The 52,116-nt window shown below is 67.6% G+C and carries 50 protein-coding genes; 14 read left to right on the top strand and 36 right to left on the bottom strand.

The window, feature by feature from the left end:
• Positions 1 to 1,180 (bottom strand): cysteine desulfurase family protein (locus E3T40_RS14700; RefSeq protein WP_134544471.1); only part of this gene is annotated, 1,180 nt, incomplete at its 3' end.
• Between the two features lie 95 nt (positions 1,181 to 1,275).
• Between E3T40_RS14700 and glgX the strand changes: the two genes are divergently transcribed.
• A complete protein-coding gene (gene glgX, locus E3T40_RS14695) occupies positions 1,276 to 3,318 on the top strand; it encodes a glycogen debranching protein GlgX (protein ID WP_104169883.1) in 2,043 nt (680 codons plus the stop codon).
• A 46-nt stretch (positions 3,319 to 3,364) separates the two neighbouring features.
• On the top strand, positions 3,365 to 3,859 hold the full coding sequence (gene ybaK, locus E3T40_RS14690; RefSeq protein ID WP_198411422.1) for a Cys-tRNA(Pro) deacylase: 495 nt from the start codon (positions 3,365 to 3,367) through the stop codon (positions 3,857 to 3,859).
• Between the two features lie 58 nt (positions 3,860 to 3,917).
• Here the strand turns inward: ybaK and glgP are convergent, their stop codons facing one another.
• Complete coding sequence (gene glgP / locus E3T40_RS14685; protein ID WP_104195182.1) at positions 3,918 to 6,491, bottom strand: alpha-glucan family phosphorylase; 2,574 nt, start codon at positions 6,489 to 6,491, stop codon at positions 3,918 to 3,920.
• 80 nt (positions 6,492 to 6,571) lie between these two features.
• Between glgP and E3T40_RS14680 the strand changes: the two genes are divergently transcribed.
• Complete coding sequence (locus E3T40_RS14680) at positions 6,572 to 8,647, top strand: maltotransferase domain-containing protein (RefSeq protein WP_370287937.1); 2,076 nt, start codon at positions 6,572 to 6,574, stop codon at positions 8,645 to 8,647.
• Positions 8,644 to 10,989 (top strand): 1,4-alpha-glucan branching protein GlgB, encoded by a 2,346-nt coding sequence (gene glgB, locus E3T40_RS14675; protein ID WP_134544468.1) that lies wholly within the window; start codon positions 8,644 to 8,646, stop codon positions 10,987 to 10,989. The genes E3T40_RS14680 and glgB overlap by 4 nt, the downstream gene beginning before the upstream one ends.
• Positions 10,990 to 11,046: 57 nt before the next feature.
• On the opposite strand, the gene E3T40_RS14670 is transcribed toward glgB, so the two are convergent.
• Both E3T40_RS14670 and E3T40_RS14665 read right to left on the bottom strand, forming a co-directional pair.
• Positions 11,047 to 12,030, bottom strand: coding sequence for a tetratricopeptide repeat protein (locus tag E3T40_RS14670; protein ID WP_134544465.1), 984 nt, complete (start codon positions 12,028 to 12,030; stop codon positions 11,047 to 11,049).
• Positions 12,027 to 13,829, bottom strand: coding sequence for a hypothetical protein (locus E3T40_RS14665; protein ID WP_134544462.1), 1,803 nt, complete (start codon positions 13,827 to 13,829; stop codon positions 12,027 to 12,029). Before E3T40_RS14665 ends, E3T40_RS14670 begins: the two co-directional genes overlap by 4 nt.
• A 251-nt stretch (positions 13,830 to 14,080) precedes the next feature.
• Here E3T40_RS14665 and E3T40_RS14660 point away from each other — a divergent pair, with 251 nt between their 5' ends.
• Complete coding sequence (locus E3T40_RS14660; protein WP_134544459.1) at positions 14,081 to 15,703, top strand: hypothetical protein; 1,623 nt, start codon at positions 14,081 to 14,083, stop codon at positions 15,701 to 15,703.
• 20 nt (positions 15,704 to 15,723) lie between these two features.
• A complete protein-coding gene (locus E3T40_RS14655; RefSeq protein WP_134544456.1) occupies positions 15,724 to 16,773 on the top strand; it encodes an AI-2E family transporter in 1,050 nt (349 codons plus the stop codon).
• Between the two features lie 12 nt (positions 16,774 to 16,785).
• Here E3T40_RS14655 and E3T40_RS14650 read toward each other — a convergent pair whose 3' ends face one another.
• The 9 genes from E3T40_RS14650 to rpsB form a co-directional block, all read right to left on the bottom strand.
• Positions 16,786 to 17,514: an alpha/beta hydrolase gene (locus E3T40_RS14650; protein WP_104169875.1), complete on the bottom strand. Its 729-nt coding sequence runs from the start codon at positions 17,512 to 17,514 to the stop codon at positions 16,786 to 16,788.
• A 28-nt stretch (positions 17,515 to 17,542) separates the two neighbouring features.
• Complete coding sequence (locus E3T40_RS17185; RefSeq protein WP_134544453.1) at positions 17,543 to 17,839, bottom strand: hypothetical protein; 297 nt, start codon at positions 17,837 to 17,839, stop codon at positions 17,543 to 17,545.
• Positions 17,840 to 17,878: 39 nt separating this feature from the next.
• A complete protein-coding gene (locus E3T40_RS14640) occupies positions 17,879 to 18,487 on the bottom strand; it encodes a lytic transglycosylase domain-containing protein (RefSeq protein ID WP_233199201.1) in 609 nt (202 codons plus the stop codon).
• A gap of 140 nt (positions 18,488 to 18,627) precedes the next feature.
• Positions 18,628 to 19,176 (bottom strand): DivIVA domain-containing protein, encoded by a 549-nt coding sequence (locus E3T40_RS14635; RefSeq protein WP_104169872.1) that lies wholly within the window; start codon positions 19,174 to 19,176, stop codon positions 18,628 to 18,630.
• Positions 19,177 to 19,222: 46 nt separating this feature from the next.
• Positions 19,223 to 20,218 (bottom strand): phosphatidate cytidylyltransferase, encoded by a 996-nt coding sequence (locus tag E3T40_RS14630; RefSeq protein WP_233199200.1) that lies wholly within the window; start codon positions 20,216 to 20,218, stop codon positions 19,223 to 19,225.
• Positions 20,219 to 20,233: 15 nt separating this feature from the next.
• Positions 20,234 to 20,788 (bottom strand): ribosome recycling factor, encoded by a 555-nt coding sequence (gene frr, locus E3T40_RS14625; RefSeq protein WP_104103176.1) that lies wholly within the window; start codon positions 20,786 to 20,788, stop codon positions 20,234 to 20,236.
• A gap of 31 nt (positions 20,789 to 20,819) precedes the next feature.
• A complete protein-coding gene (gene pyrH / locus E3T40_RS14620; RefSeq protein ID WP_104103173.1) occupies positions 20,820 to 21,536 on the bottom strand; it encodes a UMP kinase in 717 nt (238 codons plus the stop codon).
• Between the two features lie 205 nt (positions 21,537 to 21,741).
• Positions 21,742 to 22,569 carry a translation elongation factor Ts gene (gene tsf / locus E3T40_RS14615; protein ID WP_134544450.1) on the bottom strand — a complete coding sequence of 276 codons (828 nt, stop codon included), beginning with the start codon at positions 22,567 to 22,569 and terminating at the stop codon, positions 21,742 to 21,744.
• A 9-nt stretch (positions 22,570 to 22,578) separates the two neighbouring features.
• On the bottom strand, positions 22,579 to 23,499 hold the full coding sequence (gene rpsB / locus E3T40_RS14610; protein ID WP_104103167.1) for a 30S ribosomal protein S2: 921 nt from the start codon (positions 23,497 to 23,499) through the stop codon (positions 22,579 to 22,581).
• A 323-nt stretch (positions 23,500 to 23,822) separates the two neighbouring features.
• Here rpsB and E3T40_RS14605 point away from each other — a divergent pair, with 323 nt between their 5' ends.
• Positions 23,823 to 24,398 carry a M23 family metallopeptidase gene (locus E3T40_RS14605; protein ID WP_104195175.1) on the top strand — a complete coding sequence of 192 codons (576 nt, stop codon included), beginning with the start codon at positions 23,823 to 23,825 and terminating at the stop codon, positions 24,396 to 24,398.
• 56 nt (positions 24,399 to 24,454) lie between these two features.
• Here E3T40_RS14605 and E3T40_RS14600 read toward each other — a convergent pair whose 3' ends face one another.
• Positions 24,455 to 25,537, bottom strand: a complete 1,083-nt coding sequence (locus tag E3T40_RS14600; protein WP_134544447.1) for a tyrosine-type recombinase/integrase — start codon at positions 25,535 to 25,537, stop codon at positions 24,455 to 24,457.
• A gap of 11 nt (positions 25,538 to 25,548) precedes the next feature.
• On the bottom strand, positions 25,549 to 26,448 hold the full coding sequence (locus E3T40_RS14595; protein WP_134544444.1) for a phosphodiesterase: 900 nt from the start codon (positions 26,446 to 26,448) through the stop codon (positions 25,549 to 25,551).
• Between the two features lie 231 nt (positions 26,449 to 26,679).
• On the opposite strand from E3T40_RS14595, the gene E3T40_RS14590 reads away from it, so the two are divergent.
• Positions 26,680 to 27,186 (top strand): hypothetical protein, encoded by a 507-nt coding sequence (locus E3T40_RS14590; RefSeq protein ID WP_134544441.1) that lies wholly within the window; start codon positions 26,680 to 26,682, stop codon positions 27,184 to 27,186.
• Positions 27,187 to 27,299: 113 nt separating this feature from the next.
• Positions 27,300 to 29,666: a hypothetical protein gene (locus E3T40_RS14585; RefSeq protein ID WP_134544439.1), complete on the top strand. Its 2,367-nt coding sequence runs from the start codon at positions 27,300 to 27,302 to the stop codon at positions 29,664 to 29,666.
• Between the two features lie 111 nt (positions 29,667 to 29,777).
• Here the strand turns inward: E3T40_RS14585 and dprA are convergent, their stop codons facing one another.
• The 5 genes from dprA to E3T40_RS14560 all read right to left on the bottom strand — a co-directional run bounded on the left by dprA (position 29,778) and on the right by E3T40_RS14560 (position 35,033).
• Positions 29,778 to 31,037, bottom strand: coding sequence for a DNA-processing protein DprA (gene dprA / locus E3T40_RS14580; protein ID WP_134544436.1), 1,260 nt, complete (start codon positions 31,035 to 31,037; stop codon positions 29,778 to 29,780).
• Positions 31,034 to 32,569 carry a YifB family Mg chelatase-like AAA ATPase gene (locus tag E3T40_RS14575; RefSeq protein WP_104195171.1) on the bottom strand — a complete coding sequence of 512 codons (1,536 nt, stop codon included), beginning with the start codon at positions 32,567 to 32,569 and terminating at the stop codon, positions 31,034 to 31,036. The genes dprA and E3T40_RS14575 overlap by 4 nt, the downstream gene beginning before the upstream one ends.
• Entirely contained in the window at positions 32,569 to 32,925 is a 357-nt protein-coding gene (locus E3T40_RS14570) for a YraN family protein (RefSeq protein WP_104195253.1), read from the bottom strand. The genes E3T40_RS14575 and E3T40_RS14570 overlap by 1 nt, the downstream gene beginning before the upstream one ends.
• A gap of 199 nt (positions 32,926 to 33,124) precedes the next feature.
• Positions 33,125 to 33,835, bottom strand: a complete 711-nt coding sequence (locus tag E3T40_RS14565) for an SGNH/GDSL hydrolase family protein (RefSeq protein WP_166786652.1) — start codon at positions 33,833 to 33,835, stop codon at positions 33,125 to 33,127.
• A gap of 58 nt (positions 33,836 to 33,893) precedes the next feature.
• Positions 33,894 to 35,033 carry a dipeptidase gene (locus tag E3T40_RS14560; protein ID WP_134544433.1) on the bottom strand — a complete coding sequence of 380 codons (1,140 nt, stop codon included), beginning with the start codon at positions 35,031 to 35,033 and terminating at the stop codon, positions 33,894 to 33,896.
• Positions 35,034 to 35,174: 141 nt separating this feature from the next.
• Here E3T40_RS14560 and E3T40_RS14555 point away from each other — a divergent pair, with 141 nt between their 5' ends.
• Positions 35,175 to 35,987: a metal-dependent hydrolase gene (locus tag E3T40_RS14555; RefSeq protein WP_104195169.1), complete on the top strand. Its 813-nt coding sequence runs from the start codon at positions 35,175 to 35,177 to the stop codon at positions 35,985 to 35,987.
• Between the two features lie 60 nt (positions 35,988 to 36,047).
• Positions 36,048 to 36,494 (top strand): nitroreductase family deazaflavin-dependent oxidoreductase, encoded by a 447-nt coding sequence (locus tag E3T40_RS14550; RefSeq protein ID WP_104169860.1) that lies wholly within the window; start codon positions 36,048 to 36,050, stop codon positions 36,492 to 36,494.
• A 90-nt stretch (positions 36,495 to 36,584) separates the two neighbouring features.
• On the opposite strand, the gene E3T40_RS14545 is transcribed toward E3T40_RS14550, so the two are convergent.
• From E3T40_RS14545 to rpsP, 11 genes are all read right to left on the bottom strand, one after another.
• Entirely contained in the window at positions 36,585 to 38,054 is a 1,470-nt protein-coding gene (locus E3T40_RS14545; RefSeq protein ID WP_134544430.1) for a glyceraldehyde-3-phosphate dehydrogenase, read from the bottom strand.
• A gap of 73 nt (positions 38,055 to 38,127) precedes the next feature.
• On the bottom strand, positions 38,128 to 38,451 hold the full coding sequence (locus E3T40_RS14540; RefSeq protein WP_066596196.1) for a DUF2469 family protein: 324 nt from the start codon (positions 38,449 to 38,451) through the stop codon (positions 38,128 to 38,130).
• 12 nt (positions 38,452 to 38,463) lie between these two features.
• Positions 38,464 to 39,105 (bottom strand): ribonuclease HII, encoded by a 642-nt coding sequence (locus E3T40_RS14535; protein ID WP_104169858.1) that lies wholly within the window; start codon positions 39,103 to 39,105, stop codon positions 38,464 to 38,466.
• A gap of 3 nt (positions 39,106 to 39,108) precedes the next feature.
• Complete coding sequence (gene lepB, locus E3T40_RS14530) at positions 39,109 to 39,855, bottom strand: signal peptidase I (protein ID WP_104195168.1); 747 nt, start codon at positions 39,853 to 39,855, stop codon at positions 39,109 to 39,111.
• Positions 39,856 to 39,940: 85 nt separating this feature from the next.
• Positions 39,941 to 40,285, bottom strand: a complete 345-nt coding sequence (gene rplS / locus E3T40_RS14525; RefSeq protein ID WP_104195167.1) for a 50S ribosomal protein L19 — start codon at positions 40,283 to 40,285, stop codon at positions 39,941 to 39,943.
• A gap of 192 nt (positions 40,286 to 40,477) precedes the next feature.
• Positions 40,478 to 41,056, bottom strand: coding sequence for an MFS transporter (locus E3T40_RS14520; RefSeq protein ID WP_134544427.1), 579 nt, complete (start codon positions 41,054 to 41,056; stop codon positions 40,478 to 40,480).
• 36 nt (positions 41,057 to 41,092) lie between these two features.
• The gene (gene trmD, locus E3T40_RS14515) at positions 41,093 to 41,842 is read right to left on the bottom strand and encodes a tRNA (guanosine(37)-N1)-methyltransferase TrmD (protein ID WP_134544424.1); all 750 of its coding nucleotides are present in this window, start codon (positions 41,840 to 41,842) and stop codon (positions 41,093 to 41,095) included.
• A gap of 9 nt (positions 41,843 to 41,851) precedes the next feature.
• Positions 41,852 to 42,733: a formate/nitrite transporter family protein gene (locus E3T40_RS14510; protein ID WP_134343031.1), complete on the bottom strand. Its 882-nt coding sequence runs from the start codon at positions 42,731 to 42,733 to the stop codon at positions 41,852 to 41,854.
• An 87-nt stretch (positions 42,734 to 42,820) separates the two neighbouring features.
• The gene (gene rimM, locus E3T40_RS14505) at positions 42,821 to 43,495 is read right to left on the bottom strand and encodes a ribosome maturation factor RimM (RefSeq protein ID WP_104103111.1); all 675 of its coding nucleotides are present in this window, start codon (positions 43,493 to 43,495) and stop codon (positions 42,821 to 42,823) included.
• A gap of 22 nt (positions 43,496 to 43,517) precedes the next feature.
• Entirely contained in the window at positions 43,518 to 43,754 is a 237-nt protein-coding gene (locus tag E3T40_RS14500; protein ID WP_104103108.1) for an RNA-binding protein, read from the bottom strand.
• A gap of 2 nt (positions 43,755 to 43,756) precedes the next feature.
• A complete protein-coding gene (rpsP, locus tag E3T40_RS14495) occupies positions 43,757 to 44,182 on the bottom strand; it encodes a 30S ribosomal protein S16 (RefSeq protein WP_104195163.1) in 426 nt (141 codons plus the stop codon).
• A gap of 284 nt (positions 44,183 to 44,466) precedes the next feature.
• Here rpsP and E3T40_RS14490 point away from each other — a divergent pair, with 284 nt between their 5' ends.
• Positions 44,467 to 45,603 carry a glutamate--cysteine ligase gene (locus E3T40_RS14490; protein ID WP_104169852.1) on the top strand — a complete coding sequence of 379 codons (1,137 nt, stop codon included), beginning with the start codon at positions 44,467 to 44,469 and terminating at the stop codon, positions 45,601 to 45,603.
• Between the two features lie 348 nt (positions 45,604 to 45,951).
• Here E3T40_RS14490 and E3T40_RS14485 read toward each other — a convergent pair whose 3' ends face one another.
• Both E3T40_RS14485 and ffh read right to left on the bottom strand, forming a co-directional pair.
• Positions 45,952 to 46,791, bottom strand: a complete 840-nt coding sequence (locus tag E3T40_RS14485; RefSeq protein ID WP_134544421.1) for an LLM class F420-dependent oxidoreductase — start codon at positions 46,789 to 46,791, stop codon at positions 45,952 to 45,954.
• A gap of 70 nt (positions 46,792 to 46,861) precedes the next feature.
• Positions 46,862 to 48,436, bottom strand: coding sequence for a signal recognition particle protein (gene ffh, locus E3T40_RS14480; protein ID WP_104103097.1), 1,575 nt, complete (start codon positions 48,434 to 48,436; stop codon positions 46,862 to 46,864).
• 76 nt (positions 48,437 to 48,512) lie between these two features.
• Between ffh and E3T40_RS14475 the strand changes: the two genes are divergently transcribed.
• On the top strand, positions 48,513 to 48,824 hold the full coding sequence (locus E3T40_RS14475; RefSeq protein WP_134544418.1) for a putative quinol monooxygenase: 312 nt from the start codon (positions 48,513 to 48,515) through the stop codon (positions 48,822 to 48,824).
• A gap of 30 nt (positions 48,825 to 48,854) precedes the next feature.
• Here E3T40_RS14475 and E3T40_RS14470 read toward each other — a convergent pair whose 3' ends face one another.
• Both E3T40_RS14470 and ftsY read right to left on the bottom strand, forming a co-directional pair.
• Positions 48,855 to 49,358 carry a DUF2004 domain-containing protein gene (locus tag E3T40_RS14470; protein WP_104171690.1) on the bottom strand — a complete coding sequence of 168 codons (504 nt, stop codon included), beginning with the start codon at positions 49,356 to 49,358 and terminating at the stop codon, positions 48,855 to 48,857.
• A gap of 7 nt (positions 49,359 to 49,365) precedes the next feature.
• On the bottom strand, positions 49,366 to 50,241 hold the full coding sequence (gene ftsY / locus E3T40_RS14465) for a signal recognition particle-docking protein FtsY (protein ID WP_104103088.1): 876 nt from the start codon (positions 50,239 to 50,241) through the stop codon (positions 49,366 to 49,368).
• Positions 50,242 to 50,553: 312 nt separating this feature from the next.
• On the opposite strand from ftsY, the gene E3T40_RS14460 reads away from it, so the two are divergent.
• Positions 50,554 to 50,934, top strand: a complete 381-nt coding sequence (locus tag E3T40_RS14460) for a four-helix bundle copper-binding protein (protein ID WP_134544415.1) — start codon at positions 50,554 to 50,556, stop codon at positions 50,932 to 50,934.
• Between the two features lie 37 nt (positions 50,935 to 50,971).
• On the opposite strand, the gene E3T40_RS14455 is transcribed toward E3T40_RS14460, so the two are convergent.
• Positions 50,972 to 52,116, bottom strand: a 1,145-nt coding sequence (locus E3T40_RS14455) for an AAA family ATPase (protein ID WP_166786651.1), incomplete at its 5' end; no start/stop codon positions are given.

The raw sequence follows: 52,116 nt of genomic DNA, 5'->3' as shown, positions 1-52,116 counted from the left end.
GGCCCGGCATCCGGTCGGCCAGGCCGGCCCGGGCCGCCCGGGCGTGGGCGGCCGGGAGGGCGGCGATCAGAGCGTCGACGTCGGCCTCGGTGTTGGTGCGGCCGAGGGTGATCCGCAGGGCGCCGCGCGCCTCCACTTCGCTGCGGCCCATGGCGCGCAGCACGTGGGAGGGCTCGGCCACGCCCGCCTGGCAGGCGGACCCCGTGGACACCGAGATGCCCGCCACGTCGAGCAGGAACAGGAGCGAGTCACCCTCGCAGCCCGGGAAGCTGAAATGCGCGGTGCCCGGCAGATGGTTTTGCGGGTCCGGGTCGCCGTTCACCACGACGGAGGGCACGGCCGCGGAGACGCCGACGACGAGGCGCTCGCGCAGCGCGGAGATCCGCGCGTTCTCCGCCGGAAGGTCGTGCAGGGCGTTTGCCGCGACCGCGAACGCGACGGCCGCCGCGACGTCCTGAGTGCCGCTGCGTACCTGACGCTGCTGCCCGCCGCCGTGCAGCAGCGGCTCGACCGTGGCCCGACGCGAGAGGGCGAGCGCCCCGATCCCCACCGGGCCGCCAATCTTGTGTGCCGAGACACTGAGCGCGGCCACGCCGGCCTGACTGAGGGCGTGGAAATCGATCGGAACGTGGCCGTACGCCGCCACCGCGTCGACGTGCACCGGGATGCCGTGCGCCGCGGCGAGCGCGGCCACCTCGGCGACCGGCTGCAGGGTTCCGACCTCGTTGTTGGCGCTGAGACAGGTGACCAGGGCGATGTCGTCGGGGTTCGCGGCGATGGATTGGGCAACCGCTGCCAGATCGATCCGGCCGACGGCGTCCAGCGGCAGCCACTCGACCACGGCTCCCTCGTGCCGATCGAGCCACTCGACCGTGTCCATGGTGGCGTGGTGCTCACCTCCGGGAACGAGGATGCGGGTGCGCGGCTGCCTGGCCCAGAACAGCCCCTTGATGCCGAGGTTGATCGCCTCGGTGCCGCCGCCGGTGAAGACTACCTCGATCGGGTCGCAGCCGAGGCTGGCGGCGACCTGCTCGCGGGCCTCCTCGAGCATCCGTTTTGCGTTCTGACCCTGGCTGTGAACGGATGCGGGATTGCCCACCACCCCCGTCGCCCGAACGTAGGCGTCAATGGCTTCGGGCAGCATGGGGGTGGTTGCCGCATGGTCCAGATAGATCGCCATCTCGCTCCTTTCGCGCTCGCTCGAGTTTCGCCAGGTCCCACCGGCGGGTCTCCTGGTGGTAAAACACGGCTTCTGTACTCATTACTCTAGAACGCATGACCCCGCCTGATCCCCTGCGCAGCCTCGGCGTGCGAGTCACGACCCACGGCGGCGAACTCCGCGTGTGGTCGGAGACCGCCGACGCCATCGACCTGTGCATCTTCGACGCCACCGACCCCCACTGGATCATCAAGACCGTGCCCATGGTCAAGGATGAGCACGGCGTCTGGTCCGGACACTCCCGAACCCTCTCCCCCGGACGCCGCTACGGCATCCGCGTCTCTGGTCCCACCGCCCCCCGCAACTCCTTCCACCCCGAGAAGACACTGATCGAACCCTATTCCCGGGGACTCGTGCGGGTCGGCCCCGACCAGTGGCAGTCTTCCGTAGTCGACGGCGATTTCGACTGGGCCGGTTCGGTCAAACCGAGGATCGCCCTGGACCACACCGTGGTCTACGAGGCCCACGTTCGCGGCCTCACCAACCTCAGCCCCTCGGTGCCGGCGAACCTCCGCGGCACCTATGCGGGCCTTGCCCACGAGTCGACCATCGGCTACCTGAAGAACCTCGGCGTGACCAGCGTCGAACTGCTGCCGGTGCAGGCGTTCGTGTCCGAGCAGCGCCTGATCAAGCAGGGTCTGAGCAATTATTGGGGTTACAACACCTTCAACTTCTTTTCACCGCACGCCGACTACGCCACCCAGAAGTCCCAGGCCGCCGGTCCCGAAGCGGTGCTCCGGGAATTCAAGGGCATGGTCAAGCTCCTGCACGAGGCCGGCCTCGAGGTCATCCTCGACGTGGTCTACAACCACACCGCCGAGGAGGGCCCGAACGGCCCCGTCAGCAGCCTCCGCGGCATCGACAATGCCGCCTACTACCGGCAGAACAGCGCCGGCGGATACATCGACGTCACGGGTTGCGGCAACACCCTGAACGTCTCCCACGACGTTCCCCGCCGACTCGTGCTCGACTCGCTGCGCTACTGGGCGAACGAGGTGCAGATCGACGGTTTCCGCTTCGACCTGTCGGCCACGCTCGCCCGGGACGAGAACGTCGACTTCCAGGCGGACAGCCCGCTGCTCGCCTCGATCACGGCCGACCCGGAACTCTCGACGGTCAAGCTGATCGCCGAGCCCTGGGACATCGGGATGGGCGGCTGGCAGACCGGCAATTTCCCGGACGGCTGGACCGAGTGGAACGACCGCTACCGCGACCGCATGCGTTCGTTCTGGCTGACCGACCTGGCGGCCGCCCGCGACGGGCACGCCGGGAGCGGGATCGGGCGCTTTGCGACCCGCCTCGCAGGTTCCGCGAACACCTTCTCCCGGGAGCGCGGCCCGCTCGCCTCGCTCAACTTCATCACGGCCCACGACGGTTTCACGATGGCCGATTTGACCTCGTACAACGTCAAGCACAACGTTGGCAACGGGGAGTCGAACCGCGACGGCACCGACTCCAACAACTCGTTCAATCACGGCGCGGAGGGTCCGACCCGGGACCGGGACATCCTGACCGCCCGGCGCAAGGCCATGCGCAACCTGCTCGCGACCCTGCTGCTGTCGGCCGGCGTGCCGATGATCACCGCGGGCGACGAATTCGGTCGCAGCCAGCGCGGCAACAACAACGCCTACTGCCACGACAGTGAGCTCACCTGGTTGAATTGGGACCTCGACGACTGGCAGGAGGACCTGCACCGGGTGACCCGGCGCCTGCTCCAGCTGCGCCGCGAAAACCCGGCGCTGCGCCCGGTACGGTTCGGACGCCCCGGTGAGACGACCCTCAGCGCCAGCGAAATGAACTGGTACAACGCGGAGGGCCGGTCCATGTCCGAGGACGACTGGCACTCGTCCGATGAGCGCACTCTGCAGTACCTGGCGGCGAGCACCCCGGAGCACGAGGATTTCAACCGTATCCTGCTGATCGTGCAGGGCCGTGAGGAGGAGGTGACGGTGACACTGCCCCTGCACACGGGCGTCACCTCGTACTCGCTGCTCTGGGATTCCAGCCACGACGACCTGAGCGACGCCGTCATCGAGCACGCCCCCGGCGACCAGTTCCTCGTTCCGGCCGCCTCGATGCAGCTGCTCCGGGCGCACTGAGCGTGGGCAAAGGGACCATGAGAAACCGGACCGGGGGCCGCTGACCGTGGCCAAACGGGTGGAGGGAAGCGCCGGTACTCCGGCGACGGTGGCGCTGGTGCGCGCCGGCATCCCGTTCACCCCGCACGCCTACCCGCACGAGGCGTCGTCGACGAGTTTCGGCCTGGAAGCGGCGGAGAAACTCGACGTCGCCGCCGGTCGGGTGTTCAAGACCCTGCTGACGGATGTCGACGGCCGGCTGGTCGTCGGCGTCGTGCCGGTCACCGGCCAGCTCGACCTCAAGGCTTTGGCCACCGCCGTGGGTGCAAAGAGGGCCGTGATGGCAGACCCGTCGCTCGCCGAGCGCAAGACCGGCTACGTGGTGGGCGGTATCAGCCCGATCGGCCAGAAGAGCCGGCTCACGACCGTGGTCGACGAGAGCGCCCTGACGTTTGACACCGTCTTCGTCTCCGGCGGGCGCCGCGGTTTTGACATCGAGCTGACGCCGGCCGATCTGGCCCGGGCCGCCTCCGCGGTCTTCGCGGCGATCGCGCGCCCGTAACCGCACGAAAAAACACCTCCGTCGGAACGAAGGTGCTTTTTCGTGAGGCCGGTCAGCGCTAGCCGGCGACGGCGATCAGACCCATCTCGGCGGGGCTCACCAGAAGCTCGTTGTGCGGCACGACCCGCACCGTGTAGCCGAATGCGCCACCACGGTCGAGTTCTATCGTGCCGGTGAAGAGCGTCGGCGTACTGGCATCCGTCGCACCGGTCCCCAACGGTTCCGTATTGAGCGGCAGGGTGTTGACGTCACTCAGGTCGTCATTGGTGAGGCTCTTGCCGTAGACGACCTCGACGGTGACGTCCTCGGGCGCAAGACCGTTCAGCTGCACGTGTGCGCGGAGGTGCAGTTCGTCGCCGACCTGCGGCACCGGGGCGACGCCGCCGGATTCGACGTGGGTCACGGCGACGCCGGGCCAGGCCGAGACGATCCGCCCCTTCCAGGCGGCCAATTCCCGGGCGGCCCGGTAGTTGTTCTCGGACAGGCGGGCCTCGGCCGTGCCGGCAGGCCGGTACAGCTCCTGCACGTACTGGCGCACCATCCGACCGGCGTTGAGTTCCGGTGAGAGCTTCGCGAGCGTCTGCCGAATCGAGGAGACCCAGCGTTCGGGCACTCCGTCGGCGTTGCGGTCGTAGAACTTCGGTGCGACCTGGTGCTCGATCAGCTCGTACAGCGCGTCCGCCTCGAGCCGGTCACGTTCGGCCGCGTCACCGGCGGCGTCTGCGGTGGGGATCGCCCAACCGTTGTTGCCGTCGTAGTATTCCGGCCACCAGCCGTCGAGGATCGACAGGTTGAGGGCGCCGTTGAGGGCCGCCTTCATGCCGGACGTGCCGCACGCCTCGAGCGGGCGCAGCGGATTGTTGAGCCAGACATCCGTGCCTGGGTACATCAGCTGGGCCATACCGATGTTGTAGTCGGGCAGGAACGCGATCTTGGTGCGCAGCGCCGGGTCGGCCGCGAACTGCACGATCCTCTGGATCAGGCGCTTGCCCTCCTCGTCGGCCGGATGCGATTTGCCTGCGATTACGATTTGGATCGGGTGTTCGGAGTGCAGCAGCAGCGCGCGCAACCGCTCGGGGTCGTGCAGCATCAGGGTCAGACGTTTGTAGGTCGGCACGCGGCGGGCGAACCCGATCGTGAGAACGTTCGGGTCGAAGACCCGCCCGATCCAGGACGGCACGATGCCGCCCGGGTTCTGGCCCTCCCAGGCCGCGGCGATCCGTCGGCGGGCGTCCTCGACGAACTGCAGGCGCATCTGGCCGCGCACCTGCCACAGGTCCGTGTCGGACACGGCGGGCGACGCCCAATCGGCGTCGGACGTGTCGCTGGTGCCCAGACGGCTCTGCGCGAGCGCGAGAAGGGCCGGGTCGGTCCAGGTGGGGGCGTGCACACCGTTCGTGATCGAGGCGATCGGCACGTCGTCGGCGTCGAAACCTGGCCATAGACCCTTGAACATCACCCGGCTGACCTCGCCGTGCAGCTTCGAAACGCCGTTGGCGCGCTGCCCCAGTCGCAGGCCCATCAGGGCCATGTTGAAGACGTCCGGATTGCCATCCTGAAAGTTCTCCGCGCCGAGGGCGAGGAGGTCGTCGACGGCGACGCCCGGAAGCAGGTCGGTCTCGAAGTAGCGCCGCACCAGGCTGCGCTCGAACCGGTCGATGCCGGCGGCGACCGGCGTGTGGGTCGTAAACACCGTTCCGGCCCGGGCCACCTGCAGCGCCTCCGAAAAACTGAGCCCCTCGCCGATCAGGCTGGAGATGCGCTCGAGGCCGAGGAAACCGGCGTGACCCTCGTTGGTGTGGAACACCTCAGGGTCGGCCTGGCCGTTGAGGCTGCTCCACTTCTTCACGGCGCGGGCGCCGCCGATGCCGAGCAGCAGCTCCTGCAGCAGACGGTGTTCGCCGCCGCCGCCGTACAGGCGGTCGGTGACCAGTCGCAGGTCGTCGGTGTTCTCGGGGATGTCGGTGTCGAGCATCAAGAGCCGGATGCGACCGACCATCGCCTGCCAGACCCGCGCGTGCAGGGTCCGGTCGTCGGGAAGTGCGAGGGAGACCTGCACGGGCGAGCCGTCGGCCCGGCGCAGCACCGACAGCGGCAGGCCGTCGGGGTCGAGCAGCGGGTAGCTCTCCAGCTGCCAGCCGTCGGGTGAGATGGCCTGGCTGAAGTACCCGGCACGGTAGAACAGGCCAACACCGACCAGCGGCACGCCAAGGTCCGAGGCGCTCTTCAGGTGGTCGCCGGCGAGGATGCCGAGGCCGCCCGAGTACTGCGGCAACGCGGCGGCGATGCCGAACTCCGGGGAGAAATAGGCGATGGATGCCGGCTTGTCGCCCTCGAGCCCCTGGTACCAGCGGGGCTTCTCGAGGTACTCGCGCAGTTCGTCGCGGGTGGCGTTCGCCCACGCCACGTAGTCGTTGTCCTGGGCGAGGGCTTCGAGGCGGGCCGTGTCGACGGCCCCCAGCAACGCGACCGGGTCGGTACCGCTCTCACGCCACAATTCGGGGGCGATGTGCTCGAACAACTGGCGGGTCGGCTCATGCCAGGACCAGCGCAGGTTGCCGGCAAGCTCGTCGAGCGCGGCGAGCGACTCGGGCAGCACGGTTCGGACGGTAAATTTGCGGATCGCTTTCACATCCTCAGCCTAGGCGCGTGGCGTGTCCGGCGGGTGAATAGAGGCAGCATTACACCCCCAATCCGCGCTACGGTCAGTAGGTGGCTAAGACAGTAAAACGCACAGGCGCGGCTCCTGAAATCCTCGGCGCGGTTCAGGAAGTCCAGACGACAGACCCGGCAGAACCCCGGATCGGCCGTATCCCGATCCTCGATCTGTCCCCTCAGTTGAACGACGACCTCTGGCCCGCGAAGGCGTTCGTGGGCGAAGCGGTTCCGTTCGCCGCGACCGCATTCAGGGAGGGACACGACCTCATCGGCGTCATGCTGCTGCTGACCGCTCCCGATGGAACCGAGTCGCAGCATCCGATGTCCCTGAACTCCCCCGGCACCGACCGCTGGGAGACGCTCGTCACCCTCGGAACCCAGGGCCGCTGGACCTACCGCGTGCGCGCCTACGCCGACGACTGGGCCACCTGGCTGCACAACGCCTCGCTGAAGATCCCCGCCGAGGTCGATGTGGAACTCATGTTCCTGATCGGCTCTGAGCTGCTCATCCGAGAGAGCGCCGTCAAGACCCGCCCTCTGAACGAGCGGCGCACGTTCACCGCGGCCGCGAAGTCCCTCGTCGACCCGGCCAAGTCCGTCGCCGCCCGCTTCGATGTACTCAGCAGCCCGAAGCTGGCTGCCGCGGCCGCCGTGCGCCCGATGGCCGGCCTCGAATCGGTCTCGGAATCCCGGACCGTGCTGGTCGAACGCACCCGGGCCGGCGTCGGCTCCTGGTACGAGTTCTTCCCTCGGTCGGAGGGCGCCGTGAAGCGCGCCGACGGCTCCTGGCAGAGCGGCACCTTCCGCACCGCAGCCGACCGGCTTCCGGCCGTCGCCGCGATGGGCTTCAACGTGCTCTACCTGCCGCCGATCCACCCGATCGGCCTGGCTTTCCGCAAGGGACCCAACAACACGCTCAACGCCGGACCGAACGACCCCGGCTCGCCCTGGGCGATCGGGTCGGCGGACGGCGGCCACGACGCCATCCACCCGGACCTCGGCACCGTCGCCGACTTCCAGTTCTTTCTTGCGGTCGCTCGCGAGAACGGCCTCGAGGTCGCGCTCGACCTGGCCCTGCAGGCGTCGCCCGACCACCCCTGGGTCACCGAGCACCCGGAGTGGTTCACCACGCTGCCCGACGGGTCCATCGCCTACGCCGAGAACCCGCCGAAGAAGTATCAGGACATCTACCCGGTCAACTTCGACAACGACCCTCTGGGTATCCGCGCCGAGGTGCTGCGGATCGTGCGGTACTGGATCGGAGTGGGCGTCAATATCTTCCGGGTCGACAACCCGCACACGAAGCCGCTCGATTTCTGGGAGTGGCTGATTTTCGAGATCAACGCCGAATTCCCGGATGTCTTCTTCCTCGCCGAGGCCTTCACCCGGCCAGCCCTGCTGCAGGGCCTGGGCAAGGTGGGGTTCCAGCAGTCGTACACCTACTTCACCTGGCGCAACACGAAGCAGGAACTTGCGGAATTCTTCGATGGCCTCGCCCACGAGACCGCCGACTTCCTGCGGCCGAACCTGTTCGTGAACACGCCCGACATCCTCTCCGAGTATCTGCAGTTCGGCGGCCCGGCGGCGTTCAAGATCCGGGCGGCCCTCGCGGCCACCGCGGCGCCGACCTGGGGCGTGTACACGGGCTTCGACCTGTTTGAGTGCGTGGCCCGGCCCGGCGCCGAGGAGAACATCGACAACGAGAAGTACCAGTACCGGCCGCGTGACTTCGCGGGGGCCGAAGCGGCCGGCGCGTCCCTGGCGCCCTACCTCACCCTCCTCAACCGCATCCGCGCCGAGCACCCGGCCCTCGGGCAGCTGCGCAACCTCGATCTCCACGAGAGCGAAGACGAGGGGATCCTCGTCTACAGCAAATTCCTCGACGCGCCGTTCACGGGCAGCGGGCACTCGGACGCGTTGATCATCGTCGCCAACGTCGACCCCCACTCCGTGCGCCAAACCGTCGTGCACCTCGACGTCGCCCGGTTCGGTCTGCCGTACGGCTCCGTGTTCGAGGTCGAGGACCTGATCACCGGTGCCATCTGGACCTGGTCGGCCGACAACTTCGTGCGCCTCGACGCATTCACCGAACCGGTGCACATCCTGCACGTGAAAGGACCAGCTCAATGAAGCACGCACAGGGAGGTCCGGCGGCCAAAAAGGCCGCAGACAAGACAACCGCTGACAAGAAGACCCTGGACAAGACGGGCGCCGCCCAGCCTCAGGGAACCGTGAAGGCGAGCGTGCCGAAGCCTGCCGGAGCGCTGCACTCCCCCGCGCCGTTCGAGCTGCCGGTGATCGCCGACCACGTCCTCCAGGCCGTCTCCACCGGCAGCTACTACAACCCGCACGAGGTCCTCGGCCAGCACCTGATCGAGCAGGCCGGTATCGCGGACCCGCTCACCGTCATCCGTGCCCTCCGCCCGCTCGCGACCGAGGTCTTCGCCGTGCTGCCCACGGGCGCGCATGTGGAGCTGGCTCACCTGGGCCACGGTATCTGGCAGGGCGTGAGCACTCTCGGCCTTCAGGACTACCTGCTGGAGGCCCGCTACAGCGACGCCCCCGCCTGGATCGTCGACGACCCCTATCGGTACCTGCCCACCCTCGGCGAGCTCGACCTGCACCTTCTCGGCGAGGGTCGACACGAACGCCTGTGGGATGTTCTCGGCGCCCACTACCGGCCGAACGCGGGCCCGCTCGGCACCACGTCTGGCACATCCTTCGCCGTGTGGGCCCCGCATGCCCGGGCCGTCCGCGTGATCGGCGACTTCAACGCCTGGACCGGCACGCTGCACGCCATGCGCAACATGGGCAGCACCGGGGTCTGGGAGTTGTTCGTGCCTGGGCTGACCGCCGGCTCCAACTACAAGTTCGAGCTGATGACCCGCTCGGGCGACTGGGTGCGTAAGGCCGACCCGATGGCCCGCTACACCGAGATCCCGCCCAAGACGGCCTCCATCATCGGTGAGACCAGCTACGAGTGGGCGGATGCCCGCTGGCTCACCGACCGTTCGGCCACCGACCCCCACAACCGGGCCATGAGCATCTACGAGATGCACGTCGGGTCGTGGCGTCCGGGGCTGAGCTACCGCGACCTCGCCGACCAGCTGATCGACTATCTGAACGAACTGGCGTTCACGCACGTGGAGTTCATGCCGCTCACCGAGCATCCGTTCGGCGGCTCGTGGGGCTACCAGGTCACCGGCTACTACGCGCCGACGAGCCGGTTCGGCCACCCCGATGACCTGCGCTACCTGATCGACCGGCTGCACCGGGCCGGCATCGGCGTCTTGATGGACTGGGTGCCCGGGCACTTCCCGAAGGACGACTTTGCGCTGGCCCGCTTCGACGGCGAAGCGCTGTACGAGCATCCCGACCCTCGCCGCGGCGAGCAGATGGACTGGGGCACCTACGTCTTCGACTTCGGCCAGAAGCAGGTTCGCAACTTTCTGGTCGCGAACGCCCTCTACTGGCTCGAGGAGTTCCACATCGACGGGCTGCGGGTCGACGCCGTGGCCTCGATGCTCTACCTGGACTACTCCCGCGAGGACGGTCAGTGGGAGCCGAACATCCACGGCGGCAACGAGAACCTCGAGGCGATCAGCCTGTTGCAGGAGATCACGGCCACCGCCTACAAGCGCAATCCCGGAGCGGTCATGATCGCCGAGGAGTCCACCAACTGGGGTGGGGTCACGGCGCAGACCAGTGCCGGTGGTCTCGGGTTCGGTTTCAAATGGAACATGGGCTGGATGCACGACACGCTGGAGTACATGCAGGTCGACCCGATGTACCGGGCGCACCACCACAACCAGATCACGTTCTCATTCGTCTACGCGTTCAGCGAGAATTTCCTGTTGCCGATCAGCCACGACGAGGTCGTGCACGGCAAGGGCTCGCTGGTCGCGAAGATGCCCGGTGACTCCTGGCAGCAGCTCGCCAACGTGCGCGCCTACCTCGCCTTCATGTGGGCGCACCCCGGCAAGCAACTTCTGTTCATGGGCCAGGAATTCGGGCAGCGCTCCGAGTGGAGCGAAGAGCGCGGCCTGGACTGGTGGACCCTCGACCAGCCGGCTCACCGCGGCCTGTTCACGCTTGTCGGTCAACTGAACCGGGTGTACCGGTCGAACCCGAGCCTCTGGGCTAAGGACAACGACCCGGGCGGCTTCGAGCTGCTCGAGGGCGGCCCGGCCGCCCAGAACGTGGTCTCGTTCCTGCGCTGGGACGCCGACGGCAACCCCATTGCCTGCCTGTTCAACTTCTCCGGGGCGCCGCACAACGGTTACCAGGTCGGCCTGCCGTTCTCCGGGGTGTGGGAGGAGATTCTGAACACGGATGCCGCGGACTTCGGCGGCTCCGGGGTCGGAAACCTGGGTGCCGTGACCGCGCTCGACGTGCCGTGGGCCGGACGCCCGGCATCCGCCGTGGTGACCCTGCCCCCGCTGGCCGGTCTCTGGTTGCGCCTGCAACGCTGACCCGCTTCGTTCCAGTTCGCGAGAGCGCGGAAATGGCCCCGTCGGAAACGCCGTCGTCTAGTACAGCAGCGCGGTGAGGCGGGAGCGGGTGGGCGGCACCCGCGGGTCGTCCTGGCCGATGACCTCGAACATCTCCAGGATGCGCTCGCGGATCAGGTTGCGGCCGGCCGGCTCCTGCGCGGGAAAGAGGGCGAGCAGCCGATCGAAGGCATCCTCGATGTGACCGCCGGAGAGGTCGAGGTCGGCGACCGCGAGCTGCGTCTGCAGGTCGTCAGGCGCGGCCGCGGCGGCGGAGCGGATCTCGGCCATGGTCTTGCCGTGCAACCGGGCCAGGAGGCTCACCTGGGCCAGGCCGGCGACGGCCATCTGGTCCCGGGGGTCCCGCGCCAGCGCGGTCTTGTAGAGAGCGATCGCCGCGTCATAGTCTCCGCGGTCGATGGCGTCGAAGGCCTCTTGATGCAGCGGCGGCAGCTCGGGTTCTCCGGCGGCCGGCGCCTCCGCTTCGGCGTCGCCGGAGGCCTCCGGGGCGGCGGCCATGGCGGTGACGCCGTGCTGCGCCGCGAGCTCGAAGACCCGGTGCAGAACCTCGCGCACCTGGCCCTCAGGCAGTGCGCCACTGAACAGCTGCACCGGCTGACCGCCGATCACGGCGGCCACGGTCGGGATCGATTGCGCCTGGAAGGCCTGGGTGAGCTGCGGGTTCGAGTCCACGTCGACCTTGGCCAGCACGAACTGGCCGGCGTATTCCAGGACGAGCTTTTCCAGGATCGGCGTGAGCTGCTTGCACGGCTCACACCATTCGGCCCAGAGGTCCACGATGACCGGAACACTCATCGAGAGTTCCAGTATTTCGCCGAAATTCGCATCCGTGCCCTCGAGCACGAGGCTGGGTACCGCGACCGGACCTGCCGCGGGTGTACCGGGCGCGCCCGGCGCCGGCGGTGCGCCCGGCGCCGGCGCCGCCGGACGGTTCACCAGCGTAGACAGGTCGACGGCTCCGCGCAGGTTCATGCCGGACAGGGACGGGGGGATAACACTCATGGAAGCTCCGTTGATGAGATCAGACCCTGGGAGAAACCAAGGAAGACGATTTTTTCGTTCGAACCGGCGGCCGGAACATGGAACAGGAGCTGGTCGCCGTAGGTGCTGGTGATGCCCTTGGCCGTGGCGGTGATGCCGGAAAGGGCCTTGCTGGCACCCTCGGGGCTCACGGTCGCGCCGGCATCCACCGGTTTCACCGTCTCGGTCTCGGTCAGGCTCACGGCGACGATACTGCCGGAGTCGTTGGTCGCCAATGCCACGGTGCGCCCGGTGCCGGCGGCCGCACCGAATTCGATCGACGCCGTCGAGGGCAGGCCGGCCTGGCGTGAGGTCTTCAGTTCGGTGACCTGGGTGCGGAAGCTGTCGCCCTCCGCCTCGAACAGGGCGTAGGAGGGGCTGGCCTCCCCCAGCTGGAGCACGTCGGCGTAGGCCGCGGCGATCTGGTCGGGTGAGAGTAGGAGGAACGTGGAGTCGGGTGCAATGATCGGGGCGCCGATGGTCGCCGGGGCGACCTTGGGAACCGTGGCGGCCGCTTCAAGCTGAATCATGTATTCGACCAGGTAGTCGGCCCGCGGCGACTCCTGTCGCAGCACGAGGGCCGTCGGCGCGGCGGCGGTGTCAGCCTCGTCCTGGAGGACCGTCATGACGACGCGCGGCCAGGTGGAGGACTGCTGCGGCAGCGTGAGCCGGAGGGGTGACGTGGGCAGCGCCGGCAGCGCGGCGATGGCCGGGTCGGCCCCCCGGATCTTGTAGTTCGCCAGTCGCTTCTCCAGTGCCGGGCCGGTGAACCGGGTGGCGAGGATGTCGGCGTTGAGGTTCGCATCGGCATCCGCGGTCAGCGAGGCGATATCGGCCACGATGCGTTCGAGCTGCGGCACCGTAACGGCGGGCGGCGGCACGTCCTGGGCCGGGCCGGCGGTGTCGGTCGGAGTCGGCGTCCCGCTGGTGGCGGCGTCGGGAGAGGACGTGGCCGGCCAGAAATCGGCCGAGCAACCGCTGAGCACCAAACCGCTGACCAGGATCAGGGGCATGGCGACCATGGACCGGGCCATCGACTTACCGGATCCGTTGATCTGGCTCGGCTTGATGGCCTTCGGACGGGGCACGCGCGGGAGCCGGGGCATCCGTGGCCCGCGGGGCAGATTGCGGCGGGGGCCGCGGGAGCGGCGCAGGTGCAGGAGTGCCAGGAGGTAGATGATCAAGCCGATCAGGCCGACGGCCGCGCCGCCGACGATCAGCGGTCCTGCCCAGGGTGTGGAGTTGTCGGTAGGCCAGGACAGGCTGACATCTGTGGGCGCGGAGGCCGTGCCGTCGGAGGCCACGATCAGGGAGATGCCGTCGGGAACCTTGAGGGTGGTGGTCAGCGTGTTCTCAGCCGTGAACTCCTGCAGCCACAGGTCGGAGCCCTCCGGGTTGGTGACCGTCTCCGACTCAGCCGCGGAGTCCGCCGGCGCCGCAGAGCCGGACTCAGACTCGGCAGCCGATTCGGCCTCCGTAGCCGGATCGATGAGTGTGCTGCTGAGGGCGACCGTGTCCTTGTCCTTGCGGATGTCGACGTACGGTTCGTCTCCGAGCCACGCCTTGACGTCGTCGGTGCGCCCGTAGGCCAGGAAAACCGTGTCGGAACCGCTGACGGTGATCGTCTGGCTTCCCGGCACAGCGTTGAGAGCACTGGACTCGACCACCGCGAAGCGGGCGTCCGCCACGGATGCGCTCAGGCTCACCGAGGCCGGATCGAGAAAGATGGTCCGCTGGGCGATGCCGAGCACAATCATTGCCGCAGCAAGGACGAATGCCACTATGGCAAGAACAAAACGCACGTCAACCCTTCTGTGTCGCCGGCCGCTCATCGCGCACACGGGCGCATTGGACCCGGATGCGGGCCCGATTAGCAACAGACAGGACGTCTTACGATACTGGTTGCCCCTGAGAGGCACCTAATAATCCCTCGGGTTGGGACGCGCCAGTGCCTACTGAACAGACTAAAATTGTGGAGGCTCCCTTCGTCAGTCCGTAAACGGGGGTCAGAGCCCCATTTTGAGGAGACAGCGTGGCGAACGACGAAGCAGACTTCACCCAGGTATTCCGCGGCTACGACCGCGACGAAGTCGACAAGACCATCCAGGGACTGCGCCGCGACCTGATTCAGGCGAATACCCAGGGCACCGAGGCGAAGAAGGAAATCAAACGCCTCACCACCCAGATCGACGATCTGAACGCGGAAATCGAAGAGGTCGGCAGCCCCACGTTCTCCGGCCTCGGCACCAAGCTCGAGAACACCCTGCGCGTGGCGGAAGAGCAGTCGACGAGGGTGATCGCCCAGGCGGACATCGACGCCGAACGGCTGCGCGCCTCCGCAGCGAGCGAAGTGCAGACCCTGCTCCGCGAGGGCAAGGAGCAGGCCGAACGGGCACTGTCGGATGCCGCGGTCAAGGCCGGCCGCATCCTAAATGATGCCGTCGCTGAAGCCGACGACTTACTCGCCCGGGCCCACGAGGACTCCACCACGCTCACCCAGGACGCCGTGCACGAAGCGGCGGCCATCCGCGGAGCGGTGGCCACCGAGGCCGCCGAGCTGCGCGCAACCGTGAAGCGGGAAGTCGCCGCGATCCGCTCGGAAGCGGAGCGCGAGGCCGCCGAGGTTCGCGTGGTGGCCCAGCGGGAGGCGACCGAGGCCCGCGAGGTCGCGGCCGGGCTCACGAGCGAGACCGAGTTGACCCGCTCCGAAGTCGCCCACGAACTCGACCAGCAACGCGCCGACCTGGCCCAGGAAACCGAACAGGCTCGCATCGACCTCGCCGCCGAGACGGAACAGCACCGCATAGACCTCGCCCGGGAAACCGAACAGGCTCGCATCGACCTCGCCCACGAGACCGAGCAGGCCCGCAACCTTCTCGCAATCGAGATCGAGCAGGCGAGAACCGACCTCGAACGGGAGACGCTGCAGCAGCGCGCCGATTTGTCCGTTGAAAGCGAGCAGGCCCAGACCGACCTAGCCCGCGACCTCGAACGCCAGCGCGCCGACCTCAGCCGCGAGGTCGACAAGGCGCGCGTCGGCCTCGCGGCCGAGATCGAACAGTCACACGCCGACCTCGGTCGGGACAATGAGCAGACCCGCGCCGACTTCACCGCCGAAAGCGAGCAGCTGCGCATCGACCTGGAGAACCATCTGACGGCCACCCGCAAGCGGGGAGAGCACGAAGCCGCCAAGCTCAAGCGCGAGATCGATCAGACCAGGGCCGACCTCGACGTCGAGCTGAAGGCCCGGCGGGACGAAGCGGAGCAGGGCCAGCTGCAGCGCCACCAGGAGGCGGTGGCCCAGACGCAGAAGTTCGTCGCGGATGCCACCAAGCAGCTTGCCGAGACCAACCGGCGCACGGTCGAACTGCGCGCATTGAACGACCAGCTGGACGCCTCCGCCCGCGACGAGGTCAGGGCATCGAAGAAGGTTGCCGAGGAGTCGGCGGAACGTCTGGTGCGGGACGCCGAGACGCGGGCCGCCGCGCTGGCGACCGATGCCGAACTGCGCACGCGCGTGCTCGTGGCCGACGCGGAGGAGCGCCTGTCCCAGATTAGGATTGAGCGTGACGCCGTGGCCGGCTACTTCGAGAGCCTGCGCGGTCTGCTCACGCAGGCGGAAAAGGTCGCCGCCAGCGACGACGACGAGCGCTGACACCAGCCGAGGGGATCTCAGTGAAGATTCAGAATGCTTTTCGCGTCGGACTGATCGGCACCCTGGGCGTCGGCGTCGGCCTGCTCATCATCACGTCGGTGATCACTCTGCAAACGATCATCACCTACATCGGTGCGGCACTGTTCCTCGCGCTCGGGCTCGACCCGGCCGTCTCCTGGCTGGAGAAGAAGAGGTTTCCCCGCTGGGCAGCCATGCTCACGGTGCTTGTTGCCGTGATCGGGGTTTTGACCGGAGTGATCTTCGCCGTCGTGCCGATCATCGTCGACCAGGTCTCCAACCTCTCCAAGGCCATCCCGGACCTGGTCACGTCGATCAACACCTCCACCTTTCTCGCCGATGTACAGAGGCAGTTTCCGGCTCTCCCGCTGTCGAAAATCACAGAGTCGGTCACCGATTTCGTCGGCGGCAACATCACTAACATCACGAGCACGATCATCCAGTCCGGCCTCGCCATCGTCAGCGGCCTTTTCGGCGCCCTGATCATCCTGATCCTCACGCTGTACTTCACGGCATCGCTGAACAGCATCAAGCAGGCCGTGTACCAGCTCGTACCGGCCTCGAAGCGGGCTCGGTTCGCCGATCTCAGCGAGCAGATCACGACATCCGTCGGCCGATTCGTGATCGGCCAGGGAGCCCTGGCGCTCTGCAACGGCGTGCTCAGCTTCACCTTCCTGTCGATCATCGGCGCGCCGTTCCCGGCGCTGCTCGCGCTGATCGCGTTCCTGTTCTCGCTGGTCCCTCTCGTGGGCACGATCTCCGGGTCGATCATCATCGTGCTGACCTGCCTGATCCCCGGAATCGGCAGCTCGATGTTCACAGCGTTGGTCGCCGCGATCTACTATCTGATCTACATGCAGGTAGAGGCCTACCTGCTCAGCCCCAACATCATGAACCGGGCCGTGTCCGTTCCCGGCGCCGTCGTTGTGGTCGCCGCTCTCGCGGGCGGTAGTCTGCTCGGCATCCTCGGCGCGCTGATCGCCATCCCCGTCGCCGCGGCAACCATCATGATCATCAAGCAGGTCGTGATCCCCCGACAGAACAAACTCTAGGCCGATCGGGTACTAGGCCGACGCAGTCCACTCTGTGGGCAGAGGCGCGGCGGCCGGGTTGACCACGGCGACGATCTCGTCGAGTACGCGGCGGGTGGCGCTCTCCCCCACCCACAGGTGCTTCCCGCCCTCCACGGCGATGAGCCGGGTGTCCGGCACGCTCGCGAAGCGTTCCCGGGCCTCCTCGGGGCGGAGATAGTCGTCGAACTCGGGGATGACGGCCACCAGCCGCGCGTCCCGGCCGGTCCAGGCGGCCAGCTCGGCGTCAGAGGCCCGGTGCAGCGGCGGCGACAGGAGGATGGCACCCCGGATCGGGTGCTCCAGGCCGTACTTGATTGCGAGCTCCGTGCCGAACGACCAGCCGAGCAGCCAGGGATCGGGCAGCCCGCGCTCGGCGACGAACGCCATCGCGGCGGCAACGTCGAGGCGCTCATCGACGCCGTCGCCGAAGCTGCCGCCACTCGTGCCGCGCGGCGAGGTCGTGCCGCGAGTGTTGAAGCGCAGCACCGCCAGGTCGGCTAAGGCCGGCAGCCGCCCGGCCGCCTTGCGCAGGATGTGCGAGTCCATGAAGCCGCCGTGGGTGGGCAGCGGATGCAGCGTCACCAGCGTCGCCACCGGTGCCCGGCTCACGGGCGTGGCCAGTTCGCCGACCAGGGTCAGGCCGTCCGCGGTGTGCAGCTCGATCTGCTCGCGCACGGCCGGTAGCTCGACGCCGCCACGAATTTCCACACTCGAAGTCATGGTTTCTCCCCTGGTGCCGCTTGGGCGGTTATTTGATCTTCCAGCAGTGCGAGTGCCAGTGGCGCCTCGCGGCAAGGTCGGATGCCTCACCCATGACGCCGTCGCCGCGCCAGGAGACCACGTGCGCGGTGCCGGGCGCAACCTCGCGGTGGCAACCGGGGCACACGTACGATTTCACGGCTTGCGGCCCCGGTACGGGTTGCACCGTCCAGAGGCCGTCACGGCGGGTTTCCGTTCGTCGCCAGCCGGCGCGCATCCGCTCAAGGCCGTCATCAGCGGCTCCCGGACCGGGCTGGCGGCCACGGGGTCGGTTGCTGCGGGCCATTGCACCAGTCTACGTGCGAGCCTGGAAGAACAAGGAGCGCTAGTACCAGCCGACGTCGCCGGAGTGCGCCCAGGCGCCGCAGGGGGTGCCGTAGCGGCCCGAGATGTAGCCGAGGCCCCACTGGATCTGGGTCGCGGGGTTGGTCGCCCAGTCGTCGCCGGCGGTGGCCATCTTGGAGCCCGGCAGTGACTGCGGGATTCCGTAGGCACCGCTGGAGCTGTTCTCCGCATTGACGCGCCAGCCGGACTCCTTGTTCCAGAGTGACACGAGACAGTTGAACTGATCGTCGCCCCAGCCGCGGGCGGCCACCGCATCAGCGGCGATCGCCTGCGCCGAGCCGGGGTCAGGAACGGCCGCCGACGGAGCCGAACTCGACGCGGACTTGGACGCGACGGGAACGGCGACGGGAACGGGAACGGGCTTGGCTTTCTCGGTGACGGTGAAACTGTCACGCGTGAAGGTGTTCGAGGCTGCCGCAGCGACCTGGATCTCCTGGGCTGCCTCACCGTTGAATCGGTCGCCGGCAACCTGAAAGTAGGGTGAGGCCGTCGCGCCGGAATACGGGTCGACGACAGTGACGAGCACGAACGCCGCTGCGGCGGTAAAGGCGAAGAGGGGGACGCGCCCGCGCGAGCGGGACCTTCTCATTCTGACCTTGACGGGCCTACCGGCGTGTTCGGATGCAATGGTGTTCAAATGTCTACCCACGATTTCCCGAGCCTATCGGAAATCCGACATAACAGCCAGATAACGGTGCCGATTGACCTCGACACGGCGCGCGGCGCAACTCAACGGACGGCCAGGATCACGTCGACGACGCTGTCCAGCACAACGTCGACCTGGGCTTCCCGGTAACCGCCACGCTGGGGCCGGAACACGGCGCAGCGCACATCTTCCACCGTTATGGGGAGCCCGTCTTCGAAGTACCGGACGAGCTTGTGGGAGAACCGGTCGACATCCGCCCGGCTGTAGCCGACGCTGAGAACGCTCACCCGGTGGAAGCGGTGTCCGCCCTTCCGGCTGAGCCGGTTCACGAGCACCTGAGCGAGGTCATGCACCTCGGCCAGCCACGCCTCGGTGCCCTGCGCCTGCGCCGCACGGTCCCGGTCGCGCGTCGCGAAGGCGTCTTCGAGACGCTCGAGGGCCGCATCCACGTGCGCAGGCGAATATCCGCCCTTGTGCATGCTGAACGCGGTGTGACGGATGTCCTCGGCGGTCAACCCGACGCTGTCGTCGGTGGCGTCATACGCTTTTCGGGCGACAGCGAGGAACTCCTCCACCTGCGGAGCGCTGTAGCCGAGCGTCTTCTTGCCGGTCCGAGGGAAGGTGGAGGTCACCGGAACATTCTGCCTCACTGCCGCGCGCCTGACTAAACCGAGGCCGCTAAGCGAAAATCAGGTAGAGGGCGTACGCGGCTGCGGCCGACGGCAGGATCGAATCCAACCGGTCGAGGAGACCGCCGTGACCAGGCAACCAGGAACTCATGTCCTTGATGCCTAGGTCACGCTTGATCAGGGATTCGGCCAGGTCGCCGAAGGTCGCGCTGAACAAGATGACCACACCGAAGACGAGGCCGAACCACCAGGGCTGGTCGAGCATGAACACTGCGAGCAGCACGCCGATCCCGATACAGGCGACGCCGGCGCCAGCGAACCCTTCCCAGGTCTTCTTCGGGCTGATCGAGGGGACCATGCGGTGCTTGCCGAAGCTGAGGCCGGCGGCGTACGCCGCGGTGTCGGCGGAGATGACCAGCAGCAGGAAGGCGAGGGTCCACCACTGCCCGTCGGGCTGGGCGACCAGGAGCACAGAAAAGCTGCCGAGGAAGACGACGTAGGCCTGGATCAGGAAGCCACCACCGATGTCGCCGAGCACCTCCCGGGAGGGAGCGCGGTGGGCGCGCCGGACGAGAAAAGCCAGCCGCCACAAGGCGATCAACCCAATGCCGGCGAGCGTGCCCAGCCACTGGCCGGCCGCGCCGAGGTAGAACGCGGCAGGCACGACGCCCACGGATGCCAGGACGACCGGTACGCGCGGCACGTTGCGTCCGGCGAGACGGAGAGCCTGAGCGAGCTCGAAGGCCGTGAAGCCCACGAACGCGATCGCGCAGACCATGAACAGGTCTTTGATGAAGACGAGGCTGAACAGCATGAACAAGCCAAGCGCGAGCCCGATCAGGGTAGCCAGGATCAGGTTGCGCCCGGTGCGCGCCTGGATGCGTTCCTGAGTCGCATCCAGCTGCGCCCGGGTCGCCAGCATCTGACGTTCGAGATCGGCCTTCTTCGACTGCATCTGGGCCCTGAACTCGGCGCGACTGACACCATGCTCGCGCTTGGCGCGCAGCCCTTCGCGTTCTCCGGAATCGCCTGATTCGTCCGTCATGAGGCTGGATCGTCCTTAGATCTCGAGGAGTTCTGCTTCTTTGCGCTTGAGGGCGTCGTCGATGGCATCCACGTGGGTCTTGGTGATGTGTTCGAGTTCTTTCTCGCCGCGGGCCACGTCGTCGTCTCCCACTTCACTCTTGAGGGCGTCGAGGTCGTCCTTGGCCTTGCGGCGCAGGTTGCGCACCGACACCTTGGCATCTTCGGCCTTGGTGCGCACGATCTTGACGTATTCCTTGCGGCGGTCCGCGGTCAGCTCCGGCAGCGTGGCCCGAATGACGTTGCCGTCGTTTCCGAGGTTGGCGCCCAGGTTCGGAGTGTCGCGAATGGCCTGCTCGATGTCTCGCAGGGCGCCCTTGTCGTACGGCCCGATCAGGAGCGTGCGGGCCTCCTGGTTCTGCAGCGAGGCGAGCTGTTCCAGCGGCGTCGGTGTGCCGTAGTAGTTCACCAGGATCTTGGCGAACATCTGCGGGTTCGCACGACCGGTTCTCACGGTCGCGAAGTCGTCTTTGGCAGCTTCCACGGCCTTGTGCATGCGGGCGGTGGCGTCGGACAGAACATCCGTGATCACGATGACTCCTTCTTCGATGGCGTTGTCAAGCTTAGTTGGAGACAAGGGTTCCCAGATCGGCGCCGAGAATGGCGGCCGTCACGTTGCCGTGCGGGGCCATGCCGAACACCTGCATGGGCATTCCGTTGTCCATGCAGAGGCTGAAGGCTGTCGAGTCGACGACCTTGAGGCCGCGCTGCAGGGCCTCCTGGTAGGTGATGTGGTCGATCTTGTGCGCGTCCGGGTTGGTGCGCGGGTCGTCGGAGTAAATCCCGTCGACGCCGTTCTTGGCGACGAGCACGATGTCCGCATCGATTTCCAGGGCACGCTGGGCCGCAACCGTATCGGTGGAGAAGTAGGGCAGCCCGGCGCCCGCGCCGAAGATGACCACGCGGCCCTTTTCGAGGTGGCGTTCCGCGCGACGAGGGATGTACGGTTCGGCGACCTGGGTCATCGCGATCGCGGACTGCACCCGTGTCTCGGATCCGGCCTGCTCGAGGAAGTCCTGGAGGGCAAGGGCGTTCATCACGGTGCCGAGCATGCCCATGTAGTCGGCACGGCCGCGGTCCATTCCACGCTGCGACAATTCGGCGCCGCGGAAGAAGTTGCCGCCGCCGACGACGATGGCGATTTCCACCGTCTTGGCCGCCTCGGCGATCTCGCGGGCGAGGGCGCTGATGACGTCGGGATTGACGCCCAGGCTGCCTGCCCCGAAGGCTTCGCCGGAAAGTTTGAGGAGGACCCTGCGCTTCTTGACCGTGTCTGACATTCTGTGCGCTTCTTCCCTCGTGATGCTCTGTGCCGTGCTGTGCAGTGCAGTGCAGTGCAGTGCAGTGTTGTGTTGTGCCGTGTAGTGCCGTGCCGTGTTCCGACGGTGTTCTAAAACTACTGGGTGGGCTGGTGGGTGCCCACACACAGAAGGAGACCGGATTGCGACTGCAACCCGATCTCCTTCACTACGATCAAACGACCGGTTACGCGCCGACCTTGAATCGGGCGAAGCCTGAGACGGTCAGTCCGGCATCAGCCAAGACCTTGCTGACGGACAGCTTGTTGTCCTTGGCATAATCCTGTTCGAGGAGTGCAACCTGCTTGAAGTACGCGGTGACGCGACCCTCGACAATCTTGGGCAGTGCAGCCTCCGGCTTGCCCTCGTTTTTCGAGATCTCGGTGACGATCCGGCGTTCGGCCTCAACGAGGTCGGAGGGAACGTCTCCGCGAGCGAGGTACTCGGGGTTCGCGAAAGAGATGTGCTGAGCCACGCTGCGCGCGGTCTCCGCGTCATCTCCGGAGTAACCCAGAACAACGCCGACCTGCGGGGGCAGGTCCTTGCTGGTCTTGTGCAGGTAGATCGCGAACTTCTCACCCGCGACGGATGCGACGCGGCGAAGTTCGAACTTCTCGCCAATGATCGCGGCCTCGCCGTCGATGAGCTGGCCGACGGTCTGACCGTCGACCGGAGCGGCCAGGCCCTCCTCGACGGTGGTGGCCGCGGCTGCGGCGACCGCGTCCAAGACCTTCTCGGCTAGTGCAACGAACTTATCGCCCTTGGCGACGAAGTCGGTCTCGCAGGCGAGTTCGATCAGGGTGGCGGTGTTGCCGATTTCCTTGGCAGCGACGAGTCCCTCGGAGGTGGAACGATCGGCGCGTTTGGCGTTACCCTTCGCACCCTTCATTCGAAGGATCTCGACGGCCTTTTCCATGTCGCCTTCGGCTTCAACGAGGGCGTTCTTGGTGTCGACCATGCCGGTACCGAGGCGCTCGCGCAGCGCTTTGACGTCTGCGAGGCTGATGCTTGCCATGCTTGGTCCTTACTTGGTTTCTTCGGCGGGAGCGTCGGCCGCAACAACGGCTGCGGCTTCGGCTTCTGCGGCTGGGGCTGCGGCGGCTTCCTCGTCGGCAACCGGCGCGGCCACGACGGCCTCTGCGGTCTCGTCGGAGACGGCGACGGCTTCGTCAGCTGCCGGGGCGTTCTCGGCAGGAGCGGCCAGGAGCTCGGCTTCCCACGCGGCGAGAGGCTCGATTTCAGCCTCCGGCTTGGCGTGGCGCTGGATGAGGCCCTCGGCCGCAGCGTCCGCGATGATGCGGGTCAGCAGGCCGACGGAACGAATGGCGTCGTCGTTGCCCGGGATCGGGTACTGGACGTCGTCCGGGTCGCAGTTGGTGTCGAGGATCGCGATGACGGGGATGCCGAGCTTGCGGGCTTCGTCAATGGCGAGGTGCTCCTTGTTGGTGTCCACAACCCACAGCGCCGACGGCGTCTTCGTGAGGTTGCGGATGCCGCCGAGGCTCTTGTGCAGCTTGACGAGCTCGCGCTTCTTGATGAGCATTTCCTTCTTCGTGAAACCGCTCTTGGCGGTGTCCTCGAAGTCGAGCTCTTCAAGCTCTTTCATGCGGGCCAGACGCTTGGAAACGGTCTGGAAGTTGGTGAGGAGGCCGCCGAGCCAGCGCTGGTTGACGTAGGGCTGGCCCACGCGGATGGCCTGTTCGGCGATCGATTCCTGCGCCTGCTTCTTCGTTCCGACGAAGAGGATGGTGCCGCCGTGGGCAACCGTCTCCTTGACGAAGTCGTAGGCCTTGTCGACAAACCCGAGCGACTGCTGCAGGTCGATGATGTAGATGCCGGAGCGCTCCGTGAAGATGAAGCGCTTCATCTTCGGGTTCCAACGGCGGGTCTGGTGCCCGAAGTGCACGCCGCTATCGAGCAGCTGGCGGATGGTTACGACGGCCATGAGCCGTTCTCCTTGTCCGGCGCGCGCTGCGATGCAGACGAACGCCAATCGGTTTGTGTCGTGATCGGATGATCACCACTCCTGGTGCCCGGCACAGAACCGCCCCGCATCTGAAAGAAACGAGGACCGAGTGGGTCTGGAGGCCGAATGGGCACGCGTAGTCAGCACGCAAGCGCTGCTCCACAAAGGTTAGCACCCACGGGGGTGCCCCGTGCGCGCGCCGGCACGTGCGGGCGTCCCCCCCCAGGCGGGGTGGTACGGGATCCGGTCACGGATACCGCCCTCGCCGGTTTCGGGCGGGACGGAGGCCGCACGGTGGTGGCATGAATGCCTTCCGTCTGCTCATCGCGGCCGCGCTGCTGCCGCTGTCCTGCCTGTCCATCGTGCGGAGCGACGCGGCGGGTGTGACACCACCCGGGGCGGCGTCGGTCACGGAGACGGCTCCGGAGACGGCTGCGGATACGGCCACCACCGGCACCTGGCACTGGCCGCTGGTTCCGCCGCATCCGGTGCTCCGGGGTTTCCAGGCGCCGGCCACCCAGTATGCGCCGGGCCATCGAGGTCTGGATCTGTCGGCCGAGGCCGGCCGGGAGGTGGTTGCACCGGCCGAGGGTATCGTCTCGTTCGCCGGGGTCGTGGTCGACCGCCCCGTACTCTCGATCGAACATGCCGACGGCCTGGTGTCCAGCATCGAGCCGGTGTCGGCCAGTGTCGCGGTCGGTGACCGGGTCGCGGCAGGGCAACCCGTCGGCCAGGTTGCCGACGGCGGGCACTGCGCTGGGCAGTGCCTGCATCTTGGCGCCCGGTTGAACGGTGGCTATGTGTCACCACTGCTGTATCTGGTCGGCGTTCCTCGCGCGGTGCTGCTGCCGGCACTGCTCCTGAGAGGAGACAGCTGAGGGGCCGGCAGCCGCGAGGTAGTCGCGGAGCAGTCCCGGAAGCCGTCGCCGGGGAGTCAGGCGCGCGGGTGCGCGGTGCGGTAGCTCTGTTTAAGGCGTTCGGCCGAGACATGAGTGTAGATCTGGGTGGTGCCGAGGCTGGAGTGGCCGAGCAGCTCCTGCACGGCCCGGAGGTCGGCTCCGCCGTCGAGCAGGTGGGTGGCCGCCGTGTGGCGGAGGGCGTGCGGGCCGGCCGGCCCATTGCCGGGCACATCGGCGAGCAGAGTGGCGACCAGCCGGTAGACCGCCCGCACGCCGAGGCGCTGGCGGCGCGCACCGAGGAACAGCGCGCTCACCGGCGTCGCGGCGTTCTCGGCAGCGGTTCTCGCGGCGTGCGCGCGGTTCTCGGCAGCAGGCCCCGCGGTCCCGGCGGGGGCTGCGGTCTCGGCGGGCGCTGCGGTCTCCGCGGGCGCTGCGGTCTCGGCGGGCGCTGCGGTCTCAACGAGCCGGGGGCGGCCCCGTTCGAGATAGGCGAGGATCGCGTGCTGGGCCGGCACGCCGAAGGGAACGACGCGTTCCTTGGAACCCTTGCCGGTGACCCGCACGGTGAGTCGGTGCAGATCGACGTCGGTGACGTCGAGGCCAACGAGCTCCGAGACCCGCAACCCCGACGCATAGAGCAGTTCCACTATCGCGAGGTCGCGCAGCGCCGCCGGGTCGGGACCGGCGGCACGAAGTTCCAGGTGGGTGAGTAGCTCCTGCATTTGGGTGTGGTTGATCACTCGGGGCAGTGGTCTGCCGGGTTTCGGCGAGCGCAGCCGCACGGCGGGGTCGGTTGCGCTGCCGCCGGTGCGTGCCAGCCAGGCCGTGAAGCTGCGGGCGGAGGCCGACCGCCGGGCAATGGTCGCCCGCGCCAGCCCCGACTGGGTTCCGACCCACAGCCAATCGCGAAGCAGATCGAGGCTCAGCGCCGCCGGGTCGATGACGCTGCGAGTTTCGGCGAAGGCGATCAGTCCCGCCAGGTCGGTGCGGTAGGCGCGCACGGTGTGCACGGAGAAGCCGCGCTCAACGGCCAGGTAGACCACGAAGTCGTCGACAGACGCATCGAGGAGGTGCACCGGCGCGGGAACCGGCGGTGGTACGCGAACGGACTCAGGCATAGTCACCTCGGTCAGACCTGCCGCGAGAAGGCCTCGGTGCGCTCGTCGGGCGTGAGCGCCTCCATCCGGTCGAGGAAGGCCGCGTCGAAGCCGGTCGCTGCCGGAAACTCGCCGAGAGCCACATGCGAGTGCACGATCTGGTCGTCGTAGACATGCACGAGGTTGATCGATTGCCCACCCTGCAGACCGCTGAGCGACCCCTGCGGCGCGGTCGGATCGATCGTATAGCAGGTCGCTGCGGCGACCGACACCGGGATACCCGCGAAGAGTCCGGTCGTCGCGTAGTGCAGGTGTCCGCCCAGGATCGCCCGGATATCGCTGCCGGCCACCACCTCGGCCAGTCGGGGCTGCCCCCGCAGCTCGAGGATGGACATCAGCGGCAACATCGTCGGCACGGGCGGATGATGAAGCGCCAGCAGGGAGCCGTGCGGAGCAGGCTCGCTGAGCACCTCGGCCAGCCACGCCAACTGCGCGCCGGACAGGTCGCCGTGGTGATAGCCCGGAACACTCGTGTCCAGTGCGATGATGCGCACTCCCCCGATGTCGAATACCCGGTCGATCGGCGCCGAGGATCCTTTTTCCCGGAGCAGCTCGGTGCGGAAGGCCTCGCGCTTGTCGTGGTTCCCCATCACCCAGATGACGGGGGCGCCCATCCGTTCGGCCGCGGCCTCGACAATGTCACGCACCCGGCGGTACGCAGCGGCTTCACCGCGGTCGGCGATGTCACCGGTGAAGAGCAGCGCGTCGGGCCGGAGACCGGACCGCTCCAACTGCGCCATCGCCTGGTACACGGTGGTGTCGGTGTCGACCGCGCCGTAGAGCGCTCGACCTCCGCCGAGGAAGTGGGTGTCGCTGATATGCGCGATGAGGTGGGTGGCTGGAGGGTACTGGCCCAGTTGCACGGCTGACATGACTCACCTTTCGTGGGTGCCGCCCAGACTACGGCCTGCCCCCGACGTCGGACTGTCGTCGCGCAAATTCACCCTTCGGTGGGATTCACGCGAGCCCACTATTGGGGGGACCCGCAGCCCCGTTCTGGGGGCTCATCCGGCCTAACGGCGCACACGAGACCGCCCTAGCTTTCAGCACGTGTCCTCACAGATGAGGACTGTCGAGACCCGAAATCGATAGAAGGGCATCACATGAGCAAGAAGACCACACCCGAGGCAACCGCCGGCACCGCCAAGCAGCTGCGGGTGAGGAGCATCGCGCTCGTCGCGGCCGCGATGCTCCTGGTCGGCGGAGGCGGAGCGTACGCCTACTGGTCGACGACCGGCTCCGGCACCGGTGCGGCGGCCAACGCCAAGTCCAACGGCTCGCTGGTGCTGAGCGCCCACCTGGCCGACGGTCTGACCCCGGGCGCCTCCGTGCCGGTGACGTACTCCGCAAAAAATGCGGGCACGTCCAGCCTCAAGGTCGCAACCATCTCCCAGACCGGCAGCACCGACGCCCCGGGGTGTGTCTTCGCCGACAACTTCACGATCGCCCCGTCCGTCGTCTCCGACACGCGCGTGATGGGCACACCCAGGAGCCAGACCGCCGTCGATGTGACCATCACGGGAACCTCGACGCTCATGTTCCTTGACACCGCTGACGACCAGGACGCCTGCAAGGGCGCCACCGTCACGCTGACGCTCAAGTCCAACTAGCTCGATCACAGGTGGTCAGGCTCTCTCCGAGCCTGCCCACCTGTGCGATTTTCATTTTGGTACATCTGAGTCCTTGAACATTCATGCTCGTTCGATAGCTGTGAGAGGTTGACGTGACTTCCCTCCGTCCCCACCGTTCCGCATCCGGAAACACCCGCCTCTCATTCTTCGGCCTCACCGCCGCCGTGACCCTTGCCGTGTTGGTCGTGTCCGTAACCGGTGGCGCCTCCGCGTATTACACCGCCCCCGGGATCGGCTCCGGCTCGGCAGCCCTCGGCACGCTGCTTCCGCCCACCGACGTGCTCGTTCCCGCGACGAGCGCCGGCACCGTGAGCCTGCGCTGGACGGTATCCGTCGGCACGCCCGCGCCGACCGGCTACTACGCCACCCGCACCAAGACCGGCACCGGCACGCCGACCCCGGCCTGCGGCACCAGCCCGACCATCATCGTGGCCACCGCGTTTTGCGACGACCTGCTCGTTCTGACCGGCGACTATACCTACACGGTCACCGCCGTCTACAACGGCTGGACCGCGGCGAGCGCCCCCAGTGGCAGCGTGACGATCTCGAATCCGACGAAAGTCGCGTTCCAGGCCCAACCGTCCGACGCGACCAGCGGCGCCGTCTTCACTGCCCAGCCCAGCGTCGCGATCCAGAATGCCGCCGGAGAGACCGTGCCCACCAGTACCAGCCCGGTCACCCTGGCAATCACCGGGTCGCCCGCCGGAGCGAACCTCACCTGCGACCAGAATCCGCTGCCAGCCGGATCCGGCATCGCGGTCTTCTCCGGCTGCCAGATCGACAGGGCCGGCACGTACACACTCACCGCGACCGCGAACGGGCTCACCGCCGCCACAAGCGGCAGCATCACCATCGCCGCCGGCAGCGCCACGCAGCTCGTGTTCGCAACGCAACCTTCCAACAGCACCGGCGGGATGGTATTCCCCACCCAGCCTGTGGTCACGGTGCTGGACGCGTTCGGAAATACCGTCACCGTCAGCAACGCCTTCATAACCCTCAGCATCACGACGCCCGGCGGCGCCAGGCTCACGTGCCCAACCAACCCGCTGGCGGCAGCATCCGGTGTCGCGGTCTTCACCGGCTGCGCCGTCGACAGGGCCGGTACCTATACGCTCACCGCGGCCTCCGGTGCCCTGACCGCCGCCACGAGCACCGCCCTGACCGTTTCCGTGGGCTCCGCGAAGAAACTGTCCTTCACCCAACCTGCCGTTGACTTCTCCGCCACCAGCCAGACCACGTTCGCCGCGCCCGTCCAACCGGTTGTCACCGTTCAGGACGCCGGCGGAAACACCGTCACCGGCAGCACCGCAACAATCAGCCTCGGCCTCACCTCACCCGCCGGGGCCAGCCTGACCTGCGCCGCGAACGCCCGGGCTGCCGTCTCAGGCATCGCCACCTTCGCCGGCTGCCAGATCGACAAGGCCGGCAGCTACACGCTCACCGCCACCTCGGCCGGGCTCGCCGACGCCACGAGCAACGGCATCAACGTCACCGCCGGACCCCCTAAGAGACTCGCCTTCACCGCACAGCCCGCCAATAGCAGTAGCGGCGGAACCCCGTTCTCAACCCAACCTGTCATTGCCGTGCAGGATGCGTTCGGAAACACCGTCACCACCAGCACTGCCCCCATCAGCCTCAGCCTCAGCCTCACGACTCAGGCAGGCGCCGCGTTGTCCTGCACCTCAGGCAACCCGCTCGCGGCCGCGTCCGGTGTCGCGGCCTTCACCGGTTGCCGGATCGACAAACCCGGCAGCTACACACTCACGGCGGCCTCAGGGACCTGGATGGCCGAGTCCAACAGCCTCACCATATCGGTCGGCTCCGTAGCGAAACTAGCCATCGCCTTCCCGACCAGCACTGCCATCAGTCAGAGTGCCTTCTCCACCCAACCGGTTGTCACGGTGCAGGATGCCGGTGGCAACACCGTCACGAACAGCACCGCAGCCGTGACATTGAGCCTCACCAACGCACCCGTCGGGGCCACCCTGTCCGCGTGTGCTTCCGCCAGCACCGCCGGCGTCACGACCTTCACCGGTTGTCGGATCGACAAGGCCGGCACCTACACACTGACGGCCGTCGTGGCAGGCCCCATCACGGCCACGAGCAACACCATCACGATCTCGGCCGGGGCCGCGTCCAAACTCGCTTTCACCGGAACATTCCCTCAGAAGAGCCATAAGAGGAACGACTTCTTCGTGCCTCAGCCGGAAATCACGATCCAGGATGCCTTCGGCAACACAGCGAACGCCGCTGTAAGCGTCACGCTCTCTGCGAGTCCACCGTCCAACAGATCCGGCACGCTGTCGTGCGCGGCGACAACCAGGACTTCTCTCAACGGTGTTGCTACGTTCAGTGGCTGCCAGGTCAGTTACCAAGGCAATCAAGCGGGCCTGTACACGTTCACGGCGGAAGCTTCGGGGCTTGTGAGCGCCTCCGTCATCGTCACGATCGTCCAGTGATCAGGAGTCTTCCAGTGATCATGGATGACAACGACGGGGCCACGGTCGACGTGCTCATACGCCGAAAGGACGGGGACGACCAGGGGGGGTGGTCGGGTGAACGGCGAACCGTTACCGGCCGCGCACCCAGCCGGTCTCCTTCTCCCGAACCACCCCCTCCAGGTCGAGGGCGCCGAGGGACCCCTGCACCGTTGACATCGACAGTCCGGCCCGACGGGCGATGTCTGTCACGCTGCGCGCCGCCCGCGTGCTCAGAGCGTCGAACACGCGCACCTGCTCGCTCGTGCGGCCGCCGAACCCGGCCGTGTCTCCGTCGGCGGGCGGCAGGTCGAGGGCGAGGCTCAGCATCCGTTCGCCCACCAGTTCGGCCATCTCCGCGGCTGTGCTGACGCAAACGGCGTCATACTCGCGGATCAGCCGATGGCAGCCGGCCGACGTCGGCGAGGTCACCGGGCCCGGAACGGCCCCGAGCGGCCGGCCGAGAGCGGCGGCATGCCCGGCAGTGTTGAGCGAACCCGAGCGCCAGCCGGCCTCGAGCACGACCGTGGCCGCGCTGGCGGCGGCGATCAACCGGTTGCGTTGCAGGAACCTCCATTTGGTGGGCGCGGCCCCGCAGGGCAGTTCGGAAATGATCGCCCCCATCGTGGCGATGCGGCTCAGCAGGGCGTCGTGGCCGCTCGGATAGTAGCGGTCCACTCCCCCGGCGAGGAACGCGACGGTCAGCCCCGAGCTGGCCAGTGCCGCCCGGTGCGCCATGCCGTCAATGCCGTACGCCGCCCCGGAGACGATGAGGAAGCCGCGGTCGACGAGCCCGGCGGAGGCCTCCATCGTCACATGCTCGCCGTAGCCGGTGGCCGCGCGGGCACCCACCAGGGCGATCGAGTTGGACAGCGCGGTCAGAGCGGTCGGGATGCCCCGCCACCAGAGTGCGATCGGCGCGTGGACTGCCAGGTCGTCGACGCCTCTCGGCCAATGTGCATCAGTGGGCACCAGGAGCCCGGCGGACGCGCGCGCCGCCTGCTGCAGGGAACGGATCACCTCGGCCGAGGATAACCGCGGCCGCCAGCGTTGCAGGGCCTGCTCCAGTAGGGCCTGCAGGTCGTCGGTCAGTGGCAACCCCGTTGCGGCCAGCGCGCCCGCGAGCCGGGCCCCGGTCCACAGGTCGAGGACGGCACTGAGTGCCGGCCCGGCCCCCAGCCCCTGCACGAGCAGTCCGGCGGCGCCGTCGCCCGGCTCCGAGATACCGGTCCACGCGGCGCGCGCGAACACATCGGCGGCGGCCGCGGCATCCGTCGGGCCAGACCCGGCGGATGCCCGCACGCCCCCGGTCAGCGCAACCACCGTGGATTCCTCCAGCCCAAACAGCATCATGACGTCATTCCCTTCCGCAGGTACAAGGCCTGCCCTACCTGTTCAATGCCGGGCCGGGACACGCCCTCGAGGTCGGCGATGGACCAGGCCACCCGCAGTACACGGTCATATCCGCGCATGGTGATGCCTCCGCGTTCAAGCGCCCGGTCAAGGATGGCCGTGGCCGCTCTGCCCAGCCGGGCCTGGGGGCCGCGCAGCCAGGGGCCGGGCACATCGGAGTTCAGCGTCCACGGCGTGCCGGCGAGGCGCTGGGCCGCGGCGGCTCGGGCCTCGATCACCCGTCCGCGGGCGACGGCGCTCGCCAGTCGGGGCGTCTCGGTGGCCAGCCGCAGCTGGGCGGCAGTGATGCGCTGCACCCGCAGCTGAATGTCGATACGGTCCAGCAGCGGTCCCGAAATGCGCGCCAAGTACCGTCGTCGGGAGCTCGGCGGGCAGGTGCAGTCCAGGTCAGGGGCGCCGTACTGCCCGCAGGGGCACGGGTTGGCCGCCATCACCAGCTGGAAGCGGGCCGGGAAGTGGGAGACCGCGTTGGCGCGGTGAATGCTGATCACCCCGGATTCCAGCGGCTGCCGGAGCGCGTCAAGCACCGCCGAGGCGAATTCGGGAGCCTCATCGAGGAAGAGCACCCCGTGCGAGGCGCGCGCCGCCGCGCCAGGCCGGATCTGCCCGCTGCCGCCGCCGACCATGGCCGCCGCCGTCGCCGTGTGGTGCGGGGCCTCAAGCGGCGGGCGGGTGATCAGGGCGCGCCCGACGGCGCGGCCGCTGAGCGACCGCATGGAGCTGACCTCGAGGGAGGCCTCAGCGTCGAGGTCGGGCAGCAGTCCGGGCAGCCGGGCCGCCAGCATGGTCTTGCCGGCGCCGGGCGGCCCCACCATGAAGACGTGGTGACCGCCGGCCGCCGCGATCTGCAACGCCAGGATCGCATCGTCATTGCCGATGATGTCGACCAGGTCGGGTTCGGCCGTCTCCGCCGCGGCGTCGCCGGGGACGAGGATGGGGTCAACCGGGATCGGTTCGAGTTCGGCGCCATGCCAGATGGCGGCGTCCCGCAGGGAGGCGACACCGATCACCCGCACGCCCGGCACGAGGGACGCCTCATCGACGTTGCCGGCGGGCACCATCACCGTGCCGTGGCCAAGCCGGGAGGCCGCGATCACCGCCGGGAGCATGCCCGGCGTCGGCCGCAGCCGTCCGTCGAGGGCCAGCTCGCCGATGTGCACCACCCGGCCCACCGACGCGGCCGAGACCACCTGGTCGGCCCCGAGGCAGGCCAGCGCGATGGCCAGGTCGAAGCCCGACCCGTGCTTCGGCAACGACGCCGGGGAGAGGTTGATGGTGAGCTTGTTGCGGGTGAGCGGACAGCCCGAGTTCTTCGCCGCCGCCCGCACCCGCTCGGTGGCCTCCGACAGGGCCGCATCGGGCAGCCCGATCAGGATGATACCCGGCAGCTGCCCGGAGATGTCGGCCTCCACCTCGACCAGTGCCCCGGTCATCCCGGCCAGGGCCACCGCATGCGTGCGGGCGAGCCCCATCAGAACACGCCCATCAAGTGCTCGATCACGGGCTCGGTGCCGGGACGGATGATCACGGCGATGGCGTCGACACGGATGCGGGCGGGCCGGGCATCCGCCTGTTCGCACCACGCCGCCGCGAGGCGACGCAGCCGGGCGAGCTTGGCGACAGTGATGGCCTCGAACGGATGCCCGAAGCGGGTTCCCGAACGCGTCTTCACCTCGACGAAGACGACCTCTCCCCCGAGCTCGGCGACCAGGTCGATCTCACCCTGCCCACAGCGCCAGTTGCGCTCCACGACCCGGTAACCGGCGGCGGCGAGGAAGAGGGCGGCGCACTCCTCGCCCTGCCTGCCCAGTTCGTCTTTGCGTGCCACGAGCACCTCCGCCCCCAGCGTGCCGGGTAGGCGCTCCCGGCACTCGCGGGGTCGACAAGCTGTGCGGTCGGCGGCGCGGCCGCGTCTGGGGAGGACCACCCCCGGCCCGGCGGTCCGTCTGTGCTGACCAGCGTCCACGCGGTGCAATCAGCTCTGCCGTTCCGGGAGCGACACAACCAATCGATCAGGACTCGCTCAGCTACAGCCCCAGCGCGGCGAGCGCCGCGTCCATCTGCTCGGCGACGGCTGCGTAGCCGGCGTCATTGGGGTGCAGGCCGTCGTCGGCCATCCACTCGGGGTGCCCGTCGAGCCAGTAGGAGGCGCCGGAGATGTAGTCTGCGTCGGCGCCGAGCGCGGCCGCCTGAACCCAGCCGATGATCTGCTCCACGGAGTCCGGGCGCTCCTCGGTGTACCAGAACGGCTCCACGACGATGAGGCGCGCCTCTGGCAGGGCCGCCCGGATCATCTCGAAGTCGCGGGTGATCGCCGCCTCGATCTCGTCGGCGCGGGACGGCATCGAGAAGTTGTCGTTGAGCCCCATGGTGCTGATCACGATGTCCGGCCTGGCAGCGATGACCTGGTCGATCAGATCATCCCCCCGCCGCTGGTTCACGAAGCCGAGGCCGTTGCGGCTCGGGTTGACCTCGGTCCAGTCGCGCTCGGCCGAGACGATGGTCGACCAACGTTTGTCCGCGGCCGAGCCGCCGGTGCCGCGCGTGTAGGAGTCGCCGTAGAAGGCGACCACGGTCTCGCCGGGGCCGCGGGCCGCGGGGCCCGGGTCGGCCTTGCCCAGGCCGCGGCCCAGGACGCCGCTCTGGGCGAGCATTGCCAGGGCCACCGCCCCCGCGAGCAGCACGGCGGCGGCGATCCACACGGTGATCCAGAAGGCAGGGCGTCGTCGAGGGGTCATGACACTGATTCGGAGCCGGGCACCGGCAGGGTTGGCGGAACACGCCGGCCCGGCATGCTCAGCGCACCAACCGGGGCACCGAGGCGCCGGATGCCGCGTGTCCGGCGGCCGCGAACGCGGCATCCGTCTCGCGCAACACCCGCAGCACGTTGGCGCCGGCAAGGGCCGCGAGGTCGGCGGCCGGCCAGTCGCGCCGGGCCAACTCGGACAGCAGCGCGGGGTAACCGTCGACGCCTTCGAGGCCGGCAGGGAACTCGTCGGTGCCGTCGAAGTCGCCTCCGAGGCCGATGTGGGCCATCCCGGCGACGCGGCGGGCGTGTTCGACGTGATCGGCGACATCCGTCAGCGTCACGACCGGCGCCGGCCCGGCCCGGTCGCCCTCGAACCAGACCGAGTAGTCCTCGGACAGGAATTGGGGCACGAAGGTGAGCATGAGCACCCCGCCGTTGGCGGCCAGGCGGCGCAGCACGTCGTCGGGCACATTGCGGGGGTGGTCACTGAGGGCCCGGCAGGAGCTGTGACTGAAGATGACGGGCGAGTCGGACGCGTCCAACGCCGCGTGCGCCGTGGCCGGGGAGACGTGCGAGAGGTCGACCAGCATGCCCAGCCGGTTCAGTTCGTGCACGTAGTCGACGCCGCGGGGTGTGAGGCCACCGTGCTCGGGTTCATCGGTGCCCGAGTCGGCCCAGGTCGTGTTGTGCACGTGGGTGAGGGTGAGGTAGCGCACGCCCAGCCGGGCGAACATGCGCAGCGCGGCCGGGGAGTCGTTGAGGCTGTGTCCGCCCTCGGCGCCGAGCAGGGAGGCGATGCGCCCGATCGCTCGGGCGGCCTCCACGTCGGCGGCACTGCGCGCGATGCCGAAGTCGTCGGGGTAGCGCGCGGCGAGGCGGTAGACCCAGTCGATCTGCTCAAGCGTGCCCTGCACGGCGTCGGCGCCTGTGTGGTCGTCGCTGACGTAGACCGACCAGAACTGCGCTCCGACCTGCCCTGCCCGCAGCCTGGCGATGTCGGTGTCGGTGGACAGACCGCGCCCGAGACCCTCCACGGAGTAGTCGCGGCTCTGCCGGCACTCCCACGCCCAGTCGTTGTGGCCGTCGATCAGCGGGGCCAGGGCCAGCGCCTGCTCCACGACGACGGATGCCGCGACGCTGACAACGACGGATGCCGCGGCGGGCGCGGACGGAACCGGTGTGCTCATGCCCCCACGCTAGTGCCGGCCGGCACGGGCGGGGAGCGGAAGCCACCTACAGTTGAACCGGAACTGGTGAACCGGCCCAGTCGAGGCTCGGCATGCCCCCGATGGCCTGAATCAGACTTGGACCAGTTAGGACCCCCTCTCATGATGGGTGCACACCATGCCATGACCGGCGCCGCCGCCTGGATCGCCGTCACGGCGACCGCCGGGCACGGCCTCGGGCTCTTTCCTGTGACGCCCGTCGGCACGATCGCCGGCTCGCTGCTCTGCGCCGGGGCGGCCCTCCTCGCCGACGCCGACCACAACTCGGCCACCATCTCGCAATCCGTCCCGGTGCTCGGCCGGCTCGTCACCACGGGGATCTCCCGGGCCTCCGGCGGCCACCGGCACGGCCTGCACAGCCTGCTCGGCCTGTTCTCGGCGTGGCTGCTCGCCACCGTGATCGGTCTGGTGCTCTGGGAGCCCGTCTGGGCCACGGAACCGGTGCGCGCCGGCCCGGCCCTGATGAGCGCCGCGGCGATCGCGTTTGCGGCCAAGGTGCTCGGCCTCTCGAAGCAGTCGTGGGGGCTGGCCTGGGCGATCGGCTTCGCCGTGGCGGCTTTCATCGCCGTTTTCGCCCCGGAGCAGCACTCGTGGTTCGTGATCTGCTTCACACTGGGCTACGGCGTGCACCTTCTGGGCGACCTGCTCACCACCGGCGGGCTGCCCCTGTTTTGGCCGTGGATCCCGAAACCGCCCAGATGGTGGCGCCGGGTGCCGGTGCTCGAGAATCTGTGGTCATCGGGCGGCTACCTGTCCGTGCCGGTGCTGGGCAACGCCGGCTCCCTGCGGGAGTGGCTGCTGCTGATCCCGGTCACCGCCTATGCGGGCTACGGCGTGCTGTTCGCGCTGCTGGAGACCTGGGACGTCAACCTGGAGGCCACGCTGGTGGACATTGCCGGGGCGCTGCCGCTGTAGCGGGGCAGAAGACGCCGGGACATCCGTCGGTCGCCCCTGTTCACCTCGTAGGCTGGAGGCATGGGACTGCGCAATCGGCTGACGGATCTGCAGATGAAGACGATGAGCGTGCTGCACCGCGCGGTGCTGACGGCCTCCGGCGGGCGCCTGCTCGCCTCGTTCGGGTCGATGCCGGCGGTCGAGCTGCACACCATCGGCCGCTCCAGCGGCAAGCGTCGCACGACCATGCTCACCGCCCCCGTGCACGGGCACCAGCGCTTCGTGCTGATCGCCTCGAAGGGCGGCGACGACCGCCACCCGCAGTGGTATCTCAACCTGGTCGCGAGCCCCGACGTCGAGCTGACCGTGCGCGGCACCACCCTGAAGCTGCGGGCGCGGACCGCGTCCCCCGCGGAGAAAGCCGAGCTGTGGCCGCAGATCGTGGCGGCCTATCGGGGCTACGACGGCTACCAGCAGAAAACCGGCCGTGATATCCCGGTCGTGATCTGCGAGCCCCGGCCGCGCTGACCCGAACCCGGGCCAACGCCGCTCGGTGACTCAGACCAGGGTGACTCAGACCAGAGTGACTCAGACCAGGGTGACTCAGACCAGAGTGACTCAGACCAGGGCGACCGACTCGATCAACACCTTCGGGAACACCGGCGGATGCACGCCCGCCATCTCCTCGAGCACCCGGATGACCTGGCAGCTGTACCCGTATTCGTTGTCGTACCAGACGTACAGCACGACCTTCGTGTCGGTGCAGATGGTGGCCAGGCCGTCGACGATGCCGGCCCGGCGGGAGCCGAGGAAGTCGCTGGAGACCACCTCGGGCGAGTCGATGTAGTCGATCTGCTTGTGCAGCTCGGAGTGCAGCGACATGGTGCGCAGGTAGGTGTTGAGCTCGTCCTTGGTGGTGCCCTGCGTGAGGGTGAGGTTGAGGATCGCCATCGACACGTCGGGCGTGGGCACCCGGATGGCGTTGCCGGTGAGCTTGCCGGCCAGCTCGGGCAGCGCCTTGGCGACGGCCTTCGCGGCCCCTGTCTCGGTGATCACCATGTTCAGGGCGGCGCTGCGCCCGCGGCGGTCGCCCGAATGGAAGTTGTCGATCAGGTTCTGGTCGTTGGTGAACGAGTGCACCGTCTCCACATGGCCTTCCCGGATACCGAAGCGGTCGTTCACGGCCTTGAGCACGGGCGTGATCGCGTTGGTGGTGCAGGATGCCGCCGTGATGATGGCGTCGTCCGCGGTGATGGCGTCGTGGTTGATGCCGTGCACGATGTTCTTCAGCGCGCCCTTGCCCGGAGCCGTGAGCAGCACCCGGGCGACACCCGGGCAGGCCAGGTGCTGGCGGAGTCCGTCGGCGTCGCGCCAGCGTCCCGTGTTGTCGACCACGACAGCGTTCTGGATGCCGTATCGGGTGTAGTCGACGGTGGCCGGGTCGCTCGAGTAGATGACCTGGATCAGCGTGCCGTTGGCGAGGATCGTGTTGCCCACCGGGTCGACGGTGATGGTGCCCTCGAATGGTCCGTGCACCGAGTCGCGGCGCAGCAGGCTCGCCCGCTTGACGATGTCGTTATCCGACCCGCGGCGCACCACGATGGCCCGCAGGCGCAAACCCTGTCCCCCGCCGGCGTGGTCAATCAGGATGCGCGCGAGGAGACGTCCGATCCGGCCGAAGCCGTACAGCACGACATCCGTGCCCGCGGTGACGAAGTCACCCTGCCGGTCGACGACATCCGCCAGCTCGGCCCGGAGGAATTCCTCCCGGCCGCGCCCGGCACCCTCGAGTTTGTAGGCCATGGCCAGCCGGCCGAGGTCGATCGACGCGGTCCCGAGCCGGAGGGTGCTGAGGGTCTGCAGTAGCGGCAGGGTCTCCTCCAGGGGCAGTTCCACATCGTCGATGTGGCGCGCGAAGCGGTGCGCCTTGAGCAGTCCGATCACCGACTGGTTGACCAGTCCCCGGCCGTGCACGCTCGTGACGACGTGATTTTCCCGATACAGACGGCCGATCAAGGGGATCATCTCTTCAGCGAGTGCCTCCCGGTTGATCCACGAGGCCAGAGCGCGATCAGATTCCTGAAGCAAAAGACATACCCTTCGTTCTCGACCGCATCGTTGCGCCGAGTGTGCAGACCCCCCGGCCTGAGTCTTCGTTGTGCTACTCGTCGAGCGCGAGTTCCTTCGGCAGTTCGAACTCCTTGGACGCGAGTTCCTCGACGTTGACGTCTTTGAAGGTCAGCACCCGCACCGACTTCACGAACCGGTCGGAACGGTAGACGTCCCAGACCCAGACATCTTTCATGGTCAATTCGAAGTAGAAGTCGTGCTCCGTGTCACGGCGCACCAGTTCGACCTCGTTCGCGAGATAGAAGCGTCGTTCGGTCTCGACGACGTACTGAAACTGCCCCACAACGTCTCGGTACTCGCGGTACAGGGCCAGCTCGACCTCGCGGTCGTAGTCCTCGAATTCATCTTCTTCCATGGTTCCTCAATCCTACGCTGTGATCTTCAGCCAGGATTTGCGATGCAGCAGGGTGGGTCCGAGCAGGGCGATCGCCGCCATGTGGGCGGGGCTGCCGTAGCCCTTGTTGCCGGCCCACTCGTAGCCGGGCGTCACGGCATCCGCCTCGATCATCAGAGCGTCGCGGTGCACCTTCGCGATCACGGATGCCGCGGCCACCGACGCGCAGTCCTGGTCGGCCCGCACGCGGGTCACCACGTTGAGCGGAGTGCTCAGTGCCCTGTTCAGCCAGTCGTCGTTGCCGTCCAGGAGCACCACGGCGCCGGTGATGTCGACCCCGGCCGCGAACAGATGCGCGAGGGCCCGCTTGCCGGCCAGGCCGAGCGCGGCGATGATGCCCAGTTGGTCGACCTCCAGCGGCGTCGCGAGGCCGACCGCTGAGTGCAGTGCCCAGGCGACAGCCAGCGGCGCGAGGAGCCCGCGCCGGGGTTCACTGAGCATCTTGGAGTCGCGCAAACCGGCCGGGAAGGCCGAAGCTGAGGCGTTGACGACGGCCACACCTACCCCCACCGGACCGGCAAGGGCGCCGCGGCCGACCTCGTCGACACCGATCACGCAGGTCGCCCCGGCGGCCAGCAACGCCCGTTCGACGTCGAGGGTCGGATCCACGACCATTCCCTACCTCGTCTCCGTGGGGACGCCCTGGAAGACCTCCGGGAAGTCGTCGAGCCAGGACCAGCGCGCGGTCGGCCAGCTGATCACGAGGGCGCGCCCGACGACGTTGTCGATGGGCACGAACCCCTTGCCGGGGGTCTCGGTGTTGTAGCGGGAGTCCTTGGAGTTGTAGCGGTTGTCACCCATCACCCAGAGCGAGCCGTCCGGCACGACGATGTCGAAGTCGTCCTGCGAAACGCTCGTCTCCCCGGTCGGCAGAGACACATAGGGTTCGGACAGAGGCACGTCGTTGACGCTCATCTGGCCGAGCGGGTTGCAGCAGGTGACGTGGTCGCCCGGCAGCCCGATGACGCGTTTGATCAGGTGGTCGTTGCTGTCCGGCGCCGACAGCCCCACCGCGGCCATGACCCAGTCCACGGCGGCGATGACGGCGTTCTGCTCGAGGGGCGCCTGCGGCAGCAGCCAGCCGCCCGGATCCCGGAACACGACGACGTCGCCGCGTTCGACCGGGATCAGTTTCGGTTCGAGCTGGTTCACGATGATCCGGTCGTTGATCAGGAGGGTGGTCTCCATCGACCCGGAGGGAATGTAGAACGAGCGCACCAGGAACGTCTTGATCAGGAACGAGATGAGCAGCGCCACCACGAAGATGACCAGCAGGTCACGTATAAAGAGTGCAACGCCGCGCTTCTTGCGCTTTGTTTCTGTTCCCTGGCGATTGGATCGCGTGGGCAGAGAATTATCTGTCATTAAACCGCCTGAGCTCCTGACCCAGTGTACGGGTGAGGAGCTCAGGGGGAATCCAGCGCAAGCTGGAAGTCGACTGCGACGGGTGTTAGTCGCGCTTCTCCTTGATCTTGGCCTTCTTGCCGCGCAGGTTGCGCAGGTAGTACAGCTTCGCGCGACGCACGTCACCACGGGTGACGACCTCGATGCGGTCGATCACCGGGGAGTGCACCGGGAAGGTACGCTCGACGCCGACCTGGAAGCTGACCTTGCGTACGCAGAACGTTTCGCGCACGCCTTCGCCGGAGCGTCCGATGACGACTCCCTGGAAGACCTGCACACGAGAGCGAGCGCCCTCAACGATGTTGACGTGGACCTTGACGGTGTCGCCGGCGCGGAACGCCGGAATGTCCTTGCGGAGGGATGGGGCATCCACCTGGTCGAGAATATGCATACTGTTCGCTCTCTGTATCCGCCACAGGACGACTACGGCTTATGCGATCCGACACGCGAGGCGAGCGAATCAGCAAATGAATGAGTTTGTTTCGTGCCGATACGTTGCAGCTCCCCTGTGGCAGAGGCTTGCCACGGCACAAACGATGATTATGTCACGAAACGCACCATGCCCGCAAAAGCTGGGTGAAGGTCAGGCCTCCGGCGCCTGACCGTGCTTCTTCCCGGATTCCTTCTTCTCGAACGACTCCCCGGGCGGGCGGAGTGGATGCTCGCGCACGATGATGACGGAGGGATCCGGCGTGGGGTTGAAACCGTCGGTCGGCGGCAGCGTGGGCGGCACGGTCGGCAGGAACGCGGGGCCCCTCGCCGTCTCCTCGACCAGGAGCATCATGGCCCGCATGCTGCGGCGGGCGGCGGCGATCAGCTCCCAGATGGCGAACCAGAACGCGCCGATTCCGACCACGATCACCAGCGCGGCGAGGCCCGGCGCGACGCCGTAGGTAAAGCCCATGCCCACGATCAGGGCGTGCCAGAGCGTGAGGATGCCCACGTCGGCCCACGACACCATGCGGGTGCTGCGCACCTCGGTGCGGGCGAAGAAGATCAGGCTCACGGCGAGCAGGCCCACACCGACCACGAGGCCGCTGAAGAAGCTGCCGACCACGTCCCAGCCGCCGCTGCCGTAAACGGAGGCGCCGACCAGGAGCCACGCCGGAAGCACGAGGACGGCAATGAACTGCCAGTAGTAGAAGAACCTGCGTACGAACACGGAATCAGACTACCCGGGCGACCTGCTCCGGCGAGCTCAGTTCGCTGGCGGCAGAAGGTCCGGGCGCACCCGGGCCGTGCGCAAGAATTGCTGCTCCCGCCGCCACGCCGCGACGGCGCCGTGGTTGCCACTGAGCAACACCGACGGAACGTCGAGGCCGCGCCAGGCCGCGGGCTTCGTGTAGCTCGGATATTCGAGGAGGCCGTCCTCGTGGGATTCCTCGACAAGGCTTTCCGGGTTGCCGACGACCCCCGGGATCAGACGACCGACGGCCTCGATTATGGCCATCACGGCCACCTCTCCCCCGTTGAGCACGTAGTCGCCGAGACTGACCAAGCGCACCCGCCCGTCCTGCTCGAAGTGGTCGAAGACCCGCTGGTCGATGCCCTCGTAGCGTCCGCAGCCGAAGATGAGGTTTGATTCCTCGGCCAACTCCCGGGCCATGGCCTGCGTGAACAAATCCCCAGCCGGGGACGGGAAGATCAGGAGCGGACTGGCATCCGTCGCCGTCGTTTCGGGCATGACGGACGCATCCGACGGCTCGGCACCCAGGTGCACGTCGGTGAGGATCGCGTCGATCGCGTCACCCCATGGCTCCGGCTTCATCACCATGCCGGCGCCGCCGCCGTAGGGCGTGTCGTCGACGGAGTGGTGCCGGTCGTGGGTGTGGTCGCGCAGGTTGTGCACCCGAAGGTCGATCAGCCCCGATTGCCGGGCCTTGCCGACCAGGGAGACGTCGAGGACGGAGAAGAACTCCGGAAAGATCGTGATGATGTCGATACGCACGGGAGAAGTCTACGAGCGAACGAGCGTGGGTTCGGCAGGCTCGGTCGCCTCGGCGGCCACCTCCGCGTCGACGTCGACTGCTTCACCGGATGCCGGGGCGCGGTTCACATGGGTACGGTGCGAGAAGTAGATTGGCAGCGCGGTGAAGAGGATGGCGCCCAGGACGTTGCCGAGGAGCACCGGGGCCTGGTTCCATACCCACCACTGCCCGACCGTGACGTCGGCGCCGAGCATGATGCCGGCCGGGATCGCGAACATGTTGACGATCGCGTGCTCGAGGCCGAGGCTGAAGAAGGTCGTCACCGGCAGCCACATCGCGAGGATCTTGCCCCCCGTGGACTTGGACGTATAGAACATGATGGTGCCGATGGCGACCATCCAGTTGCAGAGCATGGCCTTGATGATCACGACAAGGATGCCGCCGGCACCGACCGCCTCGTAGGGCAGCACCTTGTGCTCGGCGAGGTCGATGATGGCCTGGACCATCGGGTCGGACATGTCCGTGCCCAGATAAGTGATCGACGTCGTGTAGAGGAAGGCGTACAGTCCGGCCCCGAAGAGGTGGGCGAGAATGACCACGAAGAAGTTCCTGAGTCCCCGGGTGACCGTCGTGCGCCTTTCCATGATCGCAAGCGGGACAAGGGCGAAGCTACCGGTGACCAGCTCGAGACCCAATAGCAGGATCATCGCGAAGCCGACCGGGAAGAGCACGGCCCCGACGATCGGCAGCCCGGTCTGGGCCGTGGCGGTTAAGGCGACGGTCGTGGCCGCTCCGAGAATCGCCCCGGCAAGCGCACCCCGCATCACCATTTGCCCCAGGGTCAGTTGCGTTTTAAGCATGCCGGAGTGAGTGATGTCATCGACGAGTTGGCTCGGTTTAACGTACGACATGCGCCGGTGCTCCAATAAGAGGTCTGCCGCGTCGTGACGAGGTGGGGAGCCGGTCGGGCGCGGCGCGCCTCTCCCCGAGGAGGTGTTTCAGCTCCGGCCGGGGGCTCCGTCAACCTCGGCCTGGGGTTCTGATTCAGTTTCGGGGGCAGCCGTGGCTGCGGTGTTGTCACTATTGTCGACGTTGTCATCGTCGTCGTCCGGTTCCTCCGGGAGCTCTTCGAGCAAGCCGGGAGGCGGGGTGATGGTGACGATGCCGGTCGCGATGTCGACGGAGGGCACGATGGCCTTCACGAATGGGATCATGACCTCGGCGGCGGGGGTCTTCACGATCAACAGGTCCTGCGCGGGAAGGTGCTCCAGCCGCGCGATGGTTCCGATCTGGACGCCGTCGCGCACGACGGAGAGGCCGATCAACTGGTGGTCGTACCAGGCGTCTTCTTCGCCGGACTGTTCCGCGTCGTCTTGGTCGATCCAGAGGATCGCCTTGGCGAGGGCTTCGGCCGCTTCACGGTCGGGGACATCCTTGAAGAAGCCCACCGCGTGCTGGTTGTACCAGCGGAGCTCGACGAGCTCGATTTTCTTGCCGTGCCAGGGTGAACCCGTGGGCACCTGCAGGGTGAACACGGCGCCCGGGACGAAACGACGTCCCGGGTCATCCGTGAACAATTCCAGCTTGATCGCTCCCTTGAGACCGTGCGCCTTGGTCAGGCGCCCCACCCTCAACTGGCTGCGCGGAGTCGTACTGTCGTTCACCGAACTCATATCCAACTACTCATTTACCAGTTCAGAAATCGGTGTCGACGACGTCAACGCGCACGCGCCGGCCGTCGGCCAGCGCGGCCACGAGGGTGCGCAGTGCCTTGGCGGTGCGCCCGGAACGCCCGATCACGCGGCCAAGGTCTTCGGGGCTCACACGAACCTCGAGAACCTCGCCCCGTGGGGACGTCTGGGTCACAACATGCACATCGTCCGGGTGATCGACGATCCCCTTGACGAGGTGCTCAAGCGCGGGAGCGAGCAAAATTACGCCTTGTCCTCTTCGGTTGCCTCCGCGGCAGCCTCGGTCTCCTTGGGTGCCTCTTCCTTGGCCACAGGCTTGACGGCCTTCGGCTTCAGAACCGGCTTCTTCTTCTCGTCGGCGACGAACGGAGCCTTCGGCTCCTTGAACTTCACGGTACTGACGGCGTTCTTGTCACCCTTGAAGATGCCCCAGTCGCCGGTCAGCTTGAGGAGAGCCTCAACCTGCTCTGTCGGCTGTGCTCCAACGCCCAGCCAGTACAGGGCACGCTCGGACTTGACCTCGATGATGGAGGGCTCCTGCGTGGGGTGGTAGATGCCGATCTCTTCGATGACACGACCATCGCGCTTGGTGCGCGCGTCGGCAACGACGATGCGGTAGTACGGTGCACGGATCTTGCCCATGCGCTTCAAACGAATTTTGACAGCCACAATTCTCCTGTGTATTTGATTTTTGGCGAACTGGGGGCCGTGAGCGTGGGGGCACACTCGGCACAAGCTCAATAAGGTTTTTCCTGCGCCTGAGTAGAGGGTCGGACGCAAGAGAACTCGACTGATCATTCTGTCAGACATCGACGACTTTCTGATAATCGACCGGCTGGGCGGCGCGGTCATCACCGGACCCGCGGCCGGCTGAAGCGCCGCTTCGCCAATCGGTGTCAGGATTGTCACACAACCACGCCCGAAGGGGTGAACCAGGATCGGAAGGACCGCGCATGGGGATCGAATTTGCCCGGTCGAAACGGTCAACCATTGGCATCGAGTGGGAACTCGCCCTCGTCGACCGCGAGTCGGGTGACCTGGTCTGCCTGGCCGAAGAGGTGCTGACGGCTCTGGCTGCGCCCGACGGCACGCCGCATCCGCACATCACCGGGGAATTGCTCCTGAACACGGTCGAACTCGTGTCGGGGGTGCACCATACAGTTGCGGGCGCCGTCACGGATGTCGCCGTCCAGGTTGACGAGGTGCGCGCCATCACGGATCCGCGGGGCGTCGAACTCATCTCTAGCGGATCGCATCCGTTCAGCCAGTGGTTCGACCAGAAGGTCACGGACAAGGCCCGCTACCACCGGTTGATCGACCGCACCCAGTGGTGGGGCCGCAACATGATGATCTGGGGCATCCACGTGCATGTGGGGATCGAGGACAAGGCCAAGGTCATCCCGATTTTGAACGGCCTGCTCGGCTACCTGCCGCACCTGCAGGCCCTGTCGGCGTCGAGCCCGTTCTGGGCCGGCGTGAACACCGGCTACGCCTCCAACCGCGCCCTCATGTTCCAGCAGTTGCCCACCGCCGGCCTGCCGTGGATCCTGCAGGACTGGGAGGCCTGGGAGCGCTACGTGGCCGATATGACCGCCACCGGGGTGATCGAGGACGCGACCGAGGTGCGCTGGGACATCCGTCCGTCGCCGCGATGGGGAACCATCGAGGTGCGCGCCTGCGACGGCGTGTCCACGACGGAGGAACTCGGCGCCATCGCCGCGTTCATCCAGTGCCTGGTCGACTGGATGTCTAAGCGTCTCGACGCCGGCGAGACGGTCGGGTCGATGCAGCCGTGGTTCGTTCGCGAGAACAAATGGCGGGCCGCTCGCTACGGCCTGGACGCCGAGATCATCACGGATGCCGCGGGCGCCGAAAGCCTGGTGACCGACGATGTGCGCCGGCTGATCGGCATCCTCTCCCCCGTCGCCGAGCGTCTGGGCTGCCTGGACGAGCTGCAGAGCCTGAACCGGATCATCACCGCGGGTGCGAGCTACCAGCGGCAGCTGCGCGTCGCCGAGGCGCACGGCGGCAGCCTGCCGGCCGTCGTGAAGTCGCTGACCCGCGAACTCCGCACGGGCCTCCCCGCATAGCTGAGTGAGCCCTCATGGCCGTGGACGATGCGGGATCGCGGCTTGGGGGTTCCGAGCCGGGTGTTCGTGATGTCGACGCAGGCAGGCAGTGGACCGTGACGCGGGATGTGAGTGCGTTCCGGTTATCGTGTCTCTCGGGTCCGCGGCCCTGCAGCAACTCCGTCCCCAACGAATTCGACGGAGATTTTGGCGGAATCGGCCCGTCACACACCGAAAAACCCGTTTCACACCAAAATCTCCGTCGAATTGGTTCACCACCGAAGCCGGCGTTCCGCCTGTAATGATCAGCGTCCACGTGGTGCGGGCAGGACTGACCATCCGGGAGCCATACCACCACTCGATTAGGACTCACGCATCTCGGGTGCAGCCCGTCTCGAGCGCGTTTTTTGTGTCGCGCCAGGCGAGCCAGTCAGTGAGCGAGGCCAGGTCGTAGTGCGGGCCGGACAGCCCAAGGGTGAAGAGGCGGGCGCCTAGGTCATAGAGCTCGTCGGCCTCGGTTACGGTACGGGCCCGCAGCTCGGTGGAGATCTCGATCTCGGAGAGATCCCGGCCCACCGTGTCACACCACTTCGAGAGCACGCCGAGCTTGTGCTCGAGCACCGCGGGAGTGGAAAACGAATGCCAGATGTCCGCATGTCTCGCCACGATCCGGAGGGTCTTCTTCTCGCCCCCGCCGCCGATCAGCACCGGGATGTCGCGCAGGGGCGGCGGGTTCAGCTTCGCCCAGCGCGCCTCGATCCGCGGGAGGTCGGCTTCGAGGGCGTCCAGGCGGGTGCCCGCGGTGCCGAACTCGAAGCCATACTCGTCGTAGTCGCGCTCGAACCAGCCGGAGCCGGTGCCGAAGATGAACCGGCCGCCGCTGATGTGGTCGATGGTGCGCGCCATGTCGGCCTGCAGGTCGGGGTTGCGGTAGCCATTGCAGTTGACCAGCGCGCCCAGCTCGATGGTGGAGGTCTGCTCCGCCCAGGCCGCGAGGAGCGTCCAAGACTCGAAGTGGAGGCCGTTCTCTTCGCCGGAGAGCGGAAAGAAGTGGTCCCAGTCGAACGCGATGTCCGTGCCCAGGGCCTCGACCTCCGCCACGGTCACCCGGATCTTCGGATAGAGGGCGTGCTGCGGGGCGATTTGCACACCGATACGCACCCGGTCGGCCGTGGAGGAAGGCGTGGAGGAGGGCGTGGAGGAGGTCATGCGCTCATCCTAAACCGGCGGCCGGGGGCATCCGCAGCGCAGTCAGCGGCTCAGCGTTTGCGGCGCAGTGTCACCGACCGAGCATCTTCTGCAGGGCGGCCATCTCGTCTTCGGTGGGACCGCCCGCCTTCCTGGCGCCGCCGAGGCCGAAGCCCGTGCCGCCGCCCGCACCGGGGCCCGCGCCAGCGGGCTTCTCACCGGACGCGATCGCCAGATTCTCCGCCGCGCGCTTGGCCGGGTTGCCCGACTTCGAGCCCTTCTTCTTGGGCTGCGGCTTGCCACGGCCGCCGCCGCCCATGCCGCCGGGGACCGGGCCCATGCCGGGGATGTTGGGCATGCCGCCCTTGGCGACCGTCTTCATCATCTTGGCGGCCTGCTCGAATCGCGACACGAGCTGGTTGACCTCGGTCACGGTCGATCCGGCGCCGCGGGCGATGCGCAGCCGACGGGATCCGTTCAACAGCTTCGGGGTGGTGCGCTCGGCCTTGGTCATCGACTGGATGATGGCCTCGGTGCGCACGATCTCGCGCTCGTCGAAGTTCTCGAGCTGCTGCTTCATGGCGCCGGCGCCGGGGAGCATGCTCATCATCTTCTTGATCGAACCCATGTTGCGCAGCTGCTGCATCTGCCCGAGGAAGTCGTCGAGGGTGAAACTGTCGGTGGAGAACTTCTCCGCCATCTTGCGTGCTTCGTCTTCGTCGAAGGCACCCTGCGCCTGCTCGATCAGGGTGAGGATGTCACCGAGGTCGAGGATGCGGCTGGCCATGCGGTCGGGGTGGAACGGCTCGAAGTCGTCGAGGCTCTCACCGGTCGACGCGAACATGATCGGACGGCCGGTGATCGAGGCCACGGACAGGGCCGCACCGCCGCGCGCGTCGCCGTCGAGCTTGGAGAGCACCACGCCGGTGAAGTCGACGCCGTCCTGGAACGCCTTGGCGGTGGCCACCGCGTCCTGGCCGATCATGGCGTCGATCACGAAGAGCACTTCGTCGGGGTCGATGGCCGTGCGGATGTCCGCGGCCTGCTTCATCATCTCCGCGTCGACGCCGAGGCGTCCGGCGGTGTCGACGATGACCACGTCGTGCATCTTCTGCTGCGCGTACTTGACGCCGTCGCGGGCAACCTTGACCGGGTTGCCGACGCCGTTGCCGGGCTCGGGCGCGTAGACGGGCACGCCCGCCTGGGCGCCGACGACCTCGAGCTGGGTGACCGCGTTCGGGCGCTGCAGGTCGGCCGCGACCAGGATCGGGGTGTGGCCGTCTTTCGCGAGCCACTTCGCGAGCTTGCCGGCGAGGGTGGTCTTACCGGCACCCTGGAGGCCGGCGAGCATGATGATGGTCGGCGGCTTCTTGGCGAATTCGAGTCGGCGCTGCTGACCGCCGAGGATCTCGACGAGCTCCTCGTTGACGATCTTGACGACCTGCTGGGCCGGGTTCAGCGCCTTGCTGACCTCGTCGCCGAGGGCACGCTCGCGCACCTTGCCGGTGAAGTCCTTGACCACCTCGAGGGCGACGTCGGCGTCGAGCAGTGCGCGCCGGATCTCGCGAACGGTGCCGTCGACATCCGCCGCGCTGAGCTTGCCCTTGGTGCGGAGATTCTTGAACGTCTCGGCTAGGCGATCTGAGAGGTTTCCAAAAGTAGCCATGATGCGTTTAGTTTAACCGGTCGCGGAGCCTACGTTTGTTCGGGTGCGCAAACCGCATCCGAAGCCAGGAGTCACCATGTCCGTCGTCGTCGTCGCCGTACTCACCCCGAAGCCCGGTCGCAGCCAGGAGATCCTGGACGCGTTCGCCGTGGTCTCCCCCACGGTGCACGCCGAGACCGGCTGCGAACTGAATGCCGCGCACACCGACGGTGACCTGGTGGTCATGGTCGAGCGCTGGGCCAGCGTCGCCGACCTCGCGGTGCACGCGACCGGCGCGGGAATCACCGAACTTGGTGCGCTCACCGATGAGGCACTGGCCGTCTCCACGGACGTCAAGGTGCTGCAGAACGTGCCGTTCGGCGACCCGGCCAAGGGCACCATCCAGTAGGGAGCACCGACGTCCGACCGGACTGCTGCGCTACTGCTCGACGGCGATCAGCACGGGGTCGCCGTGCACGTCGATCGTGACCACGAGCAGGGCGTCGGTGTCATCGGGGCTGATCGAGTACTCGAGCACCGCGAAGTGCTCCTCGCTACGGAAGTGGTGCGGGTGGAAACCGATCCGCTGCAGCTGGATGGAGCGCAGAAAATCGATTTGTTTGTCGCCCGAATCCCAGATCAGGGCGTCGTCGAGAACCTCGGGATCCATTTCGTCGAGTTCGGTCGTGATGTAGGCGCCCGTCACCGAGCCCTCCTTGCTGAGGTCGGCCACGAGCGATTCGCGGGCCTGCGAATCGAGTCCCTCGATGTCGTTGACCATGGCCGCCGCAATGTCGAGCGCTTCGGCCGAGACGGACTCCTCGTCGGGGAAGCTGAGGTCGATCTGCACGTCCTGGTCGCCCAGTTCGGCCGAATCCGACCAGCAGACCTCGCCAGCATCGTCACTGCCGAGAATTCCGAAGAAATCGTGTTCGATGGTCATGACTGTCCTATCCGACGAGTTTTTGTGCGAAAACGTGCGGCGTGAAACCGGTGAGGTCGTTGATGCCCTCGCCCTGGCCCACGAGCTTGATGGGGATGCCGGTCTTCTCCTGCACGGCGAGCACAAAGCCGCCCTTGGCGGATCCGTCCAGTTTGGTGAGCACGAGCCCGGTCACGCCGGCGTGCTGGATGAAGGCCTCGGCCTGGGCCAGGCCGTTCTGGCCGGTCGTCGCGTCGAGCACGAGGAGCACCTCGGCGATCGGGGTCTGCTTCTCGATCACCTTGCGGATCTTGGTGAGTTCGTCCATCAGGCCGCCCTTGGTCTGCAGCCGCCCGGCGGTGTCGATGATCACGATCTCCGTGCCGTCTTTCATGGCCCGCTCGACGGTCTGGAAGGCGACGGATGCCGGGTCCTGGCCGTGGGCCTGCGGCCGCACGATGTCGGCGCCCGCCCGTTCGGCCCAGGTTGCCAGCTGTTCCACGGCGGCCGCACGGAACGTGTCTGCCGCCCCGATCAGCACGCTGCGGTTGTAGGTGCGCAGGAACTTCGCGAATTTGCCGATCGTGGTGGTCTTGCCGACGCCGTTGACGCCGACGACGAGCACGACGGCAGGCCGCGCGCTGAGGTTGAGGGTGGAGTCGAGCTTGGAGAGCCGTTCCTCGAGGCCTTCGCGCAGCATCCGTTGCAGGTCGGTCGGGTCGGTCGTGTTGTACCTGGCGACCTTGGCCCGCAGGTCGGCCACGACCGCCTCCGTGATGCTGGGACCGAAGTCGGCCTGGATGAGCGCGTCTTCGAGGTCTTCCCAGGTTTCGGCGTCGATGAGCTTCTTCGCGAACATGCCGCGCAGTGCGCCGGAGAGAGACCAGGGGGTGCGTTCTGCCATACCTACAGCCTATGGCTCGCGCGGTATCTGCGCCGCTGCGCCCCAGGTGTGCCTCGCGCGAAGCGGCGCAGCCGGCGCGTACCGAGCGGAGGACCTCCGAACCGATGGTGCGGACCGGGAGCGGCACCGCCCCGATAACGCTCGTTCGTGCGATTCGTGCCGTCACACGAGCGACCCGACCCGGCAGAATGATGGGGTGACGGCCCAGACCTCACCCTCTTGTGTCGGCATCGTCCACGTCACGGCACGTCCTTCCGAGCAGGAATGTGCAAGCCCCCCGACAGCCGCCCGGACCCGGTCTAGGGTGTCGGCATGGCAGTCAGCACAGGGCCCGAGAGTGTGCGCACCGGGATCAACCGGTGCATCGCGGCGTGCGACGCGCTCGTGACGGTAAGCGAGGACTGCGCGGACGCCTGCCTCCGCATCAAGGGCAACGGCGACATCACCCGCTGCTTCTTCGCCGACCTGGACTGTATCGAGGTGTGCTCGTCGACGAGCCAGCTGCTGTTCTGGCATGCGCGCAAGGACGGGCTGATGACCATCGCGCTGCTGGAAACCTGCCGCGAGGCCGCCCGGGCATCGATCGCGGCCTGCGAGAACATGGCCCGGCTGCATCCGGGCTGGCACACCTGCAGCATGGCCTGCCGCCGGGTCGACGAGGCCTGCGCGCGACTCCTGGCCGTACTGCGCTAACGTTCTTCACTCGACAGCGGCGATCAGCGGCGACGTGTCAGGATGCCTGCTCGTCATCCTTCGCGATGCGCTGCCCGACCACGGCCGAGACCCCATCGAGGCGCATCGAGACGCCGTAAAGGGCATCCGCGATCTCCATCGTGCGTTTCTGGTGGGTGATCACGATGAGCTGACTGGTGGCGCGCAGGTCCTCGAAGATAGTCAGCAGCCGGCCGAGGTTGGCGTCGTCGAGGGCAGCCTCGACCTCGTCCATGATGTAGAACGGACTCGGGCGGGCCTTGAAGATGGCGATCAGCAGGGCCACGGCAGCGAGCGAGCGCTCCCCGCCCGACAGCAGCGAGAGCCGCTCGATCTTCTTGCCGGCGGGCTTGACCGAGACCTCGATGCCGGTCGTGAGCAGGCTGTCGGGATCGGTGAGACGGATGCTGCCGCTCCCGCCCGGGAACAGCACCGGGAACACCTCGGCGAACGCCGCCTGGGTGTCGTCGAAGGCGCTGCCGAAGATGGCACCCATCTTCTCGTCGATCTCCTCGATGATGGTGAGCAGGTCGCGGCGCGTGTTGGTGAGGTCGGTGAGCTGCTCAGTGAGGAAGCGGTGCCGCTGCTCGAGCGCGGCAAACTCCTCGAGGGCCAGCGGGTTCACTCGGCCGAGCTGGGCGTAGCGGCGCTCGGCGACGGTCAGGCGGCGCTGTTGGTCGTCCCGGTCGAAGCGGACGGGTTCGGCGGTCGGGTCTGAGCTGTTCTGGACGGCGCCCGGGATCGGCTGGTCGGGCCCGTACTCGGCCACGAGCACGTCTTCGGTCAGACCGAGGTCGCTGACGGCGCGCTCGAGCAGCCCGGACAGGTGCAGCTTCTTCTCGTAGATGGCCAGTTCCAGGCCGTGCACGGTCTCGGTGACGGCCTGCAACCGGGCGCGCAGGGCGCTGTCCTCCCGGCGCAGCGCCGCGATTTCCTCGTTCTGGCTGCTGCGCTCCGCCTCGGCGGTGGCCAGGCGCAGCCTGGCCTCGCTGGCGGAGGCGTCGACCGAGGCAAGCACCAGCGGGAGCGCCTCGGCCACCCGGCTGGCGGCATCCACCTGACGGCGACGGATGACCGCACGCCGGGCTGCCTCCTCGGCCGCCGCCCGCGCGGCAGTCTGCTGTTTCGCGAGCGCGTCGGCCCGCGCCTGCCCGGCGCGCACGC

Origin of the sequence: Cryobacterium sp. TMT1-19, from assembly GCF_004403055.1 — a bacterium.
In the GTDB taxonomy this organism is placed as follows: Bacteria; Actinomycetota; Actinomycetes; order Actinomycetales; family Microbacteriaceae; genus Cryobacterium; species Cryobacterium sandaracinum.
Note: the sequence above shows the minus strand (reverse complement) of the source record. Positions and strands in the feature narration are given on the sequence as shown.

What these genes read in the sequence shown, in the direction of transcription:
- glgX (WP_104169883.1), top strand. Translation starts at nt 1,276, where the DNA reads ATGACCCCGCCTGATCCCCTGCGCAGCCTCGGCGTGCGAGTCACGACC.
- glgB (WP_134544468.1), top strand. Translation starts at nt 8,644, where the DNA reads ATGAAGCACGCACAGGGAGGTCCGGCGGCCAAAAAGGCCGCAGACAAG.
- E3T40_RS14670 (WP_134544465.1), bottom strand. Translation starts at nt 12,030, where the DNA reads ATGAGTGTTATCCCCCCGTCCCTGTCCGGCATGAACCTGCGCGGAGCC.
- E3T40_RS14650 (WP_104169875.1), bottom strand. Translation starts at nt 17,514, where the DNA reads ATGACTTCGAGTGTGGAAATTCGTGGCGGCGTCGAGCTACCGGCCGTG.
- E3T40_RS17185 (WP_134544453.1), bottom strand. Translation starts at nt 17,839, where the DNA reads ATGGCCCGCAGCAACCGACCCCGTGGCCGCCAGCCCGGTCCGGGAGCC.
- E3T40_RS14640 (WP_233199201.1), bottom strand. Translation starts at nt 18,487, where the DNA reads ATGAGAAGGTCCCGCTCGCGCGGGCGCGTCCCCCTCTTCGCCTTTACC.
- E3T40_RS14630 (WP_233199200.1), bottom strand. Translation starts at nt 20,218, where the DNA reads ATGACGGACGAATCAGGCGATTCCGGAGAACGCGAAGGGCTGCGCGCC.
- pyrH (WP_104103173.1), bottom strand. Translation starts at nt 21,536, where the DNA reads ATGTCAGACACGGTCAAGAAGCGCAGGGTCCTCCTCAAACTTTCCGGC.
- tsf (WP_134544450.1), bottom strand. Translation starts at nt 22,569, where the DNA reads ATGGCAAGCATCAGCCTCGCAGACGTCAAAGCGCTGCGCGAGCGCCTC.
- rpsB (WP_104103167.1), bottom strand. Translation starts at nt 23,499, where the DNA reads ATGGCCGTCGTAACCATCCGCCAGCTGCTCGATAGCGGCGTGCACTTC.
- E3T40_RS14605 (WP_104195175.1), top strand. Translation starts at nt 23,823, where the DNA reads ATGAATGCCTTCCGTCTGCTCATCGCGGCCGCGCTGCTGCCGCTGTCC.
- E3T40_RS14600 (WP_134544447.1), bottom strand. Translation starts at nt 25,537, where the DNA reads ATGCCTGAGTCCGTTCGCGTACCACCGCCGGTTCCCGCGCCGGTGCAC.
- E3T40_RS14595 (WP_134544444.1), bottom strand. Translation starts at nt 26,448, where the DNA reads ATGTCAGCCGTGCAACTGGGCCAGTACCCTCCAGCCACCCACCTCATC.
- E3T40_RS14590 (WP_134544441.1), top strand. Translation starts at nt 26,680, where the DNA reads ATGAGCAAGAAGACCACACCCGAGGCAACCGCCGGCACCGCCAAGCAG.
- dprA (WP_134544436.1), bottom strand. Translation starts at nt 31,037, where the DNA reads ATGATGCTGTTTGGGCTGGAGGAATCCACGGTGGTTGCGCTGACCGGG.
- E3T40_RS14575 (WP_104195171.1), bottom strand. Translation starts at nt 32,569, where the DNA reads ATGGGGCTCGCCCGCACGCATGCGGTGGCCCTGGCCGGGATGACCGGG.
- E3T40_RS14565 (WP_166786652.1), bottom strand. Translation starts at nt 33,835, where the DNA reads ATGACCCCTCGACGACGCCCTGCCTTCTGGATCACCGTGTGGATCGCC.
- E3T40_RS14560 (WP_134544433.1), bottom strand. Translation starts at nt 35,033, where the DNA reads ATGAGCACACCGGTTCCGTCCGCGCCCGCCGCGGCATCCGTCGTTGTC.
- E3T40_RS14555 (WP_104195169.1), top strand. Translation starts at nt 35,175, where the DNA reads ATGATGGGTGCACACCATGCCATGACCGGCGCCGCCGCCTGGATCGCC.
- E3T40_RS14550 (WP_104169860.1), top strand. Translation starts at nt 36,048, where the DNA reads ATGGGACTGCGCAATCGGCTGACGGATCTGCAGATGAAGACGATGAGC.
- E3T40_RS14540 (WP_066596196.1), bottom strand. Translation starts at nt 38,451, where the DNA reads ATGGAAGAAGATGAATTCGAGGACTACGACCGCGAGGTCGAGCTGGCC.
- E3T40_RS14535 (WP_104169858.1), bottom strand. Translation starts at nt 39,105, where the DNA reads ATGGTCGTGGATCCGACCCTCGACGTCGAACGGGCGTTGCTGGCCGCC.
- lepB (WP_104195168.1), bottom strand. Translation starts at nt 39,855, where the DNA reads ATGACAGATAATTCTCTGCCCACGCGATCCAATCGCCAGGGAACAGAA.
- rplS (WP_104195167.1), bottom strand. Translation starts at nt 40,285, where the DNA reads ATGCATATTCTCGACCAGGTGGATGCCCCATCCCTCCGCAAGGACATT.
- E3T40_RS14510 (WP_134343031.1), bottom strand. Translation starts at nt 42,733, where the DNA reads ATGTCGTACGTTAAACCGAGCCAACTCGTCGATGACATCACTCACTCC.
- rimM (WP_104103111.1), bottom strand. Translation starts at nt 43,495, where the DNA reads ATGAGTTCGGTGAACGACAGTACGACTCCGCGCAGCCAGTTGAGGGTG.
- E3T40_RS14490 (WP_104169852.1), top strand. Translation starts at nt 44,467, where the DNA reads ATGGGGATCGAATTTGCCCGGTCGAAACGGTCAACCATTGGCATCGAG.
- E3T40_RS14485 (WP_134544421.1), bottom strand. Translation starts at nt 46,791, where the DNA reads ATGACCTCCTCCACGCCCTCCTCCACGCCTTCCTCCACGGCCGACCGG.
- ffh (WP_104103097.1), bottom strand. Translation starts at nt 48,436, where the DNA reads ATGGCTACTTTTGGAAACCTCTCAGATCGCCTAGCCGAGACGTTCAAG.
- E3T40_RS14475 (WP_134544418.1), top strand. Translation starts at nt 48,513, where the DNA reads ATGTCCGTCGTCGTCGTCGCCGTACTCACCCCGAAGCCCGGTCGCAGC.
- E3T40_RS14470 (WP_104171690.1), bottom strand. Translation starts at nt 49,358, where the DNA reads ATGACCATCGAACACGATTTCTTCGGAATTCTCGGCAGTGACGATGCT.
- ftsY (WP_104103088.1), bottom strand. Translation starts at nt 50,241, where the DNA reads ATGGCAGAACGCACCCCCTGGTCTCTCTCCGGCGCACTGCGCGGCATG.
- E3T40_RS14460 (WP_134544415.1), top strand. Translation starts at nt 50,554, where the DNA reads ATGGCAGTCAGCACAGGGCCCGAGAGTGTGCGCACCGGGATCAACCGG.